This is a genomic window from Bacillus cereus group sp. N31 (genome assembly GCF_016483245.1).
GTDB classification, from domain to species: domain Bacteria; phylum Bacillota; class Bacilli; order Bacillales; family Bacillaceae_G; genus Bacillus_A; species Bacillus_A toyonensis.
Genome location: NZ_JAEHCH010000012.1, coordinates 115,343 through 162,955, shown reverse-complemented (window position 1 = coordinate 162,955; position 47,613 = coordinate 115,343). Strand labels below are relative to the sequence as shown.

The window sequence follows — 47,613 nt, the reverse complement described above, 5'->3', positions numbered from 1 at the left end:
AAGACCAGTATCAAGTGGAAGTAGCCCGGCACCAGTAGAAACGCCAAGATCAGTACCAAGTGGAGGAAGCCCGGCACCAGTGGAAACACCAAGATCAGTACCAAGTGGAGGAAGCCCGGCACCAGCCGACATCGTAACGGTGACACATAGTAGTCCAATTATTCCTTATGAGAGTGATAAAGAAGTGGCCGCAAGTAGAAGTCAAGAAACACGGACATTAGGACAATATACAACTGATAAAGTTAAAAATACAACATCATCCGTGAAACAAAAGGTAAGAGGAGTACAAGAACGCATTCATAATTCTGAAACGGTACAAAATACAAAGCGTTTTTATCAGATGGGGCAAAACACGGGTAAAAGTTGGAGAGATATTGTAAACAAAAATAAAAAGAATACAGATAAAAAATAAGCGTACGATTACGCTTATTTTTTATTGTCGAAAAGGAGGGAATCCCGATGAGAAGCTATCGGATTCCGAAGGAAATCAGTACAGAATTACGGATTAATAAAGTGCTTTATTTAATCGATTTCTTTTTATTAATTGGCTTATTAGTTGTAACGATGATTCTTAGGAATTTTGTACATGATTCCTTTCAATTACCATTTGTTATTTTCATGGCAGTTATTGCAATTATCATGATTTGGCGGCCAAGTACGAATCCTCAAAAACGAATGTATGAAGTATTGATTATTACATTGCTAAGAAGAAAAGGTGCATATTGCGCCATTGATAACGATCAATAAGGGAGGGATCACATATGGCGTTATTCAGCGAAAAAGATGTAGAGAAAGAAGAACCAAAACAACTAGAAAGACCAAAGATAAATGCATTTCGATTTAACGAAAAAAATGTAAAAGAATCACTTTCTGAACCAAAAGAAATTGTGAAGGTGGTACCCGACAAAAAGAAAGAAGAAAAACCAAAGGTAGAACCAAAAGTAAAAAAACAGAAGAAAGAAAAGCCAAAGAAAGACACTTCGAAAAAGAAAAATCCAAAACTTTTAGGTTTTTTATCTAAAAAAAAGAAAGAATCACCACCAAAGGTAAAGAAAAGTATTGCAGAAATTATGCAAATTGTAGACATGACAGAGGATGGCATATTTGAACTAAAAAATGAGGAGTTTTTAGAAATTCTTCAAGTGGAAGGTGATGATATGTTCTCTAAGAATAGCGACGAGCAAGCATTTGTTATTTTCTCACATGCTTATTTTTATCAAGCCTACAAACAGTCCATTAAACTCGTTTTTTTAAATTTCCCATGTCAAACAACTGAACAACAACGTTATATAGAGAAGAAAATTAAAGAATGTACTAGTCCTTTGTATGAACGGATTTTAAATCAAAAGTTAAAAGAACTGCAGTTTTTAGAATGGGGCAGAACCAATCGAGAAGCCTTCTTATTTATTTACGGAGAAACGGAATTAATCGTAAAAGAACGTGTAGATGCAGCAAAAAGATATATCAAGCGCTCTACTGAACTATTAGAGGTGGATGAAGAGAAAAAGTTAGAGCTTATGTTTAAATTGTTCAATCAAAATGCAAAATTAGGAACGAAAAATATATGGTAGTAAGGGGGAAACAATATGTTTGCGTTCAAAAGTAAAAAAACCAAAAAGGAAAAACAAGAAGAACTAAAAAAGAAGAAAGGTTACAACCCTTATTTAGTGGCTAGAGTTCAGCCACAAGGGGGAATTAGTTTTAAAGAAAGTTATTTTCAAACAGGTGATGGATTAGGTACTTGTGTTCATGTTTTTGACTTTCCAACAGAGGTAAATGATTTTTGGTTAGAACAAATTATGAATATGCCAAATGTGATCACAACATTAGATGTCATGAGTGATGACCGAAAAGAAGTTGTTGAATCAATTAATAAATCCATGAGTGAACAAAGTGTCCGACATGATACAGCAAAGGATAATATAGATCGGATTGATGCGAAAAATGAATTTTTAGAGTTGGAAGCTCTCTATACGGATTTGAAACAAGGTGAGGTCATGAAACGTATTCATATCCGTATCTATGTTTCCGCTAGAACGTTAGATGAGTTAGAAAAACAAGTAAAAGAAATCATGGAAACATTAGAGTCTTATAACTTTCGTGGAGCTGTTTTTTTAAATGAACAAGAGTATGAGTGGGATGCACTCGTAACGAGCTTTGATACACAAAAAAATTATGTGAACCGAAGAAAAGGGAAAGAAATTCCGGCAGTCAGTTTGGCTGGTGGGTGTCCGTTTCATTATTCTTATTTGCACGATCCATACGGTACGTATTATGGAACAACGAAAACAAAAGGAAATGTTATTTTTGATATTTTTCATAAAGACGAACAAAGAAAGTTTTATAACGGTGTAATGATTGGAAAGCCTGGTGCTGGAAAATCAACATTACTAAAAAAGAAATCAGTAGACTATGCAAGTAAAGGTCATTTTATTCGTATTTTTGATATTGTAGGTGAATTTGAGGAAACAGTACGTGATCTGAACGGGAAAACAATTGCATTAGATGGTTCACAAGGTCAAATTAACCCACTTCAAGTATATAAGACAGCCGAACTTGAAGAAGTTAGCTTCACTCAACATTTATCTAAATTGACAATTTTTTATCGATTCATTGCGCCAGAAGCAAAAGATGATGAAATTAAAGAATATGAAAATTTACTTCGTAAATTATATATTCGAATGGGATTATGGAATGACGAAAAAGGAGCGGAAAATGAAATTACAACAAGAAAACCAAATGAGTATCCCATTTTCTCAAACTTTTTATCTTTTGTTCGTGATGAATTATATGAGAATGTAAAAAGTAGAAAACACCATGAGAATTTAGGAGAAAGCAGAAAACATCGTTTAGAGTTGATTGAATTAAATCTTGTAAATTTAGTAGAAGCATATGCACAATTATTTGATGGTCATTCCACTATTGAAAACTTTAAAAAAGAACAAGTTGTATCGTTTTCCTTACGAAACATTTCAAATTTTAAACCGGAAGTATTCCAAGCGCAAATTTTTAATGTTTTTAATTTAATATGGGATGAAATGATATCCAATGGTGCGCCACAATTAGAGGCATATACTAAACAACAACTTGCTTTTGAAGATGTAATTCGTTATTTCATTATTATTGACGAGGCGCATCATATAGTAAACACGAAAAAAGAAAGCGCTCATGCTCTACAATTTTTAACGAAATTTAGCCGAGAAGATCGAAAATATTTTGCAGGGCTTTTATATGCAAGTCACACGATTCGGGATTTTGTACCGGAAGGATCTTCACAAGAAATGATTGATGAAATTAAAAAACTATTTGAACTTACACAGTACAAATTTATCATGCAGCAGGATAATAACAGTTTAGATATGTTACGAAAAGTATTTGCAGGACAGTTAAGTGAAAGTGAGATTGCAGCGATTCCACATTTACCAACAGGGGATGTCATTTTAAGTATTGGGGCTGTAAAAAACATTCACTTCCATGTAGAAGTAACGGACGAAGAATTGATGTTATTCGGGGGAGGTGCTTAATACCATGCATCTAGTTTTAAAGGTTATACCAAAGAAATGGCTCATCACTTTAGCGCTACTTGTGATGGGTCTTTTTTCTTTTCTTTTACTTGGAGTTATGAGTATTTTTATTGCGGCAATGGGTGGCGAAAGTGGAACAGACGCAGGTGATATAACGTATACAGGTGAAGGGCAAGTCATGAATGTTTCGCCGGAAGTTTTGAAATGGGAGCCTACGATTCGAAAACATGCTAAAGCTTTTGGCGTGGAACCGTTTGTCGCTTTAATGCTTGCTCAAATGATGCAGGAAAGCGGAGGTCGAGGTAGCGATCCGATGCAATCATCAGAGGGTGCTTTTAATACGAAATATTGTAAATCACCAAACTGTATTACAGATCCGGATTACAGTATTTGGGCAGGTGTACAGGAGTTTAAACATGCGATAGAAAGAGCCGGAGTAACGAGTCCTGGAGACATGGATCATATCAAAACAGCCCTCCAAGCTTACAATTTCGGGACAGGATTTTTCGATTTTATTGGTGCAAATGGTGGTAAATATACCAAAGAACTAGCAATTAAATTTTCACAACAACAATATCAAAAAGTGAAACATACGGGTATGTATCGTTGTGTAAGGCCAGAGATGATACCCTACTCCGCGTGCTACGGGGACGCGCTTTATGTTGATGCCGTTTTGAAGTATTATCAGCCGGGTTCTGTCGTTTCTGGTGGAGGAGGAAATCCAGGAAGTGGAGGAAGTAGCGGTTCTAAAGTTGCCGATGTAGGTCGCCAATGGATAGGGCGTTCTACCTATGTATTTGGTGGAGGGCGTAACACCAATGACATTGCAAGAGGGATTTTTGATTGTAGTAGTTTTGTACGCTGGGCATTCGAACAAGTAGGGGTGTATACCAGTCCGATAGGAGCTGTAAGTACGGAAACATTAAATAGAATCGGTACAAAAGTATCAGCAAATGATATGAAACCAGGTGACGTTATTTTCTTTGATACCTACAAACATGACGGACACGTTGGCATTGTAATTGATAAAAATACTTTCATTGGATGCCAAACGAATAAAGGTGTTTCTATTGAAGATTTAAATGATCCGTATTGGCAAAAAGTCTTTTCTGGTCATGTAAGAAGGTTCTAAAAACCGAAAGAATAGGAGACTGAAAGAATGAAAGATAAACGAAAATCTTTGTTTATTGTGTTTGTCATTTTAGTTGTAGGTGTGACAGCTTTTAATATCTATTTGAGCAAAAAGTCAATGAGTGATGGCAAAGAAAAGCAGTTAAAACTTTCAAATGAATTACTAACAAAGCAAAATGAAGACTTAAAAAAACGATTGGATAAGGTGCTTCCTTCCGCACAAGAACAACAAAGAAGGGCTTACTTATCGACAGCCGAAACGTTTATCCAATTATCATTTCATCGAGAAAAAGAAGGCTACAGTGAACGAAAAGAAAAAGCAAAGTCCATTATGAGTGAAGAACTTTTACAACAATTTTATCCAACAGATAAATACGAATTAGGAGATACGTATAAAACAAAACCAATAGAAATGAAGTTGTATTTACAAGAAAATGAACCCGATAAAGAGGAGGTAAATGTACTAGCTGAATTTATAAATGTCACAACAGATTCAATGCAAAATCGAGAAGAAAAAGTAAACAATGTGTTGCGAATCATCATGAAAAAAGATAAGGAAACATGGCGAGTTACAAGTGTGGAAGAGTTAAGTATGAAAGTTTTATAACGAAAAAGGTGGGGTGAGAGTGTGATAGGTACAATTGGTAAGAAGAGTGAAAGAATTAATCTAAGAAAAAATAAGTCGTGGATCTACTTAACAATTATCAGCTTTCTATTTTTGGGTTTTTTCGCTTTCTTGACATCTAAAATTTACATGCCAAACGATGAAAAACTATTTCATACAGAGACAAATAAAGTAATTAAGTTGTCGGGTATGGGGAAATTGATTGTAGAGAAAAGGGAATACAATCCACACAAAAACTTTATACAAATTTACTTTCGATTAGAAGGATATGAAGAAACAGGCTATACATTTAAAGCACAGCAAAAAGCAAATCCAGGTGTTCAGTTACCTGTCAAAGTATTGTATGAAGAGAACGGAAAATATGTTGTAGAAGTAAAAGAGTTATCTCCGAATTGGGGAGCGTTAGCTTTCGATATTTACAATAAAAACGGTGAAAAAGAACAAATGGATATTCGTAAATTCACACAAGAGGTTAATGAATATGAAGAAGAAAATGCAGCAACAAAAAGTCCGAATAAATTAGTTCAGACAATTTTTACCGATCAAAGAAAAACAAAAGCAAATGACGAATTGTTAGCTGAAGATAAAAAAACATATGAGCTAGATTTTATAGAAAGAGACAAAAAAGATATTGAAACAAAGATAAAAAATTACGAAAAAGCAATCAAACTGGAAGAAGAAAATGCGAAGACAGTTTATGAAAAAGTAAAAGAATTACAAGATGAAATGAAGTATCAAACGGAAGCAGAAAAAACGGAAACACAATCAAAAATAGCATCCTTAGAATCTAAAATAAAATCATCAGATAAGAACGTGGAATTGTTTAAAGGAGAACAAAAAATTGCACGAGATAAGATCAAAAAATTAGAGCAAAAGGTACAAGAAATTAATAAAAAGTGAAAAAAGTCATGTCGTCAGTGAGTGCTCACCAGTGAAATTTGAGTACTCATTGAGTGCTCATTTGGTCATTTTTGTATCGTCAGTGAGTACTCATCAGTTTAATTTGTGTCATCAGTGAGTACTCACCTTGCAGGTTTTCTTGTTCCCATCGTTTTGCTAGGCTCCGCCTAGCTTCACACCTTAGGTGGGAACAAAAACCCCTTATGCTCTTCTCACTATTTTTTGATCTCTACCCAGATTTGCAGAAAGGAGAGGGAAAAGTGGAAATTAGAATTAGAGAAGTAGATCCAATTGCCGTAAAGAAAATAGATGAAATTGCAAAGAGGAAAGGATTATCCCGGCAGAAATTTTTGAAAGACCAAATTGAAATGTTGGCATTTTTTCAGCAACAAAATAAAAGGGAAATGGAGTTAGAAAATCTTATTGAAAAGAACATCCATATGATGAGTGATTGTTATAGCGCAATGGAAAAAATGAATGAGTTTATTCAAATGATGATGCAGGATATTGAAAATGAGTAATGCTGTTCCTGTTCAGTCTTCGGTCACACCAGGTGTTGTTTTAAAAACGAAATTTGTGTTGCCAAGTTCAGATGCTTTTCAGAACTATATTGATTATGTAGATCGGGAGGAAGCGAAAAGTGAAGTAAAGCTAAATCCGAAAATGTTCGAAACGTATCAAGACTATATGGGGAATGCAGAAAAGACATCGGCACTATTTACGGAACACGCAAATCGTTTAACAGAAAGTGAAAAAAAGTCCTTAAAGGAAATGTTTAAAACGGCTCATGAGAATGGAAGTATCATGTGGCAAGATGTCATTTCTTTTCATAATCACTGGTTAGAGAAACAAGGGATTTATGATGAGAAAACAAAAACATTGGATGAAAAAAAGTTAATGGATGTAACGCGGCTTGCGATGAAGGAAATGCAAAAAAGAGAGGGGTTGGAAAAAAGCTCTATCTGGTCGGCAGCCATTCACTTTAATACGGATAATATTCATATTCATGTGGCAACTGTTGAACCATTTCCAACGAGAGAACGTGGTAAAAGAAAACCAAAAACATTAGATGCGATGAAGGGTAAAGTCGTAAATAATTTGTTGAATCGCAAGCAGGAACAAAAACAAATTAATGATCTGATTCGAAACAATATGGTGGGAAGGAAAAAAGAAGATTCCGTTTTTGATTGGCGTAATCAACATTTGAAACCATTGTTTTTACAAATCTATAAACAGTTACCAAGTGATAAAAGACAGTGGCAATATAGCTACAATACGATTCAACCATTAAAGCCGCAAATTGATGAATTAAGCAGTCGGTATATTCAACACCATCATAAAAAAGATTACGATCAGTTTCTTCAAAAGTTAGATAAAGAAGTGCAAGTTTTTAAAGAAGCATATGGGGAAGGAAAGTATGATAAGAAGCAATATGAAAATTACAAGACGAATAAAATCAGTGATCTGTATAAAAGAATGGGTAACGCTTTTTTACAAGAAATGAAGGCATATGATAAAGAACAAAAGAGAATCCATCACATGAAAAAATCAAAGCCTTTTCAAAAATTTCAACAGAATGTATCTATTCAGTATTCTATGAGAAAGGTGGAGCGTGCTTTTAAAAGTGAATATGAAAGTTGGAAGAACCAAAAGTATTATGAGCGCATGCAAAAAGAAAGTGCATACCAAAATGAGAGGGGTTATTAAATGAGTACAATTAGAAGACAGGTAACGATGGATCAAGAGACAGAGGATTATATAAATGATTACATGGAGGAACATGGAATTCGATATACAGGGGAAGCAATGGGAAGAATTTGCAAGGAGCATGAAGCGGCAAAGAATACAGAATGGTCGTTAAATTATGTAACGGAAGTGGTATCAAAAAACTTACATGATGTGTTAAAAAGTGAGCTAACAAAAATTCGTCTTGGTGCAAATAGTGCGGATAGAAATACGCAAATTTTAATTGAGTTATTAAATGGTTATTTCTTTTTAGAGGGCGTAGATAGCCTTATTACGACTGATAAACAAGAGATGGGAAGTGTGAAGATAGCAAAAGAAGTTGTAGCGGAACGGATTAGTCATGCAAGACAAAAACGTATAGATCACGAGGCATCAAAGAACAATGTAACGTAAGCTACATTGTTCTTTTTATAAAAAAATAGGAGGTTATTTAGATGTTATTATTTCATGAAGATATCGCATTAGGAGTCATTAAAGAGGTTGGGGAAGGTGAACTCGTTTTACTTGTAAAAGAGGAAGAACTAACAATTAAAATTACACGAGAACAAGAGGAAGAACTTGCAGTCCATGTTATGAATCAAGAGAATATGTTAGTTCCGGTTAACGTAAAAACACATGCACTTTTCTTTGATACAACGGAAAGATGGAATGAAGAAGACATGGAAGAATTGCAAAAAGCGAGTGAAAGTGTAGGAGAAGATCATGAGTAAAAGTTATAAGAAAAAGTATCAAACGAAATCACCAGAAGAAAAGAAAGAAGCGGTGCAAGCTTTAACAAAAAAGATGGAAAAAAGCGTAGAAGGTTATTTTCGTACACCGGGAGATTTAAAAGAGTATCTAACGTTTATGGCAAAGTTTTATCACTATTCACCATCTAATATTTCATTAATACAGAGTCAATTCCAGGGAGCCAGTGCAGTTGGTTCCTTTTCTTTTTGGAAAGAAAAAGGATTTCCGGTTAAGAAGGGTGAGAAAGGAATAAAAATCCTTGTTCCAAACCGAACTGTAGCAAAATTTAAGGACAAAGAAGGCACTTGGAAAACAGTAACTAAAGCAAATGAGGAAGAGAAGAAACAAATTGAATCTAAAAGCGTAGAAGTGATGCCTGGTCGCTTATATTTTGCTATGGGCCATGTGTTCGATGTGTCGCAAACAAACGCAAAAGCGGAAGATCTACCTCGTATTTTTCCGAATCGTTGGCTAGAAGGGAGCGTTACAGATTACCAGAGTTTGTATAAAGGAATGGAAGCCATTGCGGAAAAGAACGGTGTGAAAATCATTGCGCCCAAAGCGGAGCTGGGTGTTTCAAAAGGCGTGAGCTATACCCTAACAAAAGAGGTTGCTTTGAATCCTAGAAACAGTGAATTACAAAATGTTAAAACACTTCTTCATGAATTGGCACATGCCAAACTTCATACAGCAGAGACACATATGAATTACACAGCACCAGAAAAAGAGTTTCAAGCAGAAATGACAGCTTACGCCGTTTCTTCTTATTTTGGAATTGATACAAGCGAATATTCATTAGGATATTTAGCGAGCTGGACACAAGGAAAAGAAATGAAAGATAAAACCAAGTTGTTGAAAGAAGTACATGAAACTTCGATTGAATTTATTGAGACAATTGAAAACACATTAGAAAAGGAAAAAGAACAAATAAATGAAAAAGAGGTGGAAAGTATGGCGAATCAAAATGAAAAACAGGACGAAAAAAATATTTTATTGGTCGAATTTATGAGTTTAAGTAACACGACACAAGAGCTTGTTTCTGTTGCAGAGTTAAGGGAACAAGCGGATAGAAACAGAGCGTTTGAGCCCGTAGAAGGCGCAGAAAAATTGAGTGATAAAGAATTTATTGATGCATTTAACGAAGCGAATCAAGAAAAGTATGCAGCGCTAAATCAAAATGAAATAAATCGTCCAACTATGTTAGTTCAGTGGAACGAAAACGAAAATTTTAAGGGTAGTCAGTTGATTCCATTTGGAGAGGCCAATGAAAAAATGGCTGAAGTCATTAAAAATATTGAAAAAGCAAAAGAGGAAGCAAGAGAAAGAGATGAATACGTACCATATGATAAAACCCGTTATCATATTGCCATTCCAAAAGAAGTAGATAGAGATTTTGGGAGAATGGAGCTTGTGAGTATGGATCGTTTGGATATGGGGGATGGGGACTACAAGACACCGTATGAACAAGTATTAAACGAGAAAAGGTATTTATCGGATGAAGTAAAACAAGCGTTACGAGATGAAGTGATGAATTATAGACATAACAAAGAAATACCGATGGAAAAAGCACAAGAAAATCCATTAGAAAAACCGAAAGAGACACCCAATCACTTAGTTACAATTGAAGTATTAGCAAACAGTATACAAGATGAAGAGCTTGCAAGAATCCACATGATGGATGCCGTTACGAAAGATATCAGTTATTTGTCTGTATGGAATCAAGATAAAACAGATCGGGACAATTTATATGTTTCCCTCATGGAAAAGAACGGGAAACGAGAAAATATCTATTTAGATAACATTTTGAAACCAGATTTATATGAAAAGGTTCAAAGTTCTATCTTTGATGGAAGAGGGAATTTGTCATTTGTTGTTTATGAAAAAGATGCAAATATGAGTCTAGATGAAATCGTAAAAGATGAACGATATGGACTCTTAGTTGATAAAGCGGAGGCACAAAAAGATTACTCATTTAATGAAAAAGAAGTGGAATTATATAAAGAAATGAAGACAGATGGATATGCACCTATTGCTTCTCTAGATCAACAAATTCAACCTTCAAAAGAAAAGGAGCCAACTACGTTAGATAAGGATTTAAGCCGAAAATTCGAAGCATACAGACGTTCACAATATGAAGAAACACTAGATAATATTGATAGTATTGTCACTCGTGTAAAAGCTGAAGAACGGTATTATACAACGAAATATGTTTCGATTGATAATGAGCTAGTAAGCCAGGAACACGTTGTGAAATTAGAAAACCAAGTGGATGAGAAGCTTGGGAAAGAAGGAATAACGATGAATCAGTCTACAACTTCAAAGGAAATGGAGTTTGATAAAAAATTTCAGCCATTGAACGGAAAACAAATGAACAACAAGGAAAAAGAAAAGGAGCGAGAGCCTATTGATCCAGGTAATGTAGACCAGTCAAGGGTTACAAAGAAATCAAGTAGAAAAAAGGAAACAATGGAAATGGAACGATGAAAAATTTTATAACAGGAACACCAGATTAAATCATTTTTTGTTACTCAATTGAGAAAACGGAAAGTGATTTTTTTATATCCAGAAATGAAAGAGGGTAAAAGAAAAGCCCTCTTTCTTGTTTATAGAACGAAAGGAGTGAATGTCATGAATGTATGGCTGTTTGCGGGCTGTATGTTCCTTGTAGCTGTCTTTTTGAACACATTGCTATTATTTTGGTCGCAAAATAATGAAAAAGCACAGAAATAAAAAATGGAAGCGTAAAACGGAAATTGTAGATTAATAGGAGGTAATACGTATGGGGAAAACATTATTTATTGCTGAAAAGCCTAAGGTGGCTGTTGAATTATTAAAATCACCAAGATTTAGAAACTCGCAAAAGCATCCAGGAAGCAAGCCGTATTATGGCTACTATGAAAATGAAAATTACATTATTAGTTGGTGCCGGGGGCATTTATTAGAACTAAAACATCCAGAGGAGATGGACGAGAGGTACAAAGAATTTAAATTTGATCACTTACCCATTATTTTAGAGCCGGAATATAAAGAGAAATCGGATAGTCTCGAACAAATTCAAATATTGGTTAAGTTGTTAAATCGTCCCGATGTGGATCATGTGGTCAACTCCTGTGATGCAGATAGAGAGGGTGAGCTTATCTATCGAGAAATAGTTGAACATGCAGGTGTGAACAAGCGACAGTCTCGTCTTTTTATCTCTTCTTATGAAGCCGCAGAATTAGAGGGAGCATTGAATCGATTGGAACCAGGAACAGACTATGACGGACTTGCTCAATCCGCTAAAGCGAGGCAGTACCTCGATTATATTCTAGGGATTAATGTTACAAGGGGCTGTACATCCAAACTAGCAAAAAATCAATTTTTATTGGCTTCTGGTCGTGTTCAAATGTGTATCTTGAATGAGATCCGTCAGAGAGAAATCGCTATCCAAAATTATAAAGAACAAACCTATTACAATTTAAAGCTACTAACGGAAAACGGTTTATCACCAGTAATGAAAACAGAAGAGCAACTGATAGATCCATCGCCACTACAAAAGCTTGGAGATAGCTTGAAAGAAACGAATGTAATCGTAACGGAATTTAAAGAGAGTACGAGAAAAAAGAAACCAAAATTATTATATAACTTAACGGATATCTACAAAGATGCTCACGCCCAACTGAAGATAAATGCGGAAACAGCAAAAAAACATATTCAGAGTTTGTATGAAGAAGGCTTTATCACATATCCTCGTTCTTCATCTAGGCACTTACCTACAGAACAAGTGGAACGAGTGAAAGAAGTAATGGGAGCATTAGAAAAAAGCTCCTATGCAAATCTCGTACAACAAGTAATTCCATCTTCTATTACAAAGAAACATTCTACTTTTAATGATGAATTAGTAAGTAGTCACTTTGCCATCATCCCAACAACAAAATTATATGTCGGGACCAACCGAAATCCATTAGAAAAACAGTTATATGACTTAATTGTAAAACGATTTATTGGGAACTTTATGAAACCAGCAATCTACCTGGTAAGAGAAGTACATTTTATAGATCAAGAGGGTATCACATACAGTACAAAAGAAAAGATCCTACAAGAGAAAGGGTTTCTAAGTGTGTTTCAAGAGGATATAGAAGAGGGATCAGTTGAAGCGTTTCAGATACCTATTTTACGAGAAGGAGATTCTTTCAGAATCGTTCAGTATGACTTGATTGAGTCTCGAACAAAGAAACCAGCCTTTCATACGGAAAGTTCCATTTTAACCTTTATGGAGACGGCAGGGCGTAAATTAGATGATGAACATTTGAAAGAACTTATGAAAGGAAAACGGATTGGGACGGTCGCAACGGAAGAAACGTTTATTCCGAAATTGTTAGAGCGAAGCTATATTGATGTTACCAACAGTCAGATTCGAACCACTAATATTGGTCGTGCGTTTATAGATGCTTTTCCGGTAGATGAAATCAAAAATCCAGCTTATACGGCTGAAATGGAAGGGATGATCTACATGATCGAAAAAAAAGAAATGAAATATGAGGAATTTGTAGAGAAAACAAATACGTTTGTAAGAGACACGGTGGAACAATTAGGCGCAATGGATGATAAGGTGTCGGATAGCATTATTAATACTTGGAATCAGCAGATTGAGGTGTGCAAATGCCCTTGTAGAAAGGGAAAAATCCTTCATAAAGGAAACTTTTACGGGTGCAGTAATTATCCGGAATGTGAAATCTCCTTACCGAAAAAAATTAAAGAAAAAGCGATTCCGGAAGCGCAAGCGAAAAAGCTGTTTGAAGATAAGAAAACAGACCTTTTAAAAGGATTTAAGTCCAATGAGAAGGAGTTTTCCGCTTATCTAGTGTTACATGAAGGGAAAGTAAAATTTCAGTTCCCAACACAAGAGGAGCTGTCATTTGGTAAATGTCCAAAATGTAAAAAAGGGGATATGCTTCATCGTAAAACATTTTATGGATGCACGGAGCATAAAAATGGATGTGATTTTATGTTACCAGCCAAGATGAAAGGGAAAGCGATCCCTGGTAATCAGATGAAAAAGCTAATTCAGTATAAAACAACGGATTTTATAAACGGCTTTCAAGGAGAAAAGGGAGAATTTACAGCAGCTATCTATATGGAAGCGGACGGGAGTTTGAAATTCCGTTTTCCAACGACTGAAGATCGTACTATTGGAAAATGTCCATTATGTAAAAGTAGAGTTCTTATAGGGAAAAGTAATTACTTATGTGAGAAATACAAAAAAGGTTGTGATTTTATTATTTTTGGTACATTCTCTGGTAAAAATTTAAGTAGTAACCATGTTAAAAAGTTATTAGAAAAGAATGTAACGGATCAGATTAAAGGGTTTATCTCGAACAAAAACGGGAAAAAATTTGACGCTCGTTTATCATACAGCGTACAGGAGAAGAGACTAAAATTCTTATTCGGCAAATAAAAATGAAATGTATCAACTATAAGTAGCAAAAGAGGACTAGGAATCGGAATAGTCCTCTTTTTTATTTCATTTTATAGAGTAAAGGGGGGATTCCGTAATGGCACGTGTCAGTACGGAGGATGCGATGAAAGCAAGAAAAGTAGACCTGATTTCATATCTGGAAGCAAAAGGAGAAACGTTTAAGAAAGAAGGGAACTATTATCGTCATACGGAGCATGACAGTCTCATTATTAAAGGGAATCAATACGCCTGGAATAGTCGTGGGGAAAAAGGATATGGGGCGATTAGCTTTGCCATGATGTACTATGACATGACATTTCCACAAGCTGTGATGGACATTCAGAAAGGGGAATACAAAGAGTTTGATCGTTCAAAAGCTGAAGAAGAACGCAAAAAAGAGCAGCAGCCTTTTAGTTATCCAAAACATTTAGAGGTACCGAAACAGACAGAAATCAAGCAATACCTAATTGATGAAAGAAAAATTGATCCTCGTTTAGTGAATTGGCTGATTAAAAAGGATCTCATCGCCCAGGATAAGAAAAATAACGTGGTATTCAAATGGAGGGAAGAAGGTGGCAAAGGGCAAGTCATTGGAATGAATCGTCAAGGTACGGTCAAAATGGAGAATAAAAGGGGTAGCTTTAAGCAAATCGTCCCAAATTATGAAAAAATCAATGCCGGTTTTACGGTTGATGTAGGTAAACCGGATAAGATTTATTTTTATGAAGATCCAATCGACATGTTATCTCATTGGAGTATCAAGCAAAATAAAATACAAAATGCTCGCCTGGTTTCTATGCATGGATTGAAGTCAAAAACAGTGATTCAATCTTTAATGGATGCGAAAAAAGAAGGGCACGATATTAAAGAGGTCATTATGGCGGTTGATAACGATAAGGCCGGGAAAGACTTCATTCAGACGATGAGATGCTTTGTAGATCTTAAAGAGGATATACCAATGAATGAAAAAGATTGGAACGATGTCCGGAAGAAACAAGTGAGTGAGCAACAGGCAGAAGAAACAGCCCAACCAAAGAAAATGAAACCAATTAAAGAGGTGGAGAGAAGTGTCTAATCTACCCCAAATGCCAAACATACTACTGATTTTGATTTGTGGTTTTATCCTTTATGTTCTTTTTCGTATTTGTAAGTTTATGTACCGAAAGATCCAGGAGCGTAGAATGCTGAAGCGAATGGCGAGGTCTGGTATTCGCTATATAGATAAAATGGACGGACATCAATTCGAAGTGTATCTGAAGGCCCTCTTTCGAGAGCTTGGTTATTCCCCAATGGTCACAAAGCAGTCAAATGATTTCGGTGCAGATCTTGTATTAAAGGGGAAAAATCGTATTGTAATTCAGGCCAAACGATACGGGATGAAAAATAGAGTTGGCATCAGTGCCGTCCAAGAGATATATGCAGCACAGGCCTATTACAAAGCACACGAGGGCTGGGTTGTAACAAACAATGTATATACAAGACAGGCGAAAGAATTAGCGGAGGCATGTCATGTAAAACTTATAGATCGTGTAGAACTTCAGAAATTGATTAATAAAATCAATCCCGAATATTCGGCTGAAGATGTGTATCAAGGGGTAAAACCTGCAGAACGGAAATGTCCCACATGTAAACATGATTTAGTCGTTCGTAATTCAAATAAAACAGGTAATAAGTTTTTTGGCTGTTCTCAATATCCTACATGTACACATACAGAACCAATTCATACATGAGCTGTGATGAAAATCCGGCTCTTTTGTTATTTTTAGGAATTAACTTTTAAAAAATCATACTCGCATCAAAAAAATAGCTTCACAGATTTCAATATAACAAATGTTTTAAGGGGTTAATTTTCTTGAAGTATAAAAAGGGAATAGGGGGAAAAGGATATGAAAATTGGTACATCCGAATGGTTTTCTCTTAGTAACGATATTAAGCTGAAGTTGATCCTTTTGGCTGTCATAGATAGTAAATATAAACAAGCAAAATAAAAACCCTTCATTTGCTTAACAGCAAACAAAGGGCATAGTTAATGAGTGACTGAAGTAGAAGGAAATCTCGTCCATTTCCTTCTTTATTTATCGTAACATAAATTGACCTTTTACTTATATATGTTCCATCTACTCTCCATGAGTTATTCGTTTATTTAAGATAACGTCGAATTTATTCATCAAATTCCGGCCCATATTGATGTATCTATCGCATAATAGTTGTATGAGCCAGGGATAGCCCTAATTACTCCATCATTTCCATCGATCATTAAATTTAGATATGGTGGTTTATTTTTGCATCACTAATGTATCCTTTTCAGATCCAATGACATTTACTTTATAAGGATGGTTTGTCAGGATATTCATTAATTGATTGGCCATATATTGAGGGGTGTAAACTAGGTCGTTTTTAAACCAATAAACCAGCATTCCTAAGATGGAATAGGCTGTATAATAAGAATTTATTTCATGATTAATATTATGGTTGGGATTTATTCGTACCGCTCTTAGATTTTTTAAAAAATGGTTATTGATTGTTTCACACAAATACTCTTGAAAACCTGAATACACATGCTTATTCAGCATTAATTGATAATAATAAACATTATTCCAAAAGTGCGTAAATAGCGCCATTGCCGCAGAAGACATTTCTTCAAATAGGATATCCTTGTCGTTTGGGTATGAGTCAACTAATGCTGTAATTAAGTCTTCCATCTTTTCTTGAACTATTTCTTCTAATAAATTTTCTTTGCTTTCGTAATGGGAATAGAATGTTCCTCTATTACAATCCGCTCTTTCTGTAATCTCCGTAATGGATATTGACTTTAAATCTTTTTCTTCCATTAATGAAAAAAGAGATTTTTTTAAAGCTATTTTCGATCGCTTAATTCTTCTGTCCGTTTTCGGATTATTTTTCATCAAATTCCTCTCCAATGTTCAATATTTCATAAAAAAAAGACATATAAAAATTATTTGGTTGATACTCAACAATACTAGATTTTTTGATTATGGTCAGACTCTGTTCTCAATACTATAATATAACTAACAATTGAACAAAAACAAACGATTGATTGATACTCAACAATTGTTTGTTTTTTGAAATTTCAAACAACAAAGAAAGGAAAGTACATGAGTACAAAAACGAATACTATCACTTTTACGAATTCTCGACCAATTAACAGATATAATTGAATCCAATCATATTACTACCTAAAGTAATGAACGCTTATAATTAGGGTTTTGTGACTGATTAACGAAAACATATCAAAAAAAGAGGTATACACAATGAATACAAAGCTAAAACGTCCAACTATAATGAAAACTTAATTGTTTGAAGACGTTAGAAAAAATGAAATCTTGTTTGGAAGTTTTATGGAGATCTGTGAGCTAATTGAAAGCAAAAAGGGAGAATGAACAGACAAGTTGGTTCAAGATGTTGAGGACAGTTTATGGATAACTATCAGCAACAATTCATTAATTTACATAAAGGGGAGAGGGTTACAAATGGTCATAAAGGAAATACCGCAACCTAAAACAGATGGAGATTTTGGAAATTTATTATTATTAAATAAAGAAAAACCACTTCAATCTTTAATGAAAATTGCTGATCAAATGGGAGAAATATTTAAGTTTGAAACACCTAATCAGGTTACGCGTTATGTATCTAGTCAACGATTAGTTAAAGAGGTATGTGATGAATCACGCTTTGATAAAAACATAGGCCCAGCACTCAAAAATGTAAGAAGCTTTGCTGGAGATGGTCTTTTTACGAGTTGGTCATACGAAAAGAACTGGAAGAAAGCTCATAACATTTTATTACCAATTTTTAGTCAACAAGCAATGAAAGGGTACCATGCGATGATGGTAGATATCGCTATGCAGTTGATTCAAAAATGGGAGCGCTTAAATGCTGATGAGCATATTGATGTACCAGAGGATATGACACGTTTGACACTTGATACAATTGGACTTTGTGGTTTTAATTATCGCTTTAACAGTTTCTATCGTGATCAGCCTCATCCATTTATTATGAGCATGGTGCGTGCACTAGATGAGTCAATGAGCCAATTACAGCGTGTGAATCCAGATGATCCATCATATAAGGAGAAAAAATTTCAACTTCAAAAAGATATTCAATACATGAATGGGTTAGTGGATAAAATAATTGCAGATCGAAAAATAAGTGGTGAGCAAGGAGATGATCTGCTTGCTCATATGCTAAACGGAAAAGACCCGGAAACAGGAGAAGTGTTAGATGATGAAAATATTCGTTATCAGATGATAACATTTTTAATAGCAGGCCATGAGACGACGAGTGGTCTATTGTCGTTCGCACTTTATTTCCTAGTGAAAAATCCGCATATTTTACATAAAGCAACAGAAGAAGCAACTCGTGTATTGATAGATCCGGTTCCTACTTATAGACAAGTGAAGCAGTTGAAATATATAACTATGGTATTAAATGAATCCCTTCGTTTATGGCCCACTGCCCCTGCTTTTTCTCTATATCCAAAAGAAGACACTGTGCTTGGTGGAGAATATTTGTTAAAGCAGGGAGAAGAGATTAAGGTACTTATTCCACAGCTTCATCGTGATAAAATAATTTGGGGTGAGGATGTAGAGGAATTTCGACCAGAACGTTTCGAGAATCCAAGTACAATTCCACAGCACGCATTCAAGCCTTTTGGAAACGGACAGCGTGCATGTATAGGACAGCAGTTTGCAATTCATGAAGCGGCTCTTGTACTTGGAATGATGTTGAAGCATTTTGATTTTTATGATCATGAAAATTACGAATTAGATATTAAAGAAACTTTAACGTTAAAACCAGAAGGGCTTACTTTAAAAGCAGTATCAAAAAAAATTCCTCTAGGTGGTATCCCTGCTCCTTACCGTGAACAGCCAGAAAAAAATGTTCGTAAAGTAGTGGATTATGTTCATAACACGCCATTACTCGTACTATATGGTTCCAATATGGGGACATCAGAAGGAATAGCACGTGAATTGGTAGATATCGCTCTTAGTAAAGGATTTGCAGCACAAGCTGCTTCATTAGATTCACATGCAGGGAACCTTCCTAAAAAAGGAGTAGTATTGATTATCTCTGCTTCTTATAACGGAAATCCGCCTGATAATGCGAAGAAGTTTGTAGAGTGGTTGGAGAAAGCATCTGAGCATGAAGTGAAAGGTGTTCACTATGCCGTATTTGGCTGCGGCGATAAGAGCTGGGCCACTACCTATCAAAAGGTACCTTTCTTTATTGATGAACAACTTGCAATAAAAGGAGCAGAGCGTCTCACAGAGCGTGGTGAAGGAGATGCAAGTGATGACTTTGAAGAAGCTTATGAAGAGTGGCGTGAGCAGCTATGGAATGATGTAGCAGATTATTTCAATCTTGATATCAAAGGTAATGAAACAAGTGCTTCTACTCTTTCCTTTGAATACGTAGGAAGTGGAGCGGTAGCGACTTTAACAAAAGTGCATTCTACTTTTACAGCACAAGTTGACAAGAATAAAGAATTACAACAGCCATGTAGTGGAAGAAGCACAAGACATCTTGAAATTTCTTTACCGAGTAATGTGACTTACAAAGAAGGCGACCATTTAGGTGTGATTCCAATAAATTACCCTGAATTGGTGAATCGTGTGCTAACTCGTTTTCAGTTAAATGGGTCTCATTTTATCCGGTTAACTAGTGATAATAAAAAATTAGTACATCTTCCTTTAGGGCGCACTGTTTCAATTAATGAGTTACTGCAATTTGTAGAACTTCAAGAACCGGTCACAAGACATCAATTACGTGCAATGGCAGCAAAAACTGTTTGTCCGCCGCATAAAATAGAGCTCGAAGCACTATTAGAAAAACATGTTTACAAAGAACAAGTTTTATCCAGACGATTAACTATGCTTGAATTATTAGAGAGATACCCAGCATGCGAAATGGAATTTAGTAATTTCATAGAATTACTTCCAGCATTGCGTCCACGATATTATTCAATTTCTTCTTCGCCAAGAGTAAATGACCAGAAATTGAGTATTACCGTTGGTGTTGTGGAAGACAACGCATGGAGTGGAAATGGAAAATACAGAGGAATTGCTTCTACCTACTTAGCTCAACTTAAAGAGGGAGATTCGATTACATGTTTTATTTCAAATTCACAGTCTGGATTCGAACTTCCGAAAAATCCTAAAACCCCGATTATTATGGTGGGGCCGGGAACAGGAATTGCACCATTTAGAGGTTTTCTGCAAGCTCGAAAATCAATGAAAATTAATGGTGAATCATTAGGTGAAGCGCATCTCTATTTTGGGTGTCGTTCACCTCAAGAGGATTATCTATATCAAGAAGAACTTGAGCAAACACAGAAAGAAGGAATTGTGGCTCTTCACACAGCTTTCTCTCGAATGAAGGATCAGCCGAAAATATACGTTCAGCATTTAATAAAACAAGATGCTGAAAAGGTGATTAATTTACTTAATCAAGGTGCGCATTTGTATATATGTGGTGATGGAAGAAAAATGGCGCCAGATTTAGAGAATACGCTTATTAAATGTTACGCTAACATTCACAACGTGAGCGAACAACAAGCAAGTGCGTGGTTACAACAGTTAGAAGAAAACCTGTATTATTCAAAAGATGTTTGGGCGGGATAATAAAAAATGTATTAGGGTTCTGTTGCAAAGTTTAAAAATCATTTAATCGTTCGTAATTCGAATAAAACAGGAAATAAGTTTTTTTGGCTGTTCTCAATATTCCACATTTACACATACGGACCCAAATAACAAAAGAGCTGTGATGAAAATCCAGCTCTTTTGTTATTTTTAGGAATTACCTTAAAAAATCATACTCTCATCAAAAAACGCCTTCTCAGATTTCGATATAACCAATGTTTATTTAAAAGCGAATGACATAAGACCTAAATAACAAATGACGTGTTGTAGGCGGAAATAAGCGGTTTAAAGTGAGTTGAGGGTATTATTAAAAATTTTTTATAAAATATCTGAAAACCACAAAATAACCTTGAAAGGTTTCTTGTTTTGTTATAACATAACCTTATAAGGTTATGTTATAAAGATATCTTCTTAAATTATAAAATGGGAATGGGGAGGAAAAAGATATGAAAATTAGTACATCTGAATGGCTTTCTCTTAGTAAGGATATTAAGCTGAAGTTGATCCGTTTGGCTGTCATAGATAGTAAATGTAAACAAGCAAAATAAAAACCCTTCATTTGCTTAAGAGCAAACAAAGGGTTTAGTTAATGAGTGACTGAAGAAGAAGGAAATCTCGTCCATTTCCTTCTTTATTTATTGTAACATAAAAGGAAAAGCACAAACAAAGGAGAATTCTCATGAAAGAAATTGATAAATACATGACACCATCTGAAGCAGCTTTTTATTGGGGGATTCCTCGTGAGACAATTAAGAATAAATATAGCCCTTCTTTAATGAACGAGAAGCAAATAAATGAATTAGAGCGCATGTTACAGGAAGGTTTAGTGAAGTATTTTTTGCATCCTGAAGGGAAGCGTAAGGAATGGATTATAAGCCAGCAGGCAATGTATGAATGGTTTGGAGAACCAAAGAACAAGTAGGAAAGGCTGATAAAAATGCAAGAGGAAACATTTTTCCTGTGGGGAGGATTCAAGAGTGCATTTCGTTTGATTATTTGGTTTTGGATCATTATGTTTTTGCTATTTGGTGAAAGCTTGCTACAATAGAATCAAGTCGAATGTAAAATACCCTTAGGCAGCTCTCATAGATTTATGGTCTATGGGGGCTTTTTCACTACGATATAAAATAATTTCACGTACCGTAATAATTAATAAAAAATAAAAAACCAAATCAATAGTCTACATTTAACTTTGTGTTGAATTAATCCGCTAAGTGGGGTCACTATATTATTTTGGGAAAATTGTACGGTAATGATTACAAAACCTTATCATTACAGCATTTTTTTAAGATGAATACATGTTCAGAAAGATAAAAACCTAAGTTTAATTGAACATTGATTTGTTTACACACTTTATGAGCATGATTACAGCTAGAAAACGTTGATATTATTGAGTTTTATCCTCTGTTCATAAACATACAATTTTCTGGACACATAAAAAAACACATTTTCACACCAAAGAGAAATTATCATCAATTAATAGTAATATAGAGAATTCCTCTGAACCCTTATCGAAAAAACATAGCTCAGAGTAGTTGATACCCCTATATTTTATGTAATTTTGCATATCCAAATAAAGGGGATCGATATGCAGGTTATGATTAAACTATATCAATAACATTAAAATTATATTGAATTATTTTTAAAGGTTACAATAATTATCTTTTATCTTATATATCAACTTATAATTGTTACAACTACTTGAATGAAATGTAATAGTAATTTTATCGATATAATAATTTGGCTGCGAAAATTTTGATACTATTATATAACGGATTTGTTTGTTACTATTCTGTTACTTACATACTTAAAAACTAGATGTTTTAATAAAGGTGTAAATGGTATGACCATTAAGAAAGGAGAAGATAGTACCAATAAAAATTTGGTAAAGCAATAAGCTGGTAAACTGATCGCTGACAAAGTAATCAGTGGTTTCCCCTTTCCTGATTCTATTAATGAGGATTTGGCTCTACATGTAGGAATGAAACACCTACTTGAATACGCACTCCGTCAAAAGATGAAATGATCACATCCCCCCAATACGAGGCGAAGTTCAGTTGATGTTGAAAGTTAGCAAGAGTGACTTTCTCCCTATTCATGGGCCTATATTAATACTACTGTTGTGATGTAAACATTTGTCTGTATGTGACTCCAGTATTGCTTCTGCATAACGTTTAGAGAAGAATGTAGTTTTTATCTTTTTATAATGGAGTCTGATTATTTATGATAAGGGGTTTACATTACCTGTAAATTTAAAAAATTAGTGTTCTTAAAACAAAAAAACAAGCAGAAAGTGAGGAACAACATTATGAATGAAAAAAGTAAAAAAAATGTACGGAAAATCCTACCCGTAGGACTGGCAATGGGGGTCCTATTCAGCGGAATTCCACTAGCCACTCCCTCAACGGAATATAAGGTGAAAGCAGATGTTGATACGTTTGGAACGATTGTTACAACATTTGGAAGTATCTATGACGCGTTTCTTAAAGAGCCGTTTACGGCATGGTTAGAGGAAATCAATGCAAAAACTAGCTATGACAATTTTTATGAAAATATTACTTACAAAGCTCCTGTTTTTCAAAAAGGAGAATTTGGTATTAGTGTGTTTGATTATTATAAAGATAAAAATTTTAGCAAGAAAGTTAAACTTGCTTATCCAAATGGACAAGTTGAATTCAAAACAATCAAACATGGTGAACAAATTCGTATTAAGGAAGCTGGTACAATAGTAGACTTAACTCCTGATGAACCTGAACTATCTAAACATAATCTTTTGTATATTACACAAAAACAACTAGATGAAGGAAATACTGGTGTTTCACTTACGAATTTTAAAACCTATTATCTACAAAGCGACAATAGCGGTCGTAGAAATGAGTTAGGATATAAATTTTTACAACAAACATTCCCAAATGCTTATCATAATGGTATCCGTAATTGGGGTGTTGATGAGGATGCACTTTTCAAGAGATTACCAGCAGAAAAACAAATTCTAGGAACAAGTACTTCAAAGACAGTAGAAAAAAATATTCTTGAAAATTATGTCAATAATGACTCTAATGCCCGTTCAGATTTTGATAATCGATTAATAAATATATTTGCAGAGACTAACCTGACTCTAGAAGCATCTGTGGTAATAGACGGTTATGGATTACCTAATAATGAAATTCAGCAAATTACCCCGATTAAAAAAGGAAGCAATAAAGTATTGATAAAATCAGGTCCGAGGTATCTTACAGGGAAAGAAGACTTTCCGCTTCTATATTCACATTTGATTGGCGATAGCCAAGCATTGGAACTTGTCCAAATCCAAAATAATATTAGCAATCAAATGCAATTCCATTTGATAAACAAGGATGGAGCATATTTGACTCGTATTCATAAGCATGGTTTGGGATTTACCACTGATAAGAACAATGCTTCTAACATTCGTTTCATGGGAAAAACCAGCAATGAAATTGACAATTGGTTAAAAGAATGGTATCCAGGTAAATAAAATGAGAGAGAGTGGACTGAAGTGGGAAACGAGTTTTCCCCGGATGAAAAGGATCCTTCGAAATTGACTGCAACAGATTCTTCTGGAATCGGACAATTATTGAGCGGAATTCTGTGTATCATTTTAGGAATTGTATCCTTGGTAATTAAATAGTTTGCCAGTAAGAGGAGCTAAGATATATAGTCTAGCTCCTCTTACTAGTTAAATATGTCCATTTTATGTCTAAACGTACAATTTTCCCGAAATGATATGGTGACCCCATTGCTATCAATCTAACAAAACAAAATACCCCTTAAAGTGTAAAAATACGCTATTCTTTCTGTAGAATCATAGGAAAGGATGGCGTTTTTGTATGAATCTATCGATTCAAGATGAGTTTCATTTGTTCGCTGAAGAACTACAGCGATATCTATCTCCACATATTCTTCGACAACTTGCACAAGAGACAGGTTTTGTAAAACGTAAAAGTAAGTATGGCGCACAAGATTTGGCTGCTTTATGTATTTGGATCAGTCAACATGTAGCAAGTGATTCTCTCACTCGATTATGTAGCCAGCTTTATGCAAATACAGCTACACTTATGAGTCCTGAAGGACTTAATCAACGTTTTAATCGGTGCGCTGTTTTATTTCTACAGCGTATATTTTCCCTTTTAATCAAAAGCAGACTAAACGATTCGTCTCAAATCCAAAACCAATATACTTCTTATTTTCAACGTATCCGTATTTTAGATGCTACTATTTTTCAAGTCGGGGGTTTTTGCCCATCCCCCGAAAAGGGGGAATAAGACAAAATATACCAACTGGATAGATGTATCTAGTCGAGATACATGTAAAAACGGTTCATATACTGGATTGTATTTACATGTACTTTTTTTATTAAATCACTAATTTACGATAAACAAAAAGCTAATTTTATATCCATGTATAAGATAGAATTAGCTTTTTTAAATGTTTTAAATTATGTAATTGGGCTCACCATATCAAAAAAAGAAAATTGTACGTTTAGACACAAATTGGACAGATTTTAACCAGTTCCGTGTACGTTAAGGAACTGGTTATTTATTTTACAGGTGTTTTTGCCCATACTTTGAGAAAGCAAGCTACATGTAATTTAATCGGTATTCTCTGGTTCATAGTTAATTCAAATCTTCTATATTAATTAACATGTTGATAAAAGATGAGTTAAACCTTAGGAGGTAAGTATATGGCCTACATGTATATTAAAATTTTTGCACCAGAACCGTTAATATTGCGTGTTGTTCTTTAATTGTAACTGTTTATCTCTTCTTTCAAGAATACCTTTAATTCATCTTCTAAATTCATTTTCCTAATGAATTTATCATACAACTCAATAAGTCTTGCTACTTCCATTGACTGTTCTAATACCCGTGTATTATCAGAATTAATTTCTATAATATGATTATCCCGCCATTGTATCTCTTCTTCTAATTCTTTTATTATTGATTCTAATTCCTTTACTTTCCCCATACCCCACCACACTCCCAAATATTTAATTTGTTATTATTAAATTATAATATAAGTAATTCTCTTTATTATATATTTGTTGTTTCCTGTTACAGAATCCTTGTGATAAGGATTCTTTTTTCGTATTATAAATCCACAAAAAAAGATAAGATCGGAGAGGATGATCTTATCTTAAGCATAAGGGAAAAACAAGTGACACAAACCATCTTGGGGTACAGCCGAGATACGTGTAAAAACAGGTCATAGTCTTACTTTTATTTCCAACTACGACCTATTGAGCTTATAAAGGGATTATTGCTATTGTATTATTAATAAGGTTACGAGGATAAATAATTAAAGGTTAATAGGAGATGAATTTGATGAATGAAGAAATAGAAAAAAATGATGTAATGTTCGCTGGCTATCGAAGAGTTGAGCTTTTTGATGAACAATTAGATATAACTTTTCCTATGTTTGTTATGTATCCAACAAATACCCCTGAAAAATTTGAAAATATTGGACCTTATCATTTGAATGTTTCAAGTAATGCTGAACCTCGAGAAGGTGTGTTTAGATTGGTCTTAATATCTCATGGCACCGGTGGTTCACCATTAGTTTATCGAACGATTGCTCGTCACTTGGCTCGTAACGGATTTGTAGTAGGAATGCCTGAACATCCATTCAATAATCGAAACGACAATACCTTGGAAGGTACAGTAGATAATCTAACCATTAGGCCAAAGCATATTTCTATGGCAATCGATTGGTTCTTTAATAGTGAAGATTTTGCAAAAACTTTAAAACCTGATTCTGTTTCAGTCATCGGACATTCTATGGGAGGATACACAGCATTAGCAGCATCGGGAGGAGTACCAACCTCTTTCTCTTATGAGTCTTCTGATGAGAAATCTCATCTTATCAAGATTACACCTGATTACAGAATAAAATCTTTAGTTCTTTTAGCACCAGCTTCAGTTTGGTTTAAAACAAAAGGTGCTTTGGAAGACATAAACATCCCCATTCTAATGCTTGTTGGGGAGAAAGATCAACTTGCACCTTATTTTCATGCAGAAATTATATTAAATGGGATAACTGACAGTACTAAAATTCAGCATAGAATAGTTAAAAACGCAGGACATTTTTCGTTTCTTAGTCCATTCCCAAAAGAAATGACAAATGCATCTTTTCTTCCTTCACAAGATCCACATGGATTTAATCGAGAATATTTCCATCATGAGCTAAATGAAGAGATTACAGAATTCTTATTAAAGAATATACAATAACAAGGGCCGTTTCTTAAACAAACCGAGAAAGGATGATGAATCTCAATGTTAATCAACAATTGGACGCGATTGTTGATTAACACCTAGATTTCTAAACGACTTTATTGTTATATTTTTTAGTGGAATGAAGCATCTTACCTTAAGATTAAACAACTATAAGTAGAGGTATCGACAGCATTTCGGAAAAAACCCACGCTAAGAGCATGCAAGATTTAGTACAGTTTTTGGGTTTATCCAATAACAAACCAGAAACCTAAAACCGCACTATAATAGGAATGTATAAAAAATGTATAAGTCCATAGAACAAAAAAAGAAAGTTCCCTTGTGAGAGTTGGGTTCCCACTTTTCCTTGCTACCAATAATGAGACGTTATGTTAACCTAGAATGAATACTTTATGCAATCAAAATACCTTTCATTATCTATATTCTTGATGTCGTACAATCTGGATAAAAGGTAGAAGGAGAAAGACAATGAAAGAAATTATTAAAGAGATTGTTTCCAAAAACAAAAGATACAAGGTTCAAGTGATCAAACGAAATAATGGTTTTTTCACTACAGAAGTTTTTGCTTGGTTTGAGGATTATGAATATGAGTATTGGGCTCCTATTAAACAAGGAATATCGTTAATTGATACAGAAAAACACGCTATAGCCATAGCAATGGAAGATTTAAAGGGATATTCAGGTGAGAATCATTAGTGAGTGTAGATTACTATGAAAGTCATTGTTTTTTTTAAAAATACATTAAGAATCTTGTTATTAATCAAAATTATGCAAAACAATAAGTTGTTACGTTTTCTTCTCATGATAATATAGATATATATATATTCCAGAAATATTATCAATATTTTATTTTTATATAAGGAGAGACTTAATATGTTAAAACAAATTTTATTAGAAGAGAATGAAAAAGTGAGAAATCAAATTAAAGCTTATTATAAATATAGCAATTTGACTTCTCTTTCAATGTTAAGCGGTATAATTTCTAATTCTCCTGATGTATTTGGATTATTGTTATCAACAAATAAGAGAATAATTTTTTATACAGAAACAATGAAAATGAATAAAATTCTTTTTGAAATTAAACATGAAGAAATCATAAAATTTAAAGAACAGAAGCAAACTGTTGGTTTATTAAAGAAGATTCCTTCAATTGTGATTTGTCATGAAAAAGGGGAAGAAGTTTTTTCAACAATGGGAGATTTAGAAAAGTTTTCTGAATTAAAATGTTTTTTTGATGAAATTACTACGAATCACAGATAAACCAAATATATTTACTTCCGAGAACGATCATTATGTAAATAAGCTGTCCATATGGACAGCTTATTATATTTTTTGCTTAGCGTGGGTTTTTTCTGAAATGCTGGCGATACCCCTATTAACTCTTCACGAGACAAGTAAACGGACCTTTATTTAATACTTAAATTATCATTCCGATTTTTACCACAAATTCTTTTTAATTGTATAGCAGGTGAGAATTTTCTGTACTTATTTCGTTTTAGCTTCCATACTTTATGTATGTAGTGCATTCTTATCAATTTTCCCCATTACTTTAACTCGTAGGGGCATTAACTTTAGAACTCTGCTAATGGATAAGCAAGTTAATAATTATACTTGAAAATGGAGTGATACGATGAATAAGACGTATGATGTCATCATTACCGGTGCTAGATGTGCCGGCTCTACCCTGGCAATTTATCTTGCTAAGGCAGGTTTCCATGTGTTGTTAGTGGACCGAGCGTATTTTCCAAGGGACACATTATCAACCCATACCTTTTTCAATAATACTGTCGCTCTTCTTCGAGAAACCGGTGTCCTGGACAAGTTATTGGAAACAAAAGCACCGCCGGTACGGGATATTAAATTTCAATTTGAGGATACCGTGATAGAAGGTCTCATCCCTGAGGTTTACGGAGAGGAAAGTTGTTATTGTATTAGAAGAACTTATCTCGATCATATTCTACTTGAACAAGCCAAATCCCAAATGAATGTAACTGTTTTAGAAGGATTTCGTGTGACGGATGTCATCCGTGATGACGAAACAGTGATAGGCGTGAAAGGTTTAGACGGCGACAACGAGAAACAAGAATTTTTAGCTCGCCTGGTAGTCGGGGCAGACGGCCGATCCTCTATTATTCGCAAGCTGGTAAAAAGTGAACTCAAAATAAGTATTCCGGCAACAGTCGGCATCTATTTCGGGTATTTCTCTGGATTTCGCCACGATAATGTCCCTAAATTTGAAGTATACAAGATAAAAGATAACACAGCCATTCTCTTTCCGACGAATGATGATTTATATGTAATTGTCGGCATTTTCCCATTAGAAAATAAGGAATTGATAGAACGGTTGAAATTAAATCCGGAAAGCTGTCTACGCAATTTCTTTACAGATAACTTTCCGAATACAACAATTGGGGCGCGTTTGAAAAATGCAGAACTAGTAGAACCGGTCAAAGGCATTCTCGGATATGATAATTACTGGTATAAAGGAATGGGAAAAGGATGGGCGTTGGTTGGAGATGCAGTTTGTTTTAAAGATCCTGGCATGGCGCAGGGTATCCATGATGCTATATGTGGAGCACGTATATTATCCAATATTCTATCAAAATATAAGGGACAATCCGATCAATCAAATCAAATGTCTGAAGAATATCAAAAGGCAATAGAAGATGAGTTTATGGTTCGGTTTCACATGGGATGCCAAATTTCGAAGAATGAACGCATATCTGAACAACAAGATGCTGTCAACAAGCTAATCAGTTCCCATCCAGAGGCTATAGAGAAGTTTTTAGGGATTTACAATTATGCAAACGAGCCCGCTGCTTTAGAAAAAGAACTCGCACGAATTATGCAATCGATTTAGCAATGATTTTAGAGATTAAGTGATTTAAGTACAAAAATAATTCACTATGAACCTCCCCCACTTACTCGCTTCCGCTTGAAGTGGGGATTTCTTAGTATCAACAAAGACAAGGTCCCATGAGAAGCGGATTTTCCATCTCCTCTCTGCACCTATGCAGGGACTCCTTTTCTTCATTTGACTAAGCAACTTCTGCACATGCAGAAGGGTGGGAACACACCGTCTACTACTTTTTGCTTACGCAATCCACAAATACTTTCTCTTCGTTTCTTCCGGGATATGACACATCTTTCCGTACAGTTCTTTTGCCAAAATGTTGCGGGCACCGTGAATGTCCCTGTGTTCTTCGTAGCCGCACACACAAACGTAGTTACGTGTCCGCACTTTCTTTCTTCTTTGGCAACAAGGGCATGTTTGAGAAGTGTATGCTTCGTCTACGAGAAACAATAGAGGTACCTTTAGCAATCTAACCTATTTCGATGCTGGAGCCAGAGTGACTTCGGGTGATGTTACCTTGTCATAAAAATCTACGAATTTGTCACGATCGGCGCTATCACGGTAAGCCATGGCGACACGTGGATGTTCATTAAGTACACCAGAGATCATGTAAGGTATGATATAGCCTCACTCCCACTCTTGTCGCATTTCTAACAAGAGTATATCTTACTAGTGAATTCTGTATATATTATTATGTTGATTTTTCGCGTTAAAGACAAAATAATTCAAAGTAAACTTTTAGCCAAAAGTTTACTTTCATTTCCTTATAAACATTGACTTTTATCTGATTTCATTGATATTATAAAAATAGACAAAAAAGTATACATTCAAATCATTGAAAATAAAGGGATTGAAAAACAGATGGATAAAAAGAAACATTTAATCGATGTACAACCAATTCGAAGCAAAGAACAGCTCGAAGATATGAAATGGTCTCTTAAACGTCATTGTTCAGATCGTGATTACATTTTATTTCTAATTGGTATTAATACGGGGTTACGTGTAAGTGATTTACTTAAAATGGAAACGAGTGAAATTTTAAAACTGAAGCGAAAAAAACGAAAAGAATTTAAAGTAAAAGAAGGAAAGACAAAAAAGGAGCGTATCATAAATATTACGTCCATTTTTGAGGAAGTACTTCCATACGCTGAAAGTCTAAAAAGTCCCTGGTTATTTCCTTCTCGAAAAGGGGATAAACCTATTAGTAAAATTCAGGCCTATAGACAGTTACAAAAAGCCGGGGATTTTGCCGGAGTTGAATCTTTAGGAACTCATACCATGCGTAAAACATTTGGATATTGGTTTTACAAGCAAACAAAAGATATTGCTATGTTACAAGAAATATTGAATCATAGTACACCACAAATTACACTAAGATACATTGGTATTAATAAAGAAGAAAAAGATAATGTACTTGATACATTCCGCATCTAATTTAAATTAGATGCTTCTTTATTTTCGGAGAATCGATAAGACGGTTATGCAATTATGCATATCCGTCTTTATTATTTTAATAGTAATAAAATCTAATATATAATTAAAAAGTTTTTAATGAATTAATAAGGAGATGCGAGTATGAAGAAAGTCATAGGACTTATAGTATCATTATTTTTTTTATTTTCTACCTATGCACCAACATTTACAGAAGCAGCCGAAGTTTTAAATAAGGTAGGCTGGGTGAAAGAAAATGAGAATTGGTACTATTACGAAAAAGACGGTAGTAAACGAAGCGACAACATTACTTTAGATGGAATAGAGTATTCCTTCTTTAAAGATGGAAGGTTATACCAAGGGAGAAAGTAAGCAGGGAAAGACAATTTATATTATAGTGAACCTGGTAAATTAAAGACCGGATGGAGCTTTTCTGCAACTTCATGGAGCTATTTAAAAGATGGGAAGTATGTGACAGGTACATTTACCTATCAAGGAAAACCATTTGAAATTAATAAGTACGGGGATATGGAAAAGGGATGGATTACACTTCGTTCTGCTGTTAAAAGAATCTATCCAAAGCCAGAAACAAAATTTCTATTTAAATCTAAACCTGTAAAGGATGGAGATGTTTTAGAAGTTATCTCGAAGCAGGGTTTATGGTACCAAGTAAAATATCAAGAAGAAATTGGATATGTTCGAGTACTGGAGTCTGTTGTAATTGGTGAATCACCAGTTCGTTCATGGGATGTAACAAAGGAAGCGACGAATTTATCTCATTTTATGATAACTGAGTATCATAAAGATCCCGAAAAGTACTTTCCGCCCAATATTCAAAAGAAATTTGATAAACAATTAGATAGTGATGCAGCGCTTCTTGCGAATGGATTAAAATGGATTGATCAATTAAAAGAAGCACTCTATTTAGATAATCAAAAAGGTTGGGTACAAGAAGCGGGAAAGTGGACGTATTATAAAATAGATGGAAAAAAAATAACGGGTTTCCAAACAATTGACGGAAAACGTTATTATTTTGGTCCGGATGGTTTTATGCAAACGGGATGGGTACATACAAATGGATCAGATTATTATCTAGGAACAGATGGTGTGGTGCAAACCGGAATTCAACATATTGATGGGAAAATCTATTACTTCAGTCCATTAGGCTCTGTGCAATCAGGTTTTACAAATGTTGATGGGAAACCATATTATTTTGATGCTTCTCATGAATCAAAAAATGGTTGGATGAAGCAAGAATTTAATTGGTATTTACTACATCCTACTGGTGCTTTACAAACAGGCGATTTTACGTATAAAGACAAGAAATTCTCCTTTAATCAAGACGGAGATATGGTTAAAGGGTGGATTACATTAGAATCTCTTGTTAAAAAAGTATATCCAGAACCAGATTTAAGAAAAGCATTACGTGCAAAACGTGTGAATACTGGTGAAGTGATAGAAGTAACAGGAAAAGTCGGTTCTTGGTATGAGGTTAATTATCAAGGAGAAAAAGGATATGTACGTATTCATGATGCAATTATTTTTGACCAGGAAGCAAAAAGTCCACTTACGCTTCTTGATGGAAAAGTTAAGATATTTGAAGGTGTATTTAATTATTTAAAAAGTGATGAAACGCTTATAAATAACACAATTAAGATTTTAGAAGAAGAAGAACAACGTTGGGTAGATGATGCAGAAAATTTAGAGAATCTTTCCAGAGACATTAACGAAGCAAAGCAAGATGTACAGTATAAAAGGCAAGTCATCAAAGAAGCACATGATAAGTTAGAAGAATTAGTAAATGCCATGAAAGGTGATATAAGAAATTTAACGGTTACGCAAAGGAAAGAACTTGTAAAATTACTTGGAGCCGATGGTAAAGAATTACTAGATTTTGGTATGGATACATATGTTTTTATACTTCAACAATATGTATCCATGGTTCAAGCGTATACGGAAACCTATAAAGCATTAGATGTGGTTGCAGTTAAAGCTCTTGAATTGCAAGCAGTTATTAACGCAGCTGTTCATCAACGCACATTGGATATGCAAGAGTTAGCGAAGGGATTATCTGGTGCCATTAAAGACTTAGGGCCAGTCGTAAATAGTTCCATTCGCTTGAAACATTCAATAGAAGAGGCGAAGCCTGGGATGGAGGAACTTGTACAAGTAACAAGAAAAAACGTTCCAGTCATTGCACAAGACTTACAGGCGTTAGATGCGAAAGTCCCAGGATTCTTTACAGATTTTAATATGGGAATAGATCTTGCGAACTTATTTATGGATTCTGCGAACAAACTGGCAAGTCATAAAATTGATGTATCTGCAGCGGCTAAAAATATTGGAAATATTGACTTAAGTAATGCACTACGTGATTTAGGTGGCGATCCTTCTAAAATATATGACCGTAAGAATGATGGTGATTTATCATTTATATTAGATATTACACCAGTAATTGGGACAGGGAAAGAGATTGGACAACTTGTTACTGGGAAAGACGTAGTAACAGGACAAAAATATGGACCTGAAGATTATGGCTGGGGTACACTAGCAGTTGTATCAGGTGGTACATCTAAAGTAATTGGGAAAGTCGTAGGGAAAATTGGCGACCTTGAGAAGAAAGGTAAAGCACTAGAAGCGGCTGCTAAGTATACTAATGCATTTGGTAAAATAAGTACTCGAAATATACCCAATATGACCAAAAAAGAAATCTTAGAAAAACTTCCAGAAGGATGGAAATATACTGAGAATAATGGATTTGTTCATGTTCGAGATGCTACTGATACAATTAGGATGCGAATAGACCCACCCGATAAAGTAACAAAATATGATCATGTACATTTATATGATGGGAATAAAAATCCATTAGATTTAAACGGAAATATAGTAGATGCTAAAAGTCCAGATGCTCATATACCATATAAAATGTAAGAATTGAGGTGGGAAAATGAAAGTACAGAGAATACAAAAAAAAATTGATGAATTATATTACTGGGATGCTTGGGTTACTAAATTAGAATGTGATTATTTTGGTGATGAAGTGATTTTAATTTTTAAAGATGGGGATGATGATGTCACCCTTCAATTTAGTGGTTGCTATAAAATAGATTTTAAACATAGTATGGGATATGTAAAAGAAAGATCCATAAAAACTTTTACACATGAACAGTTACCATATTTTCTTCATGATATTGAAATTGGTGAAATAGAAAAAGAAGGTTTAAAATTATATACCTGTAAAATAATTATGCCTCCTATGGACTTAGAAATATGGTGTAAGGATATAAAAATCGAAAGATAAGTATCTATAATAAAAAACATATAAATAATTAATTTCTACTTTTTTTATTAAGTAGGTGATAAAATGGCAACATTGTTGGAAGAATGTATTGAAGCATTAGGCGCAGAAATTGAAATTTTAGAAACTAATCAAGGGAAAATAATAGTAAAAAGTTTTGGGAATGCATTTCCTATTACATCATGGGGGAGAGTAGATTGGTCCAACATTCAAAACTATGGTGATTTATATAATGAGGATGAAATAAGATTATATCTACAGAACTGTTTTGGAACATATTCTCAGACAGTATATATTATTTGGGATAATGCTAGAGTGCCAATAATAAAAACAAATTTACACCAAGTTTTAAATGTAATAGATGATGTTACAGCTGTTAGTTTTGATACCTGGATATACTCACCAGATGTGGGGTATGTTATTGAATATCATCATGATGGTGATATACGTATTGGAGACGTAAAAAATATTATTAAATAAATAAATTTTATAAACAAACGTAGGAATTCTTGCAGTTTGGTGCCCATATTGTGCGACATGGCATCTTCATGGACAAGGAGACGGACATTGTAGTGCTCAATACCAAAATAAGGGAATTCCATTTATTGAAAGAGGGTACATTATAAAAAAAGGTTCTAAACAAGATTATGCTTTCGCTAGAAAGTATTATGATGACTTAGATTTAAAATATCGTTATTAGACGATTAACTATAATTTAGGAATAAATTCCTTTTGTAAAAAAAGCATCCATAGCGGATGCTTTTTTTATTGCTATATAAAATTTATATAATAAATGAGAAATTAACTAAGCAGACGACTGAATACTGTAACTCATGATGCCTCTGTACAGAGATAATAAAGTTGTTTAATTTACAATAAAGTCATTTAAAAAATAATATAGTAGTTTAAAAATCCTTCTTCTACTAACGAGGCAGGTTAGTGGAAGAAATAGCAAGTGGGTTTAACTAGGAGAAGTGTCGATGACATTACAGAAGACACCGAGGTGTCTTCTGTTTTTTTAATTAAGGATATCGATAAATTAAGATTTATTTACTTAACATTGTACTTATTTTCGGACCGAGGCATCTAATCGGTGTGTATATACAAAACAAGTAATGCTTGCTGTTAATAATGTTGACGAAATTAAAGCTGTAAGAACACTATATGTTTGCCAAATAAGTATCGTTGACCAATCGAAGGCAAAAAACATTATACACTGGGCAATCGTAGCGATTAGGAAAATAATTGTTACGATTGTTCTCTTTTTTGTCATTGGCTGCTGCTCATTCGTTTTCCTTTTTCTTAATCCTAAGAAAAATAACAGAACGGCTAATAGGCAAAGAATAATTGTGGTAGACGACAAAATGATGTCCAAAAGCTGTGTGCCACTTATCTCATATGACTGAGTTAGATTGCCGTTTAATATATTTTTAACTTGTAGTACCAGGTTTATATTGGTATTTGCGCCGTTGCTCAGTAAGCAGATGGCTGTTCTTTCATTTGGCAGTATGGCTACTTTGGTACTAAAATTTGGATTACCCCCAGTGTGTTCTATAAACGTTTGTTCGGCGTTTACCGACCAACCTGCCGCATAATACATATCATTGACAGCCGAAACAGACATATCACCCCTATGTGATTTTTCGATGGCCCTGTGAAATATTTCGGGTATGTCCTGCACGATACCCATCTGTATGCCCATCCAACGCGCCATATCTTTTGTATTAGAAATGATATAGCCGGCGGGTTTATTCCCAGTATAATACGGAGCGTTAAATGGAGTTGTTATAAAAAAGGAAGAACGGTAACCCTGTGCTAACTGTCCAGTGGCTTGAGCATCTTCTTTATAAACATACGTCTGGTGAAGACCTAAGGGTAGAAATACCTGCTCCTTCATAAAGTCTTCATAGCTTTGTCGTGATACAATCTCAATAACCAAACCCAATACGTCATAATTAACGGTTCCATAGTTATATTGTTCACCAGGAGAGAACGCCAATTCTGCATCTACCAGCGTTTCCACAGTCTTTTGCAACATATCAGGCGTATTACCTTGTGGAATATTTTGAAGATGTCTAATATTTGTTAGGCCGCTGGTATGGTGAAGAAAGTTATTTAGTGTAAGGTTTTGCATATCAACAGGTTTACCTTGATACTTTAACGTAAACCAAGGTAAATATTTTTGGATAGGGTCAGTCATTGATAGCAGCCCTTGCTCTTCCAATAGCAAAATCCCCATACCAGTAAAAGCTTTACTCACCGAGGCCAACTCATAGAGTGTATTTTCACTTGCAGACAGTCCCTTTTCAAGATCTGCATACCCAGAAGAAAAGTAGAACACTTCACCATCAGCAAGTATTGAGAGTGACATTCCAGGCACACCTGACGTACGACAGGCATCATCTAGCAATGCTTGTATTGCCACAGATTTCGAATCTGACAACGCATAACTTTGTGTTGCGAATCCTGAGAATAATATAAATATCGTTAATACAAAAACAATAGTCTTTTTCATACACTCTCCTTTCTGAAGAATTATAAGGGTATAAATAACTTATTTTTATAACTATAAACTAAATTCTGATTTATATTTCTATTTATCTATATAATATCAAATAATTGTGAAGAGTTACACTTAAACTAACGGGGGCGTTAGTTCAATAAGAAGTAAACAACTTTATTATTCATTTTTTAAGCATTACATAAGCAGATGGATATAATTTGAAACAACTTTAAAGAGCCTTGCTGCATATAGAATGTAGTAAGGCTCTTATCTTTTTTAATCAAAATTCAATAACTTTATTATCACTATACAGCCTCATACATTGATCCATAACTAAAATATTTAAAACAAACGTTTGTATAATTTTCCTATATCTAATTTCTTTATCACATAAATAAAAAAAGATAAGACAATTCCATTTACATATATTCATAAATTATATTTAGTTATAATATGAAATGCATTTTCTTATAGTTAATTAATCCTGAATCTAAATATATGTCCTTCTATAAGAATGCATCATTCTTCTTTATTTACTCATACTTATATTTTTACTAATTAATTATTATGTAGATATTAATTTAAAGTTATTTATAAGAAATAGGATCACGGCAAGAATTCGTCCTTTTTTGAGCCACTCATCATGAAGCTAAATAATAATAAAATACATTGTCACATTCCTGTCACAATGTATTTGTATGTTAGAAATACAAAAAAGGAGGTTTATAAGTATGAATAAAAAAATAAACAAGCTAGTCATTCCAATTTTGATGAGTTCAATATGTTTTACATTACCCTCTCTGAGTTATGCGCAACAAAAGGATATTACAACAAAGGGGCAGAACGTAGTTTCTCAATACAAAAATTTTACTTTTGATGTGAATCCTGAAACCAGTGAAATTTTCGTGGAAAAAGATGGTGTAAGAGAAAATGCTTCCTTACCACTACCAAAGAAAAAAATAGCAAATCTAATAAAAAAAGGTGAGTGTATATCATGGAGTTATCCAGATGACCAAATAGATGTGAAGATTGAAAAGAAAGAGTCGTATTTAAATATTAAGTTAAAATCTACTAAGCCTGAAGGAGCTAATGAATTTACATGGCCTAAAGTAAGTGCAGACAGCTATACGTTACCATTATGGGAAGGAAAAAATATACCTAGTAATGATTCAGACTGGAAACAGTTTTTAAAAGATCAAGACTTTTCATTTATAGAAAGTTTTTCTATGAGATTCTTTGCATTGAATAAATCTAAATATTCCATTATGTATATAGCTGACAATATGTATAATGATAATATTCATTTCACTGCTGATTCCGATATACAGTTTAGTTTTACACATCAATATCCTTCTATTAATAAGAATAAAGAATATGGATTCAAATTGTATCTGACTGATAAAAACCCTGTCTCGATGGCAAATGTTTATAAAAATTATATAAAAGAACAGGGAGAATTTAAGACACTAGAAGAAAAAGCAAAAACAAATCCGAACATTAAAAAATTATTTGGTGCTCCTCATATTTATTTTTGGGACCACAGTGGGATTTCAGTAGAAAATATCAAGTGGGATAAATTCACACAAAAAGTGGATGAGACATTTACAAAGTGGATTGCACAGTTGTTACAAGAAAATACGGAAGATGGCTCAAAAGATTTTGAAACTGTTATGCAAGGTATAAAGAATCAAAAAGCCATCGATAAAAGCCAGCAAAGAGTAATAGTTAATGCGATAAATCAGGTATTAAAATTAGAACAACTTTATAATAAAGATATTTTTAGTAATCCAGATGCTGGAATAAACAAATTGTTGAAAAAAGGAATCCAAAACTTAAGTGAACAAGAACTATATACACTGAACAAAGGATTAATTAAGAGTAAGTTAACAGAGGCAGTGGATGAAGTAAGTAGATGGGAACAGAAAGAAACAACAGATGTTTTAGTTGATATGAAGAAATCGAATGTTAAAAAAGCATGGATAGGTTTATCTAATTGGGCTAATGGATTAATGAATCCCCAAATGGTAGAAGAAGCAAATAGAATGGGGTATTTAATCGGACCGTATGATTCATACCACTCGATTCATGAAGTTGGAAGTAGAGAGTGGAATACGGCTTCCTTTAAAGATAAAAATTTATATGAAAATGCTACAATATCGAATGAAAAAGGAGAAAAAATAGGAGGATTCGCAGGGAAAGGAAGAAAGTTAAATCCAACTTTATCATTACCAAGTGTGAAAGAACGTGTAGATGATATTTTACACAATAATATACCTTTTAATTCTTGGTTTGTCGATTGCGATGCTACAGGCGAAATTTATGATGATTATTCCCCAAATCACATTACTACCCAGGAGCAAGATGTAAAAGCGAGATTGCAAAGAATGAAATATATTAGCGAAGAAAAACATATGGTAGTCGGATCAGAAGGTGGGAATGACTTTGCTAGTAATATAATTGCCTTTGCGCATGGAATAGAAACACCTGGTATTTGGCCCGACTCTGATATGAAAGATAAACAGAGCCCATACTATGTAGGAGGATATAAATTCACTTCACCAAATGGTGCTATTCCAGAACTGAATGGAAAAACTATACCTATTAAGCCTATTTATAAAAACATTTATAATAATCCTGTATATTCAGTTCCTTTATATAAACTTGTATATAATGATTCAATTATTACTACACACCAATGGGGATGGGGGAGTTTTAGAATTAAGGATGAGATAGGAAATCGAATGTTATCTGAAATGTTGTATAATGTTCCACCTTTATATCATATTGATAAAAATGAATGGGAGAAAAGTAAATCCCTTATTACCTCTTATTTGAAAGTATGGTCTCCATTTCATGAGAAAGCTGTAACAAAACCAATGACTAATTTTGAAGTATTGTCTGAAGATCGGCAAGTTCAAAGTACGACATTCGGAAAAAACATGAAAGTGATTGTAAATTTTTCAAACCAAGATTTTATATATAATAATGAGAATATAAAAGCAAAAACAGCTATTGTATATGATGGGAAGAAAAAGAGTATATTAGAAGTTCCTAAATACTAAGATACATGACATGGTAACCGCTGTTAAAAGTTCTGAACCAAGAAGACCTGTTCGAAGGGTATGATTAATAGAAAAAGAGATAAATATAGGTGGCTAACTGTAGATTTAGAATAAAGTTTAATCAGAAAGGTTTTAACAGTCCTTATTTGATAAAAAGCAAAAGGAATCCATTTTGGATGTTTTTGCCCATCCCTCGAAAAAGGGGAATAAGAAAAAATATACCAAATAGATAAAATTTAAGTTACGCTCGAGCCACCACTAGAACCTTTAATAGAGGCTCAAACACCATCCACTAAAAAGAAGGAAATTTAAAATAAAGTAAAAAAGTCAGCACCCGTTAATGTAGGGAACTGACTTCTTTTATTTTATTGACGATTCGGGGTTTCAGTGTCTTTCTACTATTCAAAACCACTATTTGTAATCCAATCCACATTTTGTTGATACCAATACAGTTACAGGTATGTTAAAATCCATTTGAAACATTGCTTTTGGGAATACAATTGCTATTATAATCGCAATTTATTTTCTACAAACTGATTGGGTTGCAACCCAAATGGCGGTTTTATTCCGCAGTCCTTAACAAATTGTTAAGGACCTTTTTATTTGTCCTCTAGTTGCGAAAAAAACATTTTGAAAAGATATAGAATTTTCATAATGGAGGTAGTTAAGAATATTAGCTTGATAGCTCTGGGGTGCTCCCTCATCGCCATCAACTTAAGAAAAATAAACACCCCCAAAACAAAAAAGAGCTGACTTTTCCAAATCACTACCTGCAGAGCAAGAAAATTTTCATTTTGGGGTACTTCAAAACCTTAGCTTGATAGGGATGTGGTGCTGACCCATCGTTATCAAGCTAAGATTAGGAATGATTAGTTTTAAAAGAAACTTTTTCTTTTTCTAAAAAACCAATGTAGATTATTAGAAATTCTGCATATCAAATAAACCCTAACGGGTTTCATTTTTTATTAGGTATGGTTTTAGATTTGTTTTTAGGTTATTCTTATTCTAAAAAAGGAATTTTAAGAGGAGAGAAAAATGAGGAGACCAAGCATTTTACTGCTAACAAGAGGGGAAAAGCTAGCACAAACCTTTGAGACTAACCTGAGAATGTTTTTTGGTTCCAATATTCAGATTTATACTGTTCATGAGCACGGAGAGCTAGATAACCAATTAGTGGATGAGTGTGAACTGATTCTAGTTTCCGCTGAAAGTATATTGGATCGTTTACCGAAACCACTCCATGAGCGGACACTGTTTGCCAGAAGAACCGTTTGTTTACCAAAGCTCGAACAACTGATGGAATTAGCTCCGGGAACCCAATGTCTATTTGTATCGAATAGTATGGACACGATTGTAGATGCTATTGAGCTTTTGAATCGTCTGGGGTTTGAGCATTTGCACTTTATTCCATACGTTCCGCAGCCAGCGGAAATCCAGCCTGTACTTGAGGGTATCGAAGTAGCGGTTACTCATGGATTAAAAGAACTTATCCCGGAGACGATTGATAAAGTGATTGATTTGGACATACGCCCGATCGATTTGACAACGATTTATGATATTGCTCAACAATTAAATCTTCCCATAGAAAATGCGCATTTCTATACTGCGGAGTTTTTCAGTGATTTTGTCCGCCTTGGGAGGAATTTAGCCAATTCCGTAAACAATGAGAAACGGTTAAATCAAAAGCTGGAATCCGTATTTAATGCTGTTCATGAAGGAATTATCAGTATGGATGAATGGGGACGCATTACGGTTTTTAATGAAGAAGCAGAGAAAATCCTCAGCCTGTCTGCAGAAAATTGCCTTGGAAAGACGTACTGGGATGTAATTTCTGAGTTTAACCTGAATCAGATTTTTCAGTCTCATGTGGAGGAGTCCAATCAATTATTGGAGATACGGAACAAGGTTCTTCTGGTTACCAAAGTTCCCATGATGCTGGATGGGCATTTGATGGGCGTCGTTGTTACGTTTCAAGATGTCACAATTGTCCAACGAAATGAACAGGAAATCCGCAAAAATAGCAGCAGACTGGGATTGACGACAAAATATTCTTTCGAAAACATTATCGGTGTAAGCGATTCCATTACCTCTGTGAAACAGGTTGCTGTCAGACTGGCAGAAAGTGATTTTACCGTATTGATCACAGGAGAAAATGGTACAGGTAAGGAAGTATTTGCCCAAGCGATTCATAGGTATTCCACCCGGCGGGATGGACCATTCGTCCCGGTCAATTTTGCTGGCCTTACAGAAAGTTTGGCAGAAAGTGAATTATTTGGATACGAAGGGGGGTCTTTCACAGGAGCTAAAAAAGGAGGGAAAATGGGTCTATTCGAATTGGCCCATAATGGAACCATTTTTTTGGATGAGATTGGGGATGCTCCTCTCAGTATTCAGGCAGCTTTGCTGCGTGTGCTCCAAGAGCGGCAGGTAATGCGGATAGGAGGAAATCGCGTAATTCCCATCAATGTCAGGGTGATCGCTGCTACAAACCGAAATCTGAATAGTATGATGTCTAAGGGGGCTTTTCGGGAAGATTTGTACTATAGACTCAACGTTTTGCCGTTAAATATCCCAAATCTTAGAGAACGGCAAGAGGATCTTTTTATCCTCATTAACTATTTCTTTTACGATAATGGGAGAAAACTACGATTTACACCTGAAGTAAAAAATGTTCTTTTAAACTACAGCTGGCCAGGTAATATTCGGGAGTTGGAAAATTTCATTAAGTATCTGATGGTAATCGTGGAAGGAGATACAGTGAAGTTACAACATATTCCTGAACGTATATTGAATAATAGCCTTATCTTGTCAACTCCTCACGATCCAACAGCCGAAGGCGAAACAGTGGAAAGGGAGGACATCCTTCAATTCTTGTCACGTCACGGTTCCCTAATGGATTATGAAGATATATTGACGATCTTGTGGAATATGAGTAAACGGCAGGAACGGGTGGGACGAACTGTTTTACGCTCATTGCTCTCCCATCCCTTATCCGAAGCTCAAATTCGCTATAAGCTAACGATTCTCAAACGATGTGGATGTGTCGCAGTAGGTGTCAAGAAGCAAGGTACAACGATCACTCCTATGGGGATACAGGTTTTACAAAGTATCAAAAAGAAATTAATTAATTGAAGAAGATGCCCTAGTAGTTATTGTTTGTCTGTCCTAAGTAAAAGGACATAAATTTAAAACCTCACAAATAGGGAAGTTTTTGATTAGGGTTTTAATCCCTTTGGAAACCTGAAGGGCCCATTTTACAAAAGTGATATTTGTTTAGTTATTCAGCTACCATGAAAATTAACTTCTGTAAATTGGGATAAAAGGTAATGCTTAAATAGGCGTAGTTTATTCTTTATAAAAATGAAGAGCGCCAAATGCCTCATGAATCTATGGACTAGATTGACTGGATTAATAATTAGTATTGAAAGTCCCGAACCATTTTCATTCTCTGTGGTAAATTGCTGATTTTTGTGCTTCATGCGTGGCTAAAGGGTACCGTAACAAAATAAAGAATAAAATTAAAAATCCGAAAGTATGCAATTTATTATTCGCAATTTGCATACTTTCGGATTTTTTCATTCATAAAACATACGGCGTGTAAATGATTTTTTTAGTAGCTGAAGCTTTTGCCCCACTTAGCTGCGCTTGAAGTATGAGATTCCTACGAACACCAGCGTAACCGCTAGTTATTTAGAAGGATATCCCCATAGTCCCTACGGTTGATACGAAATTGGTATGGTTTTCAGTCTTTTTTTCAATTTGAAACTTGGTTTTTGTGCTACAAGTTTAATGTTTTTTTCTTTTTACGACTCTTGAATGTTATAGGTGAACGACAGCCAACAGACGAGTTCTATTTATGCAAAAAGCCAATTTATCTCCCTACTACTCACTGGGATGTCCTTTTCACGTTCTTTGAGAAGGGAGTCTTCTTGGCTAAAATGATAGATTAGAGTGTTACTAAAAATTCGGTTGCAATTCAAAGTAGAAGAATCATCTTTTTAATTTTTATAATATGTCTTTTGTAGTTTTTTTGCGTTTGGTCAGCGTCACCTTTCATTATCCGCGTTATTATGATAGAGATTGGACAATCGTGAGGGATACGAATCCGCCTTTTCGGCAAGAGTACCTTACTTTTAAATACATTTATTGGCACCAAATCTTTCTTTGGACGGAAGATTTAATTTGCTATTATGAATCGATAATATAGTAATAGTTATATTTTAGGTTATAAAATAACCAATAAAACAACCTAAAAACTGACCCGATACTAATAAAACAACTTAAAAATTGACTGAATATCAGTATTTGGTAGAATATTCTCATCAATTAAAGTTGGCATGATTCTTGCTTTAATAAACTGTGACTTCTGAAGTTTAAAACACAATGAAAAGAGGAGATGACTTATTGAAGAGTCAATCAAAATAAGGGGTTCAAAGCGCCAAAGGAAAAAAGAGGAGTAAGATGAAAAAAGAATTTCGGAATTGGAGGAAATTTCATGCAATCAATTAGGAAAGAGACAGCAGTTGAAAAGACAGCCGCTCATGAGAAAGTAGATAAGAATAGAAGGTTCGCACAGCTTGACGCTTATGTTCTATTATTTTTTGTTGCATTAATCTGCGCTATTGCCACATACATTTTACCGTCAGGTGCATTTGACAAGATAAAAAAAGGAGATGTCACCCTAACGGTACCTGGAAGTTTTCATTATATTGATTCAAATCCCACAGGTTTCATAGACTTCTTTACTACGATCCAACACGGAATGGTAAAAGGTGCGCCGCTTATTTTCCTTATCTTATTTACAAGCGGAGCCTTAGCGGTCATTGAAAAATCGGGTGCGATCGATGCGCTTCTTAAGTCCACCCTTACTCGATTCAAGAATCGTTTACTGTTGTTAATTATCCCTGTAGGATTGCTATTTTCTGTTTTGGGAACGACTGGGATTTTAGTCAATGCTGTAATCGCTTTCATTCCGTTAGGATTACTTATCGCACGTGAATTGAAATTGGATCCTATTTTCGGCGTTTCTCTTATTTATCTAGGAACTTTTGTTGGTTGGAACGTACCTGTTTTTGCTCCTCAAACGCTCGGGCTATCCCAGCGTATTGCCGAACTTCCGCTTTTCTCGGGAATGGGCTACCGGATTATTATCTACCTAGCATTTTTGGCTGCTACTCTTATATATATATATTTGTATGCACGCAAGATTCGAAAGGACCCGACCAAAAGCATCCTTGGCCCAGAATCGTTCACTTCTGGGATTGTAGTGAAAGGTGCTGAAGTAGAGACTACGGTAAAAGTTTCCTTGCAGCAAAAGCTAATTTTATCGTTTGCGGGATTGTCCTTGCTAGGTTTTATCGTTTTCTCTCAGAAATTTAAATGGACGGAAAATGAAATGGCTGGTCTTTTCATTTTTATTGCCATCGGCGCCGGTTTGATCGCTCGAATGAGTGCAAATGATATTGCATTGACATTTATTCAAGGTTGTAAAAAAATGGTCTATGGAGCTCTTATTGTCGGGATGGCTAGAGCCGTAGGCTTAATCCTTGAGGATGCAAGGATATTAGATACCATCGTCAATGCGTTGGCCCAATTCCTTGAACCGTTGTCTCCGATGGCTGCTTCGATTGGAATGTTTATTGGAAGTGCAGCTCTACACTTTTTGATTTCTTCAGGTTCCGGGGAAGCTACTGTGTTGATGCCGATTCTTGTTCCTTTGGCAGATTTGCTGCATATTACACGTCAATTAGTTGTTCAAGCAGTTATGTTGGGGGAAGGAGTAGTAAATACCATCAATCCGACATCCGGTGTGCTGATGGGTATACTAGCAACGAGTGGCATCTCCTATGGAAAATGGGTGAAGTTCATGCTTCCATTAACGGCAGTTTGGTTTGTCCTCTCATGTATTTTCATCATTATCGGTGTGATGATTAACTGGGGACCTTTCTAAAAAATTGACCATTTATTAAGGGGAATTCAAATATGGATAAAGTACTAGAATATTTAAAACAACACCAAGAAGAGATCTTGGAGGATCTAAAAACACTTGTGCTAGCTGAGTCGCCTTCGCATTCGAAAGTACGGGTGGATCAATGTGGAGAAGTAATTCAACAGCTGTTTAAGAAGCATCTTGACATTGAGGCGGAAGTGATTCCCCAAGAGCATGCGGGGGATCACCTCCGGTTTAGTTATGGGAAAGGCGATGACCAAATCTTAATCATATGCCATTTTGACACTGTTTGTGAAGTAGGAAGACTTTCCTACCGAGTAGAAGGGAACAAGGCGTATGGGCCAGGCATTCTGGATATGAAAGGAGGAATTATCCAAGCTCTTTGGGCACTGAAAGCCTGCCGTGAGTTGGAGATTTCCTTAAACAAGAAAATCGTTTTCTTTTGCACTAGCGATGAAGAGGTTGGAAGCAACACGTCTAGAGCATTAATCGAACAGGAAGCTTTAAAGAGCCAGGTTGTTCTCGTTCCGGAGCCGGCAGCGCCACATACAGGTGCACTTAAAACAGCCCGAAAAGGAGTGGGCAAGTTTTCAATCCAGATTAGAGGAAAAGCAGCGCATGCAGGGCAGGATCATCAGGATGGAATCAGCGCGATACAGGAAATGGCTCATCAGATTTTATTCTTGCACTCACTTACCGATTATGAGTTAGACACAACTCTAAATGTCGGCGTGGTACGAGGAGGAAGTGGCTTAAATGTGGTAGCAGAACAAGCGGAACTGAATGTGGATCTACGAATCAGCCAGTTCGGTGAGGGGGAGCGTGTTTCGAAAATCATTCATGGGCTAAAGCCGCATCTGGAAGGGATATCCTTACAGGTTGCAGGTGGAGTTGTCCGCCCGCCAATGGAAAGAACAGCTCAAAATGAAAAATTATTTGATCTGGCAAAAACATGTTCATCTGAATTAGGGTTTCACTTGACTGAGGAATCAGTGGGTGGGGGCAGTGATGGGAATTTCACTTCCGCATTAGGCATTCCAACGCTAGATGGGTTAGGTCCAGTGGGAGAAGGTAACCATGCCGAAAATGAGCATATTGAAATCAATCAACTTCCTGTTAGGGCTGCTCTGATTAACCACCTTCTTCGTAAGCTCTAATTTTAATAAATAAAAATGGAAGTTCCGATTTGATACTTGGATCTTTTCTACATAAGAAAATTGGTTCTGGTGCAAAAAAAATTGCAATACAACAAACTATTGATTTTGCTTTGAAAGTTAATAGTTTACTAGGCAAAGAGCATGCTAAAGTTGAAATCTTTCTTAATGCAATCCATTCTTCAATGAGATTTGAAAAAAAAATATTGAACGTATTTTTGATTTCCTTGACAAGGGAGATTGTTATAAGTAGGTTCCTTTATTTGAGTTATGTTAACTCGATTTGTATGAGATATACATATATTTAATATTACTTTTTATTTTAGATGTTTCGTAAGTTAAAACTAAACAGATTCGATTTT

The 47,613-nt window shown here is 34.9% G+C and carries 34 protein-coding genes and 3 pseudogenes; 32 read left to right on the top strand and 5 right to left on the bottom strand.

What is annotated here, in order from left to right:
• The 15 genes and pseudogenes from JDS81_RS16570 to JDS81_RS16500 form a co-directional block, all read left to right on the top strand.
• A pseudogene (locus JDS81_RS16570) lies at positions 1–412 on the top strand (pLS20_p028 family conjugation system transmembrane protein); the annotation flags it as partial.
• A 47-nt stretch (positions 413–459) separates the two neighbouring features.
• Positions 460–747 (top strand): DUF5592 family protein, encoded by a 288-nt coding sequence (locus JDS81_RS16565; RefSeq protein WP_001258275.1) that lies wholly within the window; start codon positions 460–462, stop codon positions 745–747.
• A 14-nt stretch (positions 748–761) separates the two neighbouring features.
• Positions 762–1,571 carry a hypothetical protein gene (locus JDS81_RS16560; RefSeq protein WP_097955042.1) on the top strand — a complete coding sequence of 270 codons (810 nt, stop codon included), beginning with the start codon at positions 762–764 and terminating at the stop codon, positions 1,569–1,571.
• A gap of 15 nt (positions 1,572–1,586) precedes the next feature.
• Positions 1,587–3,524 (top strand): VirB4 family type IV secretion system protein, encoded by a 1,938-nt coding sequence (locus tag JDS81_RS16555; protein ID WP_098145838.1) that lies wholly within the window; start codon positions 1,587–1,589, stop codon positions 3,522–3,524.
• Positions 3,525–3,528: 4 nt separating this feature from the next.
• Entirely contained in the window at positions 3,529–4,656 is a 1,128-nt protein-coding gene (locus JDS81_RS16550; RefSeq protein ID WP_097955039.1) for a bifunctional lytic transglycosylase/C40 family peptidase, read from the top strand.
• A 27-nt stretch (positions 4,657–4,683) separates the two neighbouring features.
• On the top strand, positions 4,684–5,262 hold the full coding sequence (locus tag JDS81_RS16545; protein ID WP_000653495.1) for a hypothetical protein: 579 nt from the start codon (positions 4,684–4,686) through the stop codon (positions 5,260–5,262).
• Positions 5,263–5,283: 21 nt separating this feature from the next.
• Entirely contained in the window at positions 5,284–6,180 is an 897-nt protein-coding gene (locus JDS81_RS16540; RefSeq protein ID WP_097955038.1) for a hypothetical protein, read from the top strand.
• A gap of 260 nt (positions 6,181–6,440) precedes the next feature.
• Positions 6,441–6,701, top strand: a complete 261-nt coding sequence (locus JDS81_RS16535) for a hypothetical protein (RefSeq protein WP_087949414.1) — start codon at positions 6,441–6,443, stop codon at positions 6,699–6,701.
• Complete coding sequence (gene mobP2 / locus JDS81_RS16530) at positions 6,694–7,887, top strand: MobP2 family relaxase (protein ID WP_098145841.1); 1,194 nt, start codon at positions 6,694–6,696, stop codon at positions 7,885–7,887. The genes JDS81_RS16535 and mobP2 overlap by 8 nt, the downstream gene beginning before the upstream one ends.
• Positions 7,888–8,319 carry a hypothetical protein gene (locus JDS81_RS16525; protein ID WP_098140073.1) on the top strand — a complete coding sequence of 144 codons (432 nt, stop codon included), beginning with the start codon at positions 7,888–7,890 and terminating at the stop codon, positions 8,317–8,319. It abuts the gene before it with no gap.
• A 41-nt stretch (positions 8,320–8,360) separates the two neighbouring features.
• On the top strand, positions 8,361–8,636 hold the full coding sequence (locus JDS81_RS16520; RefSeq protein WP_098145843.1) for a hypothetical protein: 276 nt from the start codon (positions 8,361–8,363) through the stop codon (positions 8,634–8,636).
• On the top strand, positions 8,629–11,139 hold the full coding sequence (locus JDS81_RS16515; RefSeq protein ID WP_199688595.1) for an LPD25 domain-containing protein: 2,511 nt from the start codon (positions 8,629–8,631) through the stop codon (positions 11,137–11,139). Before JDS81_RS16520 ends, JDS81_RS16515 begins: the two co-directional genes overlap by 8 nt.
• Before the next feature lie 295 nt (positions 11,140–11,434).
• Positions 11,435–14,092, top strand: a complete 2,658-nt coding sequence (locus JDS81_RS16510; RefSeq protein WP_199688594.1) for a type IA DNA topoisomerase — start codon at positions 11,435–11,437, stop codon at positions 14,090–14,092.
• 97 nt (positions 14,093–14,189) lie between these two features.
• A complete protein-coding gene (locus tag JDS81_RS16505; protein ID WP_097955032.1) occupies positions 14,190–15,167 on the top strand; it encodes a DUF3991 and TOPRIM domain-containing protein in 978 nt (325 codons plus the stop codon).
• Complete coding sequence (locus JDS81_RS16500) at positions 15,160–15,822, top strand: restriction endonuclease (protein ID WP_097887901.1); 663 nt, start codon at positions 15,160–15,162, stop codon at positions 15,820–15,822. Before JDS81_RS16505 ends, JDS81_RS16500 begins: the two co-directional genes overlap by 8 nt.
• 546 nt (positions 15,823–16,368) lie before the next feature.
• Here the strand turns inward: JDS81_RS16500 and JDS81_RS16495 are convergent.
• Positions 16,369–16,998, bottom strand: coding sequence for a TetR/AcrR family transcriptional regulator (locus JDS81_RS16495; protein ID WP_097887900.1), 630 nt, complete (start codon positions 16,996–16,998; stop codon positions 16,369–16,371).
• A 585-nt stretch (positions 16,999–17,583) separates the two neighbouring features.
• On the opposite strand from JDS81_RS16495, the gene JDS81_RS16490 reads away from it, so the two are divergent.
• The 4 genes and pseudogenes from JDS81_RS16490 to JDS81_RS16475 all read left to right on the top strand — a co-directional run.
• Positions 17,584–20,733, top strand: a complete 3,150-nt coding sequence (locus tag JDS81_RS16490; RefSeq protein ID WP_199688593.1) for a bifunctional cytochrome P450/NADPH--P450 reductase — start codon at positions 17,584–17,586, stop codon at positions 20,731–20,733.
• A gap of 697 nt (positions 20,734–21,430) precedes the next feature.
• Positions 21,431–21,673, top strand: coding sequence for a helix-turn-helix domain-containing protein (locus tag JDS81_RS16485; RefSeq protein ID WP_097955029.1), 243 nt, complete (start codon positions 21,431–21,433; stop codon positions 21,671–21,673).
• 1,386 nt (positions 21,674–23,059) lie between these two features.
• The gene (locus JDS81_RS16480) at positions 23,060–24,247 is read left to right on the top strand and encodes a hypothetical protein (protein WP_098656405.1); all 1,188 of its coding nucleotides are present in this window, start codon (positions 23,060–23,062) and stop codon (positions 24,245–24,247) included.
• Between the two features lie 352 nt (positions 24,248–24,599).
• Positions 24,600–24,888 (top strand): annotated as a pseudogene (locus tag JDS81_RS16475) (IS4 family transposase); the annotation flags it as partial.
• Between the two features lie 624 nt (positions 24,889–25,512).
• Here the strand turns inward: JDS81_RS16475 and JDS81_RS16470 are convergent.
• The gene (locus JDS81_RS16470; protein WP_000521113.1) at positions 25,513–25,737 is read right to left on the bottom strand and encodes a hypothetical protein; all 225 of its coding nucleotides are present in this window, start codon (positions 25,735–25,737) and stop codon (positions 25,513–25,515) included.
• A 356-nt stretch (positions 25,738–26,093) separates the two neighbouring features.
• On the opposite strand from JDS81_RS16470, the gene JDS81_RS16465 reads away from it, so the two are divergent.
• From JDS81_RS16465 to JDS81_RS16450, 4 genes are all read left to right on the top strand, one after another.
• A complete protein-coding gene (locus JDS81_RS16465; protein ID WP_141506616.1) occupies positions 26,094–26,996 on the top strand; it encodes an alpha/beta hydrolase family protein in 903 nt (300 codons plus the stop codon).
• Between the two features lie 471 nt (positions 26,997–27,467).
• On the top strand, positions 27,468–27,695 hold the full coding sequence (locus JDS81_RS16460; protein ID WP_199688587.1) for a hypothetical protein: 228 nt from the start codon (positions 27,468–27,470) through the stop codon (positions 27,693–27,695).
• A gap of 177 nt (positions 27,696–27,872) precedes the next feature.
• Entirely contained in the window at positions 27,873–28,259 is a 387-nt protein-coding gene (locus JDS81_RS16455) for a hypothetical protein (RefSeq protein ID WP_199688585.1), read from the top strand.
• Positions 28,260–28,629: 370 nt separating this feature from the next.
• Positions 28,630–29,859, top strand: a complete 1,230-nt coding sequence (locus JDS81_RS16450) for an NAD(P)/FAD-dependent oxidoreductase (protein ID WP_199688583.1) — start codon at positions 28,630–28,632, stop codon at positions 29,857–29,859.
• A gap of 234 nt (positions 29,860–30,093) precedes the next feature.
• Here the strand turns inward: JDS81_RS16450 and JDS81_RS16445 are convergent, their stop codons facing one another.
• Together JDS81_RS16445 and JDS81_RS30455 are read right to left on the bottom strand one after the other, a co-directional pair.
• On the bottom strand, positions 30,094–30,303 hold the full coding sequence (locus tag JDS81_RS16445) for a zinc ribbon domain-containing protein (protein ID WP_098718819.1): 210 nt from the start codon (positions 30,301–30,303) through the stop codon (positions 30,094–30,096).
• Positions 30,304–30,327: 24 nt separating this feature from the next.
• Positions 30,328–30,510 (bottom strand): annotated as a pseudogene (locus JDS81_RS30455) (nucleoid-structuring protein H-NS); the annotation flags it as partial.
• Positions 30,511–30,714: 204 nt separating this feature from the next.
• Between JDS81_RS30455 and JDS81_RS16440 the strand changes: the two are divergent.
• The 5 genes from JDS81_RS16440 to JDS81_RS16425 all read left to right on the top strand — a co-directional run bounded on the left by JDS81_RS16440 (position 30,715) and on the right by JDS81_RS16425 (position 35,062).
• Positions 30,715–31,287: a tyrosine-type recombinase/integrase gene (locus JDS81_RS16440; RefSeq protein WP_199688581.1), complete on the top strand. Its 573-nt coding sequence runs from the start codon at positions 30,715–30,717 to the stop codon at positions 31,285–31,287.
• A gap of 141 nt (positions 31,288–31,428) precedes the next feature.
• Positions 31,429–31,656 (top strand): hypothetical protein, encoded by a 228-nt coding sequence (locus tag JDS81_RS31080; protein WP_374221159.1) that lies wholly within the window; start codon positions 31,429–31,431, stop codon positions 31,654–31,656.
• A gap of 99 nt (positions 31,657–31,755) precedes the next feature.
• On the top strand, positions 31,756–34,215 hold the full coding sequence (locus JDS81_RS16435) for a pre-toxin TG domain-containing protein (protein WP_374221158.1): 2,460 nt from the start codon (positions 31,756–31,758) through the stop codon (positions 34,213–34,215).
• Between the two features lie 16 nt (positions 34,216–34,231).
• Positions 34,232–34,585 carry a hypothetical protein gene (locus JDS81_RS16430; RefSeq protein ID WP_199688579.1) on the top strand — a complete coding sequence of 118 codons (354 nt, stop codon included), beginning with the start codon at positions 34,232–34,234 and terminating at the stop codon, positions 34,583–34,585.
• A gap of 63 nt (positions 34,586–34,648) precedes the next feature.
• Positions 34,649–35,062 (top strand): CDI toxin immunity protein, encoded by a 414-nt coding sequence (locus JDS81_RS16425; RefSeq protein WP_199688577.1) that lies wholly within the window; start codon positions 34,649–34,651, stop codon positions 35,060–35,062.
• A 586-nt stretch (positions 35,063–35,648) separates the two neighbouring features.
• Here the strand turns inward: JDS81_RS16425 and JDS81_RS16420 are convergent.
• On the bottom strand, positions 35,649–37,097 hold the full coding sequence (locus JDS81_RS16420; RefSeq protein ID WP_070174391.1) for a serine hydrolase domain-containing protein: 1,449 nt from the start codon (positions 37,095–37,097) through the stop codon (positions 35,649–35,651).
• A gap of 719 nt (positions 37,098–37,816) precedes the next feature.
• Between JDS81_RS16420 and JDS81_RS16415 the strand changes: the two genes are divergently transcribed.
• The 4 genes from JDS81_RS16415 to JDS81_RS16400 all read left to right on the top strand — a co-directional run bounded on the left by JDS81_RS16415 (position 37,817) and on the right by JDS81_RS16400 (position 47,254).
• A complete protein-coding gene (locus JDS81_RS16415) occupies positions 37,817–40,147 on the top strand; it encodes a glycoside hydrolase (protein WP_199688575.1) in 2,331 nt (776 codons plus the stop codon).
• Positions 40,148–41,182: 1,035 nt separating this feature from the next.
• A complete protein-coding gene (locus tag JDS81_RS16410) occupies positions 41,183–43,279 on the top strand; it encodes a sigma-54 interaction domain-containing protein (protein ID WP_001254150.1) in 2,097 nt (698 codons plus the stop codon).
• A gap of 1,363 nt (positions 43,280–44,642) precedes the next feature.
• Positions 44,643–46,097 (top strand): YfcC family protein, encoded by a 1,455-nt coding sequence (locus JDS81_RS16405; protein ID WP_199688573.1) that lies wholly within the window; start codon positions 44,643–44,645, stop codon positions 46,095–46,097.
• A gap of 32 nt (positions 46,098–46,129) precedes the next feature.
• Entirely contained in the window at positions 46,130–47,254 is a 1,125-nt protein-coding gene (locus tag JDS81_RS16400; protein ID WP_199688571.1) for a M20 family metallopeptidase, read from the top strand.
• The last annotated feature ends 359 nt before the right edge of the window (positions 47,255–47,613 follow it).

Coding starts and splice junctions, on each gene's coding strand:
- JDS81_RS16565 (WP_001258275.1), top strand. CDS start 460: ATGAGAAGCTATCGGATTCCGAAGGAAATCAGTACAGAATTACGGATT.
- JDS81_RS16560 (WP_097955042.1), top strand. CDS start 762: ATGGCGTTATTCAGCGAAAAAGATGTAGAGAAAGAAGAACCAAAACAA.
- JDS81_RS16555 (WP_098145838.1), top strand. CDS start 1,587: ATGTTTGCGTTCAAAAGTAAAAAAACCAAAAAGGAAAAACAAGAAGAA.
- JDS81_RS16550 (WP_097955039.1), top strand. CDS start 3,529: ATGCATCTAGTTTTAAAGGTTATACCAAAGAAATGGCTCATCACTTTA.
- JDS81_RS16545 (WP_000653495.1), top strand. CDS start 4,684: ATGAAAGATAAACGAAAATCTTTGTTTATTGTGTTTGTCATTTTAGTT.
- mobP2 (WP_098145841.1), top strand. CDS start 6,694: ATGAGTAATGCTGTTCCTGTTCAGTCTTCGGTCACACCAGGTGTTGTT.
- JDS81_RS16525 (WP_098140073.1), top strand. CDS start 7,888: ATGAGTACAATTAGAAGACAGGTAACGATGGATCAAGAGACAGAGGAT.
- JDS81_RS16520 (WP_098145843.1), top strand. CDS start 8,361: ATGTTATTATTTCATGAAGATATCGCATTAGGAGTCATTAAAGAGGTT.
- JDS81_RS16515 (WP_199688595.1), top strand. CDS start 8,629: ATGAGTAAAAGTTATAAGAAAAAGTATCAAACGAAATCACCAGAAGAA.
- JDS81_RS16510 (WP_199688594.1), top strand. CDS start 11,435: ATGGGGAAAACATTATTTATTGCTGAAAAGCCTAAGGTGGCTGTTGAA.
- JDS81_RS16505 (WP_097955032.1), top strand. CDS start 14,190: ATGGCACGTGTCAGTACGGAGGATGCGATGAAAGCAAGAAAAGTAGAC.
- JDS81_RS16495 (WP_097887900.1), bottom strand. CDS start 16,998: ATGAAAAATAATCCGAAAACGGACAGAAGAATTAAGCGATCGAAAATA.
- JDS81_RS16490 (WP_199688593.1), top strand. CDS start 17,584: ATGGTCATAAAGGAAATACCGCAACCTAAAACAGATGGAGATTTTGGA.
- JDS81_RS16485 (WP_097955029.1), top strand. CDS start 21,431: ATGAAAGAAATTGATAAATACATGACACCATCTGAAGCAGCTTTTTAT.
- JDS81_RS16480 (WP_098656405.1), top strand. CDS start 23,060: ATGAATGAAAAAAGTAAAAAAAATGTACGGAAAATCCTACCCGTAGGA.
- JDS81_RS16470 (WP_000521113.1), bottom strand. CDS start 25,737: ATGGGGAAAGTAAAGGAATTAGAATCAATAATAAAAGAATTAGAAGAA.
- JDS81_RS16465 (WP_141506616.1), top strand. CDS start 26,094: ATGAATGAAGAAATAGAAAAAAATGATGTAATGTTCGCTGGCTATCGA.
- JDS81_RS16460 (WP_199688587.1), top strand. CDS start 27,468: ATGAAAGAAATTATTAAAGAGATTGTTTCCAAAAACAAAAGATACAAG.
- JDS81_RS16455 (WP_199688585.1), top strand. CDS start 27,873: ATGTTAAAACAAATTTTATTAGAAGAGAATGAAAAAGTGAGAAATCAA.
- JDS81_RS16450 (WP_199688583.1), top strand. CDS start 28,630: ATGAATAAGACGTATGATGTCATCATTACCGGTGCTAGATGTGCCGGC.
- JDS81_RS16440 (WP_199688581.1), top strand. CDS start 30,715: ATGGATAAAAAGAAACATTTAATCGATGTACAACCAATTCGAAGCAAA.
- JDS81_RS31080 (WP_374221159.1), top strand. CDS start 31,429: ATGAAGAAAGTCATAGGACTTATAGTATCATTATTTTTTTTATTTTCT.
- JDS81_RS16430 (WP_199688579.1), top strand. CDS start 34,232: ATGAAAGTACAGAGAATACAAAAAAAAATTGATGAATTATATTACTGG.
- JDS81_RS16425 (WP_199688577.1), top strand. CDS start 34,649: ATGGCAACATTGTTGGAAGAATGTATTGAAGCATTAGGCGCAGAAATT.
- JDS81_RS16420 (WP_070174391.1), bottom strand. CDS start 37,097: ATGAAAAAGACTATTGTTTTTGTATTAACGATATTTATATTATTCTCA.
- JDS81_RS16415 (WP_199688575.1), top strand. CDS start 37,817: ATGAATAAAAAAATAAACAAGCTAGTCATTCCAATTTTGATGAGTTCA.
- JDS81_RS16410 (WP_001254150.1), top strand. CDS start 41,183: ATGAGGAGACCAAGCATTTTACTGCTAACAAGAGGGGAAAAGCTAGCA.
- JDS81_RS16405 (WP_199688573.1), top strand. CDS start 44,643: ATGCAATCAATTAGGAAAGAGACAGCAGTTGAAAAGACAGCCGCTCAT.
- JDS81_RS16400 (WP_199688571.1), top strand. CDS start 46,130: ATGGATAAAGTACTAGAATATTTAAAACAACACCAAGAAGAGATCTTG.